The organism is Escherichia sp. KTE114 (assembly GCF_000407765.1).
Lineage (GTDB): Bacteria > Pseudomonadota > Gammaproteobacteria > Enterobacterales > Enterobacteriaceae > Escherichia > Escherichia ruysiae.
Map to the genome: position 1 here is coordinate 1,632,283 of NZ_KE136626.1, position 53,386 is coordinate 1,685,668.

Here is a 53,386-nt window from a genome sequence, read left to right on the forward strand (position 1 = left end):
ATCGAACTTGATGAAACTGACGATCGCCGTCCGACTCGTGCGCAAAAAGAGCGCAATGAGGAACCGGAAATCGAAGAAGAAATTGATGATTCCGAAGATGAAGCTGTGGATGACGAGCGCGTAGAGCGTCGTCCGCGTAAGCGCAAAAAAGCAGCCAGCAAACCGGCTTCTCGTCAGTATATGATGATGGGCGTCGGTATTCTGGTTCTGCTGCTGTTGATCATCGGTATCGGTTCTGCGCTAAAAGCCCCCTCGACCTCTTCCAGCGATCAAACCGCGTCTGGCGAGAAGAGTATTGATCTTGCTGGCAATGCGGCCGATCAGGCGAATGGTGTGCAACCAGCGCCGGGAACCACGTCTGCGGAAAATACCCAGCAGGATGTTTCTCTGCCGCCGATTTCTTCTACGCCGACTCAGGGGCAAACCCCGGCGGCAACGGATGGTCAACAACGTGTTGAAGTGCAGGGTGACCTGAATAACGCGCTGACCCAGCCGCAAAATCAGCAACAGCTGAACAATGTGGCGGTGAACTCTACGCTGCCGACTGAACCCGCGACTGTAGCGCCAGTTCGTAATGGCAACGCATCGCGTGATACGGCGAAAGCGCAAACCGCTGAACGTCCGACCACCACGCGTCCAGCACGTCAGCAGGCGGTGATTGAGCCGAAAAAACCACAAGCAACTGTGAAAACGGAACCGAAGCCGGTAGCACAGACGCCGAAACGTACTGAACCGGCTGCACCTGTGGCGAGCACGAAGGCACCGGCTGCGACTTCTACGCCAGCCGCAACGCCAGCACCAAAAGAGACGGCGACTACGGCTCCAGTACAGACGGCATCCCCGGCGCAAACCACGGCAACACCAGCCGCTGGAGCGAAGACCGCAGGTAATGTTGGTTCGTTGAAATCGGCACCGTCCAGCCATTACACTCTGCAGCTGAGCAGTTCTTCTAACTACGACAACCTGAACGGTTGGGCGAAGAAAGAGAATCTGAAAAACTACGTTGTCTATGAAACGACGCGTAATGGTCAGCCGTGGTATGTACTGGTTTCTGGCGTGTACGCTTCGAAAGAAGAAGCGAAAAAAGCGGTATCTACATTGCCAGCCGATGTTCAGGCCAAAAACCCGTGGGCGAAACCGCTGCGTCAGGTACAGGCCGATCTGAAGTAATCAAGGTTATCTCCCGCAATGGTTTATCGTTGCGGGAGTTGCCTGAAGCGCTGGATGCTGTCGGAGCTTTCTCCACAGCCGGAGAAGGTGTAATTAGTTAGTCAGCATGAAGAAAAATCGCGCTTTTTTGAAGTGGGCAGGGGGCAAATATCCCCTGCTTGATGATATTAAACGGCATTTGCCTAAGGGTGAATGTCTGGTTGAACCTTTTGTGGGTGCCGGGTCGGTGTTTCTCAACACCGACTTTTCTCGTTATATCCTTGCCGATATCAATAGCGACCTGATCAGTCTCTACAACATTGTGAAGATGCGTACTGATGAGTACGTGCAGGCTGCCCGCGAGCTGTTTGTTCCTGAGACAAATTGCGCCGAGGTTTACTATCAGTTCCGCGAAGAGTTCAATAAAAGCCAGGATCCGTTCCGCCGGGCGGTACTGTTTTTATATTTGAACCGCTACGGTTACAACGGTCTGTGTCGTTACAATCTGCGCGGCGAGTTTAACGTGCCGTTTGGTCGCTACAAAAAACCCTATTTCCCGGAAGCTGAGTTGTATCACTTCGCTGAAAAAGCGCAGAATGCCTTTTTCTATTGTGAGTCTTACGCCGATAGCATGGCGCGCGCAGATGATGTATCCGTCGTCTATTGCGATCCGCCTTATGCACCGCTATCCGCGACCGCCAACTTTACGGCGTATCACACAAACAGTTTTACTCTTGAACAACAAGCGCATCTGGCGGAGATCGCCGAAGGTCTGGTTAACCGTCAGATCCCGGTACTGATTTCTAACCATGATACGGCGCTAACGCGCGAGTGGTATCAGCGCGCAAAATTGCATGTCGTCAAAGTTCGACGCAGTATAAGCAGCAACGGCGGCACACGTAAAAAGGTGGACGAACTGCTGGCTTTGTACAAACCAGGAGTCGTTTCACCCGCAAAAAAATAATTCTCAAGGAGAAGCGGATGAAACAGTATTTGATTGCCCCCTCAATTCTGTCGGCTGATTTTGCCCGCCTGGGTGAAGATACCGCAAAGGCCCTGGCAGCTGGCGCTGATGTCGTGCATTTTGACGTCATGGATAACCACTATGTTCCCAACCTGACGATTGGACCAATGGTGCTGAAATCCTTGCGTAATTACGGCATTACCGCCCCTATCGACGTACATCTGATGGTGAAACCGGTCGATCGCATTGTGCCGGATTTCGCTGCCGCAGGTGCCAGCATCATTACCTTTCATCCTGAAGCCTCCGAGCATGTTGACCGCACGTTGCAACTGATTAAAGAAAATGGCTGTAAAGCGGGTCTGGTGTTCAACCCGGCGACACCGTTGAGCTATCTGGATTACGTGATGGATAAGCTAGATGTGATCCTGCTGATGTCCGTCAATCCTGGTTTCGGCGGTCAGTCTTTCATTCCTCAAACACTGGATAAACTGCGCGAAGTACGTCGTCGTATCGACGAGTCTGGCTTTGACATTCGTCTGGAAGTGGACGGTGGCGTGAAGGTGAACAACATTGGCGAAATCGCTGCGGCGGGCGCGGATATGTTCGTCGCCGGTTCGGCAATCTTCGACCAGCCAGACTACAAAAAAGTCATTGATGAAATGCGCAGTGAACTGGCAAAGGTAAGTCATGAATAAGTTTGAAGATATTCGCGGCGTCGCTTTTGATCTTGATGGTACGCTGGTCGACAGTGCTCCTGGTCTTGCTGCTGCGGTAGATATGGCGCTGTATGCGCTGGAGTTGCCCGTCGCAGGTGAAGAACGCGTTATTACCTGGATTGGTAACGGCGCAGATGTTCTGATGGAGCGCGCATTGACCTGGGCGCGTCAGGAACGTGCGACTCAGCGTAAAACAATGGGTAAACCGCCCGTTGATGACGACATTCCGGCAGAAGAACAGGTATGTATTCTGCGTAAACTGTTCGATCGCTACTATGGCGAGGTTGCCGAAGAGGGGACGTTTTTGTTCCCACACGTTGCCGATACGTTGGGCGCGTTGCAGGCTAAAGGCCTGCCGCTAGGCCTGGTTACCAACAAACCGACGCCGTTCGTCGCGCCGCTGCTCGAAGCCTTAGATATTGCCAAATACTTTAGCGTGGTTATCGGCGGCGATGATGTGCAAAACAAAAAACCGCATCCGGACCCGCTGTTACTGGTGGCTGAGCGGATGGGAATTGCCCCACAACAGATGCTGTTTGTTGGCGACTCACGCAATGATATTCAGGCGGCAAAAGCGGCAGGTTGCCCATCAGTTGGCTTAACCTACGGATATAACTACGGCGAGGCTATCGATCTCAGCCAGCCTGATGTAATTTATCAGTCTATAAATGACCTTCTGCCCGCATTAGGGCTTCCGCAAAGCGAAAATCAGGAATCGAAAAATGACTAAGCCCATCGTTTTTAGTGGCGCACAGCCTTCAGGTGAATTGACCATTGGTAACTACATGGGTGCGCTGCGTCAGTGGGTAAACATGCAGGATGATTACCATTGTATTTACTGCATCGTTGACCAACACGCTATCACCGTGCGCCAGGATGCGCAGAAGCTGCGTAAAGCAACGCTGGATACGCTGGCGTTGTACCTGGCTTGCGGTATCGATCCTGAGAAAAGCACTATTTTTGTTCAGTCCCACGTGCCGGAACATGCGCAGTTAGGCTGGGCACTGAACTGCTATACCTACTTCGGCGAACTGAGCCGCATGACGCAGTTTAAAGATAAATCTGCGCGTTATGCCGAGAACATTAACGCTGGTCTGTTTGACTATCCGGTGCTGATGGCTGCGGACATCCTGCTGTATCAAACCAATCTGGTGCCGGTCGGTGAAGACCAGAAACAGCACCTGGAACTGAGCCGCGATATCGCCCAGCGTTTCAACGCGCTGTATGGCGATATCTTTAAAGTACCGGAGCCGTTTATTCCGAAATCTGGCGCGCGCGTAATGTCGCTGCTGGAGCCGACCAAGAAGATGTCCAAGTCTGACGATAACCGCAATAACGTTATCGGTCTGCTGGAAGATCCGAAATCGGTAGTGAAGAAAATCAAACGTGCGGTCACTGATTCCGACGAGCCGCCGGTAGTTCGCTACGACGTGCAGAACAAGGCGGGCGTTTCTAACCTGCTGGATATCCTTTCTGCGGTAACGGGTCAAAGCATCCCTGAACTGGAAAAACAGTTCGAAGGCAAGATGTATGGTCACCTGAAAGGCGAAGTAGCTGAAGCGGTTTCCGGTATGCTGACTGAATTGCAGGAACGTTATCACCGTTTCCGCAACGATGAAGCCTTCCTGCAACAGGTGATGAAAGACGGCGCAGAAAAAGCCAGCGCACACGCTTCCCGTACACTGAAAGCGGTTTACGAAGCGATTGGTTTTGTGGCGAAGCCGTAATTCACTATTGATACCAAAAACCGGGGAAACCCGGTTTTTTTACGTCCTTATTTGCAATAGCCCCAAAAAATGTGAAGCATCTCGCCGTTTCCACATCTCTTTGTTGCGCCTTATCTTCATTTTCATGAAGATATAAATATTCATTTTATTGAAAATTTATTATGCGTCGAACGTTTATCAAAAAAGAAGGCGTCGTCATCACGACGCTGGCTCGTTATTTGTTAGGTGAAAAGTGTGGTAATCGCCTGAAAACCATAGATGAACTGGCAACTGAATGCCGTTCGTCCGTCGGCCTGACGCAGGCCGCGTTAAAAAATCTGGAGTCAAGCGGCGCGATTCGGATTGAACGTCGCGGGCGCAATGGCAGTTATCTGGTAGAGATGGATAACAAAGCACTGTTGACCCATGTTGATATCAATAATGTGGTATGTGCGATGCCCTTGCCCTATACCCGCTTGTACGAAGGTTTAGCGAGCGGGTTAAAAGCTCAGTTTGATGGCATTCCTTTTTACTATGCGCATATGCGTGGTGCGGATATTCGCGTGGAGTGTTTGCTTAACGGTGTCTATGACATGGCCGTAGTTTCGCGACTGGCGGCGGAAAGTTATCTCACGCAAAAAGGCTTATGTCTTGCGCTGGAGTTGGGGCCGCATACCTACGTTGGCGAGCACCAGTTGATTTGCCGTAAAGGGGAGTCAGGTAACGTGAAGCGCGTGGGGCTGGATAACCGTTCGGCAGATCAGAAGATCATGACCGATGTCTTTTTTGGCAGTAGCGATGTGGAGCGAGTCGATCTCTCTTATCACGAGAGTTTACAACGCATTGTTAAAGGCGATGTCGATGCGGTTATCTGGAATGTGGTAGCGGAAAGCGAACTGGCCATGCAGGGATTAGAAGCGACGCCGCTAACAGACGATCCGCGATTTTTACAGGCTACTGAAGCCGTGGTTTTGACGCGAGCCGATGATTACCCGATGCAACAATTGCTGCGTGCGGTTGTTGATAAAAACGCCCTGCTTGCCCATCAACAGCGAGTGGTCAGTGGGGAACAGGAACCCAGTTATTAAACGAAAGGCATCTAAAATGGAAACCAGACTCAACCTGCTTTGCGATGCAGGGGTCATCGATAAGGACATCTGCAAAGGCATGATGCAGGTCGTCAAAGTACTGGAAACAGAATGCCATCTACCAGTGCGCAGTGAGCAGGGGATGATGGCAATGATACATATGGCGAGTGCGCTGATGCGCAGTCGTCGCGGCGAACAGATCCAGCCACTGGATGACGAATTGCTGGCTGAACTGGCGCAATGTAGCCACTGGCCAGCGATCATGCAGTTGCACCAGGTGTTATTGCAGGGATTCGCGCTGGAAGTTAACCCGTGTGAAGAAGGCTATTTGCTGGCCAACCTTTATGGATTATGGATGGCCGCTAACGAAGAGGTCTGAAGCCCACAACAAATCCACGTCGCATAACTTAAATATTCAAAAAAATGAATATTTGATTCAAGGTACAGAAGTGAGGCAACAAGATGTTTGTAGAAGCATTGAAACGCCAGAACCCGGCACTGATTTCTGCCGCACTAAACCTGTGGCAGCAGGGCAAGATAGCCCCGGACAGTTGGGTTGTCGACGTGGATCAGGTACTGGAAAACGGTAAGCGGCTGATTGAGACGGCGCGGCTTTACGGTATTGAGCTGTATCTGATGACCAAACAGTTCGGTCGCAATCCGTGGCTGGCGGAAAAACTGCTGGCGCTGGGCTACAGCGGCATTGTGGCGGTGGATTACAAAGAGGCGCGAGTGATGCGCCGCGCAGGTTTGCCGGTGGCGCATCAGGGGCATCTGGTGCAAATCCCTTGTCACGAGGTCGCTGATGCCGTTGAACAGGGCACCGACGTCATCACCGTGTTTACCCTTACCAAAGCGCAGGAGGTTTCTGCGGCAGCGGTGAAAGCGGGGCGGATTCAGTCTGTGCTGCTCAAAGTTTATAGCGACGATGATTTTCTTTATCCGGGGCAGGAGAGCGGTTTTGTACAGCATTCGCTGCACGAGGTGGTTGCTGAAATTAAGAAACTGCCGGGGCTGCATTTAGCCGGACTAACCCATTTCCCTTGCCTGCTTTGGGATGAGGCTGCCGGGAAAGTTTTGCCGACACCGAATCTTCACACGCTGATACAGGCACGGGATCAACTGGCGAAATCTGGTATTGCGATTGAGCAACTGAACGCGCCTTCAGCGACCAGCTGCACTTCGCTGCCATTACTGGCGGAATACGGTGTGACTCATGCCGAACCCGGTCATGCACTGACGGGGACGATTCCGGTAAACCAGCAGGGAGACCAGCCTGAACGTATCGCGATGCTTTGGCTGAGCGAAATTTCCCATCACTTCCGTGGCGACAGCTACTGCTACGGCGGCGGTTATTACCGTCGTGGTCATGCGCAACATGCGCTGGTGTTTACGCCAGAGAATCAAAGCGTGACTGAAACATATCTCAAAGCCGTGGATGACAGCAGTATCGACTACACCCTGCCGCTGGCAGGTGAGCATCCGGTAAGCAGTGCAGTGGTGCTCTGTTTTCGCACGCAGATTTTTGTCACCCGTAGCGATGTGGTGCTGGTGTCTGGTATTCAGCGTGGCGCGGCAGAGATTGTGGGTCGTTATGACAGCCTCGGCAACCCTCCGGAGGCGTAATGGCGCGATTTGTGGTGTTAGTGATTGATAGCTTTGGCGTAGGGGCAATGAAAGATGTCACGTTGGTGCGTCCGCAGGATGCCGGGGCAAATACCTGTGGTCACATCCTGAGCCAGTTGCCGCATTTGCAGCTACCAATGCTGGAGAAAATGGGGCTAATCAACGCATTAGGTTATGCGCCTGGAGATATGCAGCCGTCAGACTCCGCAACCTGGGGCGTGGCAGAGCTGCAACATGAAGGTGGCGATACCTTTATGGGGCATCAGGAAATTTTAGGCACGCGCCCGTTACCGCCGCTACGGATGCCCTTTCGCGATGTGATTGACCGTGTTGAGCAGGCATTAGTTTCCGCCGCTTGGCAGGTGGAGCGCCGTGGCGATGATCTGCAATTTCTGTGGGTCAATCAGGCGGTTGCGATTGGCGATAATCTCGAGGCGGATTTAGGCCAGGTCTATAACATCACCGCCAATCTCTCTGTGATCTCTTTTGACGACGCAATCAAAATTGGTCGTATCGTGCGTGAGCAGGTACAGGTCGGTCGGGTCATTACATTTGGCGGCCTGTTAACCGACAGTCAACGCATTCTCGATGCCGCAGAAAGCAAAGAAGGGCGCTTTATTGGCATCAATGCGCCGCGTTCAGGCGCTTATGACAACGGCTTCCAGGTCGTGCATATGGGCTACGGTGTTGATGAAAAAGTGCAGGTGCCGCAAAAACTGTATGAAGCGGGCGTGCCAACCGTGCTGGTGGGTAAGGTGGCAGATATCGTCAGCAATCCTTATGGCGTGAGCTGGCAAAACCTGGTGGATAGCCAGCGGATTATGGATATCACCCTCGACGAATTTATCACCCATCAGACAGCGTTTATTTGCACAAATATCCAGGAAACCGACCTCGCTGGTCATGCAGAAGACGTCGCACGTTATGCCGAACGTTTGCAGGTCGTTGACCGTAACCTTGCCCGGCTTGTTGAGGCGATGCAGCCAGATGATTGCCTGGTCGTGATGGCGGATCACGGTAACGATCCGACCATTGGTCACAGCCACCATACCCGTGAAGTGGTGCCAGTGCTGGTTTATCAGCAAGGGCTGGTCCACACGCAACTCGGTGTGCGCACCACGCTTTCTGATGTGGGGGCTACCGTGTGTGAATTTTTCCGTGCGCCACCGCCACAAAATGGTCGCTCTTTTCTTTCCTCCCTCCAGTTTGCAGGAGACACCCTATGAGTTTTGATCCGACGGGTTACACCCTGGCCCATGAGCATCTGCATATTGATCTCTCCGGCTTTAAAAACAACCTGGATTGCCGCCTTGATCAGTATGGGTTCATTTGTCAGGAGATGAACGACCTGATGGCGCAAGGTGTGCGTAATGTGATTGAGATGACCAACCGTTACATGGGGCGCAATGCGCAATTTATGCTCGATGTAATGCGCGAGACGGGGATCAACGTGGTGGCCTGTACCGGTTATTACCAGGACGCGTTTTTCCCGCAACATGTGGCGACCCGCAGCGTGCAGGAACTGGCGCAGGAGATGGTCGATGAAATTGAGCAGGGTATCGATGGCACGGAGCTGAAAGCCGGGATCATCGCGGAGATTGGTTCCAGCGAAGGAAAGATTACGCTGCTGGAAGAGAAAGTGTTTATTGCTGCCGCGTTGGCACATAACCAGACCGGATGCCCGATCTCCACGCATACGTCATTTAGCACGATGGGGCTGGAACAACTGGCTCTGCTGCAAGCCCACGGAGTTGATCTTTCGCGCGTTACTGTCGGGCACTGCGATCTGAAAGACAACCTCGACAATATTTTGAAGATGATCGAACTCGGCGCGTATGTGCAGTTCGACACCATTGGCAAGAACAGTTACTACCCGGACGAAAAGCGCATTGCGATGCTTCATGCACTACGCGACCGTGGATTACTGAACCGCGTCATGCTGTCGATGGATATTACGCGTCGCTCCCATTTAAAAGCCAACGGTGGTTATGGCTATGACTATTTATTTACCACCTTTATTCCACAACTGCGCCAGTCAGGATTCAGTCAGGCCGATGTGGATGTGATGTTACGTGAAAATCCCTCTCAATTTTTCCAATAAGGACAGACTCATGAAAAAGATTGGCGTTGCAGGCTTACAGCGTGAGCAGATTAAAAAAACCATTGAAACGACGGCTCCAGGCTGTTTTGAAGTTTTCATTCACAACGACATGGAAGCAGCGATGAAAGTGAAATCCGGGCAACTGGATTACTACATCGGTGCGTGTAATACCGGTGCAGGTGCGGCATTGTCGATTGCCATTGCGGTGATTGGCTATAACAAAAGTTGCACCATTGCCAAGCCGGGCATTAAAGCGAAAGACGAGCATATCGCCAAAATGATCGCCGAAGGGAAAGTGGCGTTTGGGCTTTCCGTTGAGCACGTTGAACACGCGATTCCGATGCTGATTAACCATCTGAAATAAAAGGCACGACTATGGATCTGTATATTCAGATTATCGTGGTGGCGTGCCTGACCGGTATGACATCGCTTCTGGCGCATCGCTCGGCGGCCGTTTTTCATGACGGTATCCGCCCGATCCTGCCGCAACTGATTGAAGGTTATATGAACCGTCGCGAGGCGGGGAGTATCGCTTTCGGTCTGAGCATTGGTTTTGTGGCATCGGTGGGGATCTCTTTTACCCTGAAAACCGGGCTGCTAAACGCATGGTTACTCTTTCTTCCTACCGATATCCTCGGCGTACTGGCGATAAACAGCCTGATGGCGTTTGGTCTTGGCGCTATCTGGGGCGTACTGATCCTCACCTGCCTGTTGCCGGTAAACCAGCTGCTGACCGCACTGCCGGTGGATGTATTAGGCAGTCTGGGGGAATTAAGCTCGCCGGTGGTTTCAGCTTTTGCACTGTTCCCTCTGGTGGCGATTTTCTACCAGTTTGGCTGGAAGCAAAGCCTGATCGCCGCCGTGGTTGTGCTGATGACCCGTGTGGTGGTAGTGCGCTATTTCCCGCATCTCAATCCGGAATCCATCGAAATCTTTATTGGCATGGTGATGCTGCTGGGGATCGCGATAACTCACGACCTGCGTCATCGTGATGAAAATGACATCGATGCCAGCGGGCTTTCGGTGTTTGAAGAACGCACGTCGCGGATTATCAAAAACTTACCGTATATCGCCATCGTGGGAGCATTGATTGCCGCCGTTGCCAGCATGAAGATTTTTGCTGGCAGTGAAGTGTCGATCTTCACCCTGGAGAAAGCGTACTCCGCAGGCGTAACGCCGGAACAATCACAAACGCTGATCAACCAGGCGGCACTGGCAGAATTTATGCGCGGGCTGGGTTTTGTACCGTTGATTGCCACCACCGCGTTAGCAACGGGTGTGTATGCAGTTGCGGGCTTTACCTTTGTTTATGCGGTGGGCTATCTCTCGCCGAATCCGATGATTGCGGCGGTATTAGGCGCAGTGGTTATTTCGGCGGAAGTCCTGTTACTTCGTTCGATCGGCAAATGGCTGGGACGCTACCCGTCAGTGCGTAATGCGTCGGATAACATCCGTAACGCCATGAATATGCTGATGGAAGTGGCGCTGCTGGTCGGCTCGATTTTCGCGGCAATAAAAATGGCAGGCTATACCGGATTCTCCATTGCGGTTGCCATTTACTTCCTCAACGAATCTCTCGGTCGTCCGGTACAAAAAATGGCGGCGCCGGTCGTGGCAGTAATGATCACCGGCATCCTGCTGAATGTTCTTTACTGGCTTGGCCTGTTTGTTCCGGCTTAAGGAATGCACTTATGAAGACGTTTCCTCTGAAAAGTCTGACCCTTGCTGAAGCGCAGCAGAAGCAGTTTGCGCTGGTGGATAGCATTTGTCGCCATTTTCCTGGTAGCGAATTTCTTACCTGCGGTGATTTGGGATTAACGCCGGGGCTGAATCAGCCTCGCATTACCCAGCGTGTGGAGCAGGTGCTGGCAGATGCGTTTCATGCGCCAGCGGCGGTGCTGGTGCAAGGCGCTGGCACAGGAGCGATTCGTGCCGGGCTGGCGGCTTTGCTTAAACCAGGGCAGCGTCTTCTGGTGCATGATGCGCCCGTTTATCCGACGACACGCGTCATCATTGAACAGATGGGGCTGACGCTTATTACTGTTGATTTCAATGATCTGTCGGCACTTAAGCAGGTCGTAGACGAGCAACAACCTGATGTGGCGCTGGTGCAGCATACGCGCCAGCAGCCGCAGGATCGCTACATTCTGGCGGATGTGCTGGCAACGTTGCGCTCGGCTGGCGTTCCTGCGTTAACCGATGATAACTATGCGGTAATGAAGGTAGCGCGAATCGGGTGCGAATGCGGGGCGAATGTCTCGACATTTTCCTGCTTCAAGCTGTTTGGGCCAGAGGGTGTTGGCGCGGTGGTAGGCGATGCTGACGTTATCAATCGTATTCGCGCCACGCTTTACTCCGGCGGCAGCCAGATTCAGGGCGCTCAGGCGCTGGAAGTCTTGCGTGGGCTGGTTTTCGCGCCAGTGATGCACGCGGTGCAGGCGGTGGTCTCTGAACGATTGCTGGCTTTACTTAACGGCGGCGCGGTGCCGGAAGTTAAAAGTGCCGTCATTGCCAATGCGCAGTCGAAAGTGTTGATTGTGGAGTTTCATCAGCCAATTGCCGCCAGGGTGCTGGAAGAAGCGCAGAAACGCGGTGCGTTGCCGTATCCGGTGGGCGCGGAGTCGAAATATGAGATCCCGCCGCTCTTTTATCGCCTTTCCGGAACGTTTCGCCAGGCGAATCCGCAATTAGAACATTGTGCGATTCGCATTAATCCGAATCGTAGTGGTGAAGAGACAGTGCTGCGGATTTTGCGTGAGAGTATTGCCAGCGTTTAATGTTGTGAACGATATTTTCAAAGGCAAGGTAAAAACAAATACGCCCTCTGATGAAAACAGAGGGCGTCAGACAATTAAACCGGTATTAACCGATTTATGTTAAGAGATTACTGTGCAGTCGGACCGCAGCCACCAATGATTTTAGAAATAGAAATTGCCGGGTGCAGCAGGTAATCGTAAGAGCAGTTCTTGTCACGGTTTTCAATATGACCAGTACATGCAGTTAATGTAGCCAGTACTGCACCTACCAGTGTTACTTTAATAAATTTATTCATTTTCATTCCCTATGTAAAATATATCGAGTAATATTCATTAATTATGTGAATATAAGCAAGCTGCTCGTTAGAAACAATACAGGAATATCTATTACACGTCAGTGTGTGGACTATTAATATTTCGATTATATTTGTAAGCCACTGTAACTGTGGGTAGTTGTTAAAAAACAAATTGGTTAAAAAGTTGTTTTATGTCTGCTGAAGATAAAAATTAATATGATGATTATTGTGAATAAAAAAGGTCGGAAATATCCGACCTTGATTAAAATTTTATTTAATTAATGGTTTGAGAACCAGTTTAATTTGTCGCGCAGACCAACGACCCGGCCAATAATAATCAAAGACGGACTGTTCATTTGCTGCGCCAACTCGCCCAACTGTGCGAGCGTACCGTCAATCACGCGTTGCGTTACTGCCGTACCGTTTTCGACAATCGCCACTGGCATTTCGCCTGGCATTCCGTGTTCAATCAATTTTTGCTGAATAGTCGCAGCCTGATTCAGCCCCATATAGAACACCAGCGTCTGTTTTTCTGCTGCCAGGTTTTCCCAGTCCAGCTCACCACCGGTTTTTAAGTGTCCGGTAATTAAGCGTACGCTCTGAGCATAATCGCGATGCGTAAGTGGAATACCCGAATAGGCAGAGCAACCGGAAGCTGCGGTAATACCCGGAACCACCGAGAACGGAATGCCCGCGTTGCACAGTGTTTCCAGCTCTTCGCCACCACGTCCGAAAATAAACGGATCGCCGCCTTTCAGACGCACCACGCGTTTGCCTTTTTGCGCTTCCCGCAACAGGATCTGGTTAATCCCTTCTTGCGGTACGCAGTGGTATCCCGCGCGTTTGCCGACAAAAACGCGATCAGCATCGCGGCGTACCAGATTCATAATATCGTCAGAAACCAGACGGTCGTAGACCACCACATCAGCCTGCTGAATTTGTTGCAGACCTTTCAGCGTCAGTAGCCCGGCATCGCCAGGACCGGCGCCAACCAGCACCACTTCACCGCGATGGTCGAGCGGCTCGTTGATTAACTGTTCGGTCGTTTCAGTAATGGCTTTCTGATCGTTATTTGCCAGCGACTGGGCCAGGCGGTCGTTAACGAACAATTTTTCCCAGAAACGGCGACGCTCGCCCATCGTGGCGAACTTTTGTTTTACCCGACCGCGTAACTGCCCGGCATATTTCGCTACCTGGCCCAGATGCAACGGCAGCAGTGATTCGAGTTTTTCACGCAGCAGGCGCGCCAGAACCGGAGATGTGCCGCCAGAGGAGACCGCTACCATTAGCGGTGAGCGGTCAATAATCGACGGCATAATGAAGCTGGCGGCTTTCGGCGCATCGACCACGTTACAGAAGATGCGGCGAGATTCAGCGGCTTCGCTGACGCGCTGGTTAAGCGCGTCATCATCCGTCGCGGCAATCGCCAGCCAGCAGGTGTCGAGAAGGCTTTCATCAAATGGCCCTTCGACGAGGGTTAACATGCCTGCATCTGCCCATGCGGTGAACTGTGGAATAAACGCCAATGCATTCACCGTTAAGCGAGCGCCTGCGTCTAACAGCAACCTTGCTTTGCGTTCCGCAACATCACCACCGCCGACAATCAGACAGTCGCGATCGCGTAATTGGCAAAATATAGGCAAATGATCCACGTAAAAACCCCTTACTGATTAACCTGCAGCCGTTTCAGTTTGATTAAATTTGTCCGCAACCGGACGATTCGCTTTCGGCGTAGCATACCAATAACCCAATCCCATGAATACGGCGCCCGATAAAGTATTACCCAGCGTCACCCACAGCAGGTTATGACCAATACCCGCCAGCGTGTAGGCTTCGCTGTGGTTGCCGAACCAGGAGAGCGCGAACAGCGTCATGTTAGCGATGGAGTGCTCATAGCCGGACGCGATAAATGCCAGCAGACACCACCAGATAGCGATAAATTTCGCCGCCCCTTCAGTGCGCAGCGCCATCCAGATTGCCAGGCAAACCAGCCAGTTACACAATGCACCTTTGAAGAACAGTACCATTGCCGGTGCAGTGGTTTTTGCCAGCGCGACGGAGTGAACGATGCTGGTATCTACCGGCAGCAGGCTACCGCCGCCCCAGCTATAAAGCATGGCAACGAAGACGGAACCGACCAGGTTACCCAGCCAGGTTTGCGGCAGGATTGCCCACATTTGCCCGTGGCTGATAGTGCCCGCTTTCACCCCAAAGGTGAGGAACATGGTGTGTCCGGTGAACAGTTCAGAACCGGCGATAATCACCAGCGTTAAGGCGATACCAAAGGTCGCGCCCATCACCAGAGGACGTATGGACGGATCGAGCAAATTACCGAGCGTGAAAATCAGGATGATCCCAAGACCCACATACGCGCCCGCCATTGCGGAGCTGACCCAGAAGCCGAGCGGGTTATTTGCCGACAGGCGTGCAATGCGCGCAGCGTTAGCCGCACACTTATTAATAGTGTCTGTAAACATTTGATTATCCTTTAAAAAATAAAAACAAAAAATAAAACAAAAAGTTTAAAAAATGTCCTGCAATATACCGAAGGTTATTACAGGACCATGCAAAAAGGGGAGGCATTGCGCCTCCCGTTAAAACATTAACCGCGCAGTTGTACCACGCCGTCTTTCACTCGCGCTTCGTAATGCTTGACGGAAAACTGTTCGTCTTCCATGCACAAACCGTCGCTTAAGCGAAAACGCTGTTTTTTCAGTGGACTGGCAACCCACAGCTCGCCCTGGTGTTCCGCAATCAGCCCGCGTGACAGCACGCTGGATTCGAAGAACGGATCGATGTTGCTGATCGCAAACACCTGGTCGCTGTGATACGGGCGGAAAATGGCTACCTGCTCGTCACCTAACAGCGCGCAGACGCCGGTTTCAGGCAGGATGTCATCGATTTTGCAGATGTCTTTCCACTGGCTCATGCGTTGTCCTCCACCAGAGTTACCGGGATACGTTCATACGGCGTTGCCGGACGGTGCTGTTCGCGTTCTGGCACCATCTGCACGTTCGGGTCACGCTTATCGCTGTTGATGAAGTGTTTGAAGCGAGTCTGCGCAGACGGCGTATTGACCGTTTCAGTCCACTCACACACTACCGCTTCACGCAGGCGCGCCATCTCTTCTTCCAGATGTGCATTCAGCCCCAGTTTGTCGTCAATGATCACCGCTTTCAGGTAATCAATACCGCCTTCGAGGTTTTCTAACCACGGCGCGGTACGCGTCAGTTTGTCGGCGGTGCGGATGTAGAACATCATGAAACGGTCGAGATATTTGATCAGCGTTTCGCGATCGATATCCGCCGCCAGCAGATCCGCATGACGCGGTTTCATGCCGCCGTTACCGCAAACGTACAGGTTCCAGCCTTTTTCGGTGGCGATGATACCCACGTCTTTACCCTGAGCTTCTGAACATTCACGGGTACAGCCAGAGACACCGAACTTCATTTTGTGCGGAGTACGGATGCCTTTGTAGCGGTTTTCCAGTTCCACGCCGAGACCCACGCTGTCGCCAACGCCGTAGCGGCACCAGGTGCTACCCACGCAGGTTTTCGCCATACGCAGTGCTTTCGCATAGGCATGACCGGTTTCGAAGCCTGCTTCAATCAGCTGACGCCAGATCTCCGGCAGATCGTCTTTCTGTGCGCCAAACATTGCCAGACGCTGGGAGCCGGTGATTTTGGTGTAGAGATTAAATTCACGCGCGATACGACCCACTGCCATCAGTCCTTCCGGGGTGATTTCACCGCCCGGAGAACGCGGGATCACCGAGTAGGTGCCGTCTTTCTGGATGTTAGCGAGGAAGTTGTCGTTAGAATCCTGCAGCGGAGTATGTTCCGGCTTCAGAATGTATTCGTTCCAGCAGGAGGCCAGCAGCGAACCGACGGTCGGTTTACAAACTTCACAACCGTAGCCTTTGCCGTGTTTCGCCAGCAGTTCTTCGAAGGTTTTAATGCCTTCAACGCGGATCAAATGGAACAGTTCCTGACGCGAATAAGCAAAGTGTTCGCACAGGTTGTTGTTAACTTCGATACCCTGTTTCGCCAGTTCCGCATTCAGTACCTGAGTTACCAGCGGGATACAGCCGCCGCAGCCAGTACCGGCTTTGGTTTCGGCTTTCAGCGCCGCAACGGTATGGCAGCCTTTGTTGATAGCAGCAATCAGGTCGCCTTTGGTGACGTCGAAGCAGGAGCAGATTTGTGCGCTGTCCGGCAGTTTATCTACACCGATAGATGGCTTACCGCTACCGGAGTGCGCTGGCAGGATCAGGGAATCCGGGTTTTCTGGCAGTTCGATAGCGTTCAGCACCAGTTGCAGCAGGTTGCCGTAATCGCTGGTATCGCCCACCAGTACCGCACCGAGCAGGGTTTTGTTGTCTTCGCTGACAACCAGGCGTTTGTAGATCTCTTTGCTTTCGTCGAGGTAAACATAGCTACGCGCGCCTGGTGTACGACCATGCGCATCGCCAATACCGCCAACGTCCACGCCCAGCAGTTTCAGCTTGGCGCTAAGGTCAGCGCCTTCAAAGGCGTTTTCGCTACCGAGAATGTGGTCAACGGCGACCTGCGCCATTTTGTAGCCTGGTGCTACCAGACCAAATACACGGTTGTTCCAGCTTGCGCATTCACCGATAGCGTAGATATCCGGATCGGAAGTCTGGCAGGAATCATTAATGACGATACCCCCACGCGGAGCAACGTCCAGACCACACTGAGTTGCCAGTTTATCGCGCGGACGGATACCGGTAGAGAAGACGATAAAGTCAACTTCCAGCTCGCTACCGTCGGCAAAACGCATAGTTTTACGCGCTTCAACACCTTCCTGCACAATCTCAAGGGTATTTTTGCTGGTGTGAACGCGTACGCCCATGCTTTCGATTTTGCGACGTAGCTGCTCGCCGCCCATCTGATCAAGCTGTTCCGCCATCAGCATCGGGGCAAATTCGATAACGTGGGTTTCAATGCCTAAGTTTTTCAGTGCGCCAGCGGCTTCCAGACCTAACAGGCCTCCGCCAACAACGGCACCGCGCTTGCTGCGACGGGCGCAGGATTCAATCGCGTTGAGGTCTTCAATGGTGCGATAAACAAAGCAGTCCTGAGTATCAGAACCTTTGATCGGCGGGATCCACGGGTAGGAACCGGTCGCCATGATCAGCTTGTCATAATAAACGGTACGCCCGGCGCTGGAGTGGATCACCTTTTCCTGACGGTTGATGGTGATAGCGCGTTCGCCGACCAGAACTTTGATGCCGTGTTTCTCGTAAAAGCCTTCGCGCACCAGCGACAGCTCTTCGGCGGTGTGGTGAGAGAAGTAAGACGAGAGGTGTACGCGGTCATAAGCGATGCGCGGTTCTTCACAGAAAACGGTAATATCAAAGTTGGCCGCATCAGATTTATCAAGAAGATCTTCGATAAAGCGATGGCCGACCATACCGTTACCGATAATTGCGAGTCTGACTTTGCTCATTTTTGCCTCGATTTCTTTTCTATTACCGCCTACCTTAACGATTCAGCAACCCCACTTATTGATGCAAATCAAATTCACCTTTATATACTCCTTAAGAGGTATATTGCTGATTTGTATAAATATTCTTAAGTCACGGAATTGTCTGACATTTCATGTTTGTGCAAAAAACAGACAAAATGAAAGCATTTATAGAGATGAAGGCTCGTTGCGGGAGATGAGAGGAAAAGCCGGACGACGAAAGTGCCGCCCGGCATTGGTAATTAATGAGAGGTCAGGGTGTTGTGCTGACGGTGACGGCTGACAAAGCCTAACAGGAAGCACATCACGAATACCACAGCGTACAGACCGTTTGCAGTGAGCAGCGCCGCCTGTGGACCGCTATGCTCTACGATCGGACCAGTAACCACAAAGGTCAGCATGGTGCCGATGGTTCCACAGGTGAGTACGAAGTTAACCAGTTTTGGCGACGGTACTTTTGTCTGCTGGGAACCCAGAGTGATGATGGTGGTATAAATTGCGCTGGAGAAGAAGCCCAGAGCAAGAATAGACCACGCCATATGCGCTGGTGTTCCGGTGTTAAAGACATACATCAGAATCGCAGCCAGGCCTGCCAGCACGGTCAGAATACGTTGCAGGTCAAAGAAACGCAGAATAAAGCTGAACGCCCACATGCCGACCATGTACGACATCCAGAAGTTGCTCACCAGCGTACCCGCATCGTTCAGGCTCATGCCCAGACCTTTGGCGTACTCTGGCACCCAGGAGATAAAACCTAACTGACCGAGGATGTAGCACAGCGCAGCAATCGAGAGAAACAGCACGCCGATCCCCCACTTTTCTTTCGCTACCGGAGCGTCAGCTTTTGGCGCATGTTTGCCCAGCGCCGGGAACTCACAGCCGAAGGTCAGAATAAAAATAGCGACGTACACAAGCCCGATGCAGGCATAAACCCAGTACCACTCAATGCTGCGCGCCAGCAGAAATGCGGCGATCATCGGGAAAATCATCCCTGCCATACTGAAGAAGGAGTCGGTAAACAGCAGACGGGAACCGCGCTGGCGCCCTTCATACATTTGCGTTACCAGGAATGTACCAATCGACATGGTGATACCGCTGACCACCCCGAGGATGAACATCGCCGCCGAGAACAGCGCCAGGCTGTGGCTGAACATCAAACCGGCAACCGCCAGCACCATCAGGAGAAAGCCAAAACGTAACTGCGTTTTCAGCGGGACAATTTCCATCAGCCAGGCGTTGAGGAAGATAGAGATTAAAATGCCGGCATTGAGGAAGGTGAAGGTGTTACTCATACTGGAAACAGGCAGATTGAAATAATCGGCGATATTTCCCATCACCATCCCGGTGACAATAACCAACGCACCGGTCAGTGCGTAGGAAAGAAAGCTAATCCATGTGAGCTTGATGCGATTGCTGTTAGTCATGATTGGCCTGCGTTAAAAGATAAAATGGCATAGTGGATATGCTGCGAGCGGGGGATTTTAGGTGATTTTGTGATCTGATTAAATATTTAATTGCAAACGGTTGCTAATTTGCAATATTTAAAGTGATTCTGATCACAAAATAAAAGTGATCATCAGGTTACATATATTTCAAGTACGTAAAATTAGGTAAAGGAATGGCCTTGTCATTGAAGGCTATTTAGAATCTCTCCACTTGCTTTTTTTCTGCTCTGTTAAGGAAATCTCATGTTCAAATCGACCCTGGCAGCTTTCGTAGCTGTTTTCGCTCTTTCTGCTCTCTCACCCGTAGCAATGGCAGCGAAAGGGGACCCGCACGTATTGTTAACAACCTCTGCTGGTAATATCGAACTGGAGCTGGATAGCCAGAAAGCACCGGTATCAGTGCAAAACTTTGTCGATTATGTGAACAGTGGTTTTTATAACAACACCACCTTTCACCGCGTTATCCCTGGCTTTATGATTCAGGGCGGTGGATTTACCGAGCAGATGCAGCAGAAAAAACCAAATCCGCCAATCAAAAATGAAGCTGATAACGGTCTGCGCAATACGCGCGGCACTATTGCTATGGCGCGTACTGCGGACAAAGACAGCGCAACCAGTCAGTTCTTTATCAACGTGGCCGACAATGCCTTCCTCGACCACGGTCAGCGTGATTTCGGCTACGCCGTCTTTGGTAAAGTGGTGAAAGGTATGGACGTTGCCGATAAGATTTCCCAGGTGCCGACTCATGACGTTGGTCCATACCAGAATGTGCCGTCAAAGCCAGTAGTTATCCTTTCTGCTAAAGTCCTGCCGTAACGATTTCTCGCGCGGGCAATCTTGCCCGCGCATCTGCTCTTCCGGCGTAACCCTGATTTGCCGCTTATACTTGTGGCAAACGGACACGTTCAGGGAGGCATTAAGTGAAGAAACTCACCGATAAGCAAAAGTCCCGCCTCTGGGAGCTTCAGCGTAATCGTAATTTTCAGGCCAGCCGTCGTCTCGAAGGTGTTGAGATCCCTTTGGTGACACTGACTGCCGCTGAGGCTTTGGTGCGCCTTGAAGAGCTAAGGAGGCACTATGAGCGATAAATTCGGCGAAGGGCGCGACCCGTATCTCTATCCTGGCCTCGATATCATGCGTAATCGGCTGGATATCCGCCAACAGCAGCGGCTGGAGCAGGCGGCTTACGAAATGACGGCGCTGCGTGCCGCGACCATTGAACTTGGTCCATTGGTGCGTGGTTTACCGCATTTGCGTGCTATTCATCGCCAGCTGTATCAGGATATTTTCGACTGGGCGGGGCAACTGCGTGAAGTCGATATTTATCAGGGAGATACACCGTTCTGCCACTTTGCCTATATTGAAAAAGAGGGCAATGCCCTGATGCAGGATCTGGAGGAAGAAGGTTATCTGGTCGGTCTTGAGAAAGCGAAGTTCGTCGAGCGGCTGGCGCACTACTATTGTGAAATCAATGTCCTGCATCCCTTCCGTGCAGGAAGTGGTCTGGCACAGCGGATCTTCTTCGAGCAACTGGCGATTCATGCGGGTTATCAACTGAGCTGGCAGGGTATCGAAAAAGAGACCTGGAATCAGGCTAATCAGAGTGGGGCTATGGGCGATCTCTCTGCGCTGCAGACGATATTTAGCAAAGTGGTAAGCGAAGCCGGGGAATCTGAGTAAAATAGCGCGGTTCTTTCGTACCGGAGCCGCCATGATCCTGCTTATTGATAACTACGATTCTTTCACCTGGAACCTCTACCAGTACTTTTGTGAACTGGGGGCGGATGTGCTGGTTAAGCGCAACGATGCGTTGACGCTGGCGGATATCGACGCCCTAAAGCCGCAGAAAATTGTCATCTCGCCAGGCCCCTGTACGCCCGATGAAGCTGGGATCTCCCTTGAGGCTATTCGCCACTACGCCGGGCGCTTGCCGATTCTTGGCGTCTGCCTCGGTCATCAGGCAATGGCACAGGCATTTGGCGGCAAAGTTGTGCGCGCCGCAAAGGTTATGCACGGCAAAACCTCGCCGATTACACATAACGGTGAGGGCGTATTTCGGGGGTTGGCAAATCCACTTACCGTGACACGCTACCATTCGCTGGTGGTGGAACCTGGCTCATTACCAGCGTGTTTTGAAGTGACTGCCTGGAGTGAAACCCGCGAGATTATGGGGATTCGCCATCGCCAGTGGGATCTGGAAGGGGTGCAGTTCCATCCGGAAAGTATTCTCAGCGAACAAGGGCATCAACTGCTGGCTAATTTCCTGCATCGCTGATTTCTGATTGCCATTTAGTGATTTTTTATGCATATTTTGTGATTATAATTTCACATTGGTTTATGCGTAACAGGGTGATCATGAGATGGCAACTGAACAAACAGCAATTACACGCGCGACTTTCGATGAAGTGATCCTGCCGATTTATGCACCGGCAGAGTTTATTCCGGTAAAAGGTCAGGGCAGCCGAGTCTGGGATCAACAGGGCAAGGAGTACGTCGATTTCGCGGGTGGCATTGCGGTTACGGCATTAGGCCATTGCCATCCGGCGCTGGTGGAAGCGTTAAAAACCCAGGGGGAAACGCTATGGCATATCAGCAATGTTTTCACCAATGAACCGGCGCTGCGTCTCGGGCGTAAGCTGATCGAGGCAACCTTTGCCGAACGCGTGGTGTTTATGAACTCCGGGACGGAAGCCAACGAAACCGCCTTTAAACTGGCACGTCATTACGCTTGCGTGCGCCATAGCCCGTTCAAAACCAAAATTATTGCCTTCCATAACGCCTTTCATGGACGCTCGCTGTTTACCGTCTCGGTAGGCGGGCAGCCGAAATATTCCGACGGCTTTGGGCCAAAGCCGGCAGACATCATCCACGTTCCCTTTAACGATCTCCACGCAGTGAAAGCAGTGATGGATGATCACACCTGCGCGGTAGTTGTTGAGCCGATTCAGGGCGAGGGCGGCGTGACGGCGGCGACGCCAGAGTTTTTGCAGGGCTTGCGTGAGCTGTGCGATCAGCATCAGGCATTATTGGTGTTTGATGAAGTGCAGTGCGGGATGGGGCGTACCGGTGATCTGTTTGCCTATATGCACTACGGCGTGACGCCGGATATTTTGACCTCAGCGAAAGCGTTAGGCGGCGGCTTCCCGATTAGCGCCATGCTGACCACGGCGGAGATTGCTTCTGCGTTTCATCCTGGTTCTCACGGTTCCACCTACGGCGGTAACCCGCTGGCCTGTGCGGTTGCGGGCGCGGCCTTTGATATCATCAATACCTCTGAAGTGCTGGAAGGCATTCAGGCGAAACGCCAGCGTTTTGTTGATCATTTGCAGAAGATAGATCAGCAGTACGATGTGTTTGGCGATCTTCGCGGTATGGGGTTGTTGATTGGCGCCGAGCTTAAGTCACAGTACAAAGGTCGGGCGCGCGATTTCCTTTATGCGGGCGCAGAGGCTGGCGTAATGGTGCTGAACGCCGGGACAGATGTGATGCGTTTTGCACCATCGCTGGTGGTGGAAAATGCGGATATCGATGAAGGGATGCAGCGTTTTGCCCGCGCGGTGGCGAAGGTGGTTGGGGCGTAATAAGACGTGTCATCGTCGCATCAGGCAAAGCATGTCGGATGCGGCGTAAACGCCTTATCCGACCTACGGTTTGCTTCTGGCAATGATGATATTACGCCTTCGAATCCCGTAACTTCCGGCTCAACCAAATCCCGTGATGCGGTCGCTGCCGCCAGGCCATCGCTGAAATGGTGTGCATTGTATTCAGATGGCCAATAACGCGTTGTAAATGCTGCTCCAGCGTGCCAGACGCGCCTTCGTGTGGCAGCATCTCTGGCGAGTCTATGATATTGGCGTCACCAGAACTACCCGGTTCATCATATTCCAGGCGCTGCTGACAGCGTTGAATAGCGATTTCACAAGACTGCAAATATTCCTGCGCCAGTTCCGGCGGTAATGTCCGGTGCTCCCGCGCCAGCGTGGTCATGGCATTAATATGCTCAACAATAAACTGACTATGCGTTACCCACAGTTTCATATCTGCCAGATAATGGCTGTTAAACGCCGGTTCCTGCATCGCCTGGTTCAATGAGTTATACAAGGTGTTATGCGCCTGATTAACCCGCATTCGTTGCCAGGCTAGTGGCGTAGGTTGCGGATCTTTACTGAGGATCAGACGAATGGCCTCCTGGTAAGTTTCTAAGGCATCATGGGCGTTCTTGCGCAATAAGCCGCTCTGCCACTGCGGCCACAGCCACACTGTGCCGCCGAAGGCAATCAGACAGCCGATGATGGTATCAATAAGACGGGGGATGATGTACTGCTCACCATTCAGCCATAACAGTTGCAGGGTATATACAGCGGTAATGGTAAAACCGACCGTCGCCCAGCCGTAGTTTTTGCGCAATATCAGGTAACTGGCGAGCGTGGTGAAAAGCATCAGCGTGAGGGTGTAACCCTCAGGGATTTTAAAGTGCAGCGCAACGCCTGCAATAATTAATCCAACCACGGTTCCCACAGAACGATTCACAATCCGCAGGCGAGTCGCGCCGTAGCCATTTTGCGTCACCAGCAATACCGTCATTAGTATCCAATAGGATTTCGGCAGATGCAGCGCGGTGCCCATCAGACTGGCAATGCTTAACATCACACTCAGTCGTCCGGCATTACGCAGTGCTGGCGATTTCAGGGAAAGATAGCTTTTCAGCGCCGGGAGTAACGGCATTCGGCGCTGTTTATCTGCCAGTAAGTCACGGGCATAGAGTGGTTTTTGCGTTCGCAGCACGCGGGCGATGCGGCTGAAATGCCAGTAGCAGAATTGCCCCACAGGGTTATCCGGATGTTGGCGGGCGATTTTTTCCAGTGCGCCAATTTGCTTTTCCATCGTAAAACGCGTCGGCAGGCGATGATAAAGAATGTCATCAGCCAGCACGCGCAGGCGAGCGGCGACGGTTTGCGCATTCCAGCGGATAACTTCCTCCGCATGGCTACGCTCGACCAGCTTTTGCACCTCTTCCGGCTGATGCAAACTGACCGAAATGTGTTCCTGTAAATCCAGCGCCTCCTGGAAAATGCGCAGCATCCGCTTGTAATCGGTATTATTTTGCGCGGAAAGCATATGCATTTGCTGATAGCACTGGGTAATTAAATCGACCGCTTTTTGCTGGCGTTCCAGCAGCGGTGGCAACGCTTTCTCAGGATCGGTGTGCTGGGTAAGCAGGCTGTATTTGGCTTCGCAATAATCTGCCAGTTCACGGTACAGCAGGCTAAGGGACTCACGTAGCGGTTGTTCGCGCCAGAGCCAGAACCAAAACCAGTTAAACAGCCCATACCAGAGTGTACCTAACGCATAGATGAGCAACGGTTCCCAGACGGGCATGTATCCCGCCAGACTTAAGGTAAAAATAGCTGCCAGCAGCGATGCGGGAAGTAATTTTGCGTGTAATGGCCCTAACTCGGCAGTAACGCCAAGTATCAACGTTAACCCCGTCAGCAGAAATGGCAGGGGGATATCTTTTTCCAGCAGCAGTTGTGTTAGCAAGCTGCAGGTGGCAAACAGCGACGCACCAATAATTAAACGTTTGAAAAAACGTTTATGGGGAGTATCAAGCCCCGCAATATTGCAACAGGCGGGGACGAGGGAAAAGAGCAGCCCGAGTCTTAATTCGCCAAGCAATAGACCAACGGCCACGGGCAAACATAGCACCAGCGTTTGTCGTAGTGCATAGTTGATATCGGGATGATAAATCAGTCTGCGCCACATCGGGTTAAACAAAATGGCGCGCTACTCAGTAACGCGCCACTCCGACGGGATTAACGAGTGCCGTAAACGACGATGGTTTTACCGTGTGCGGAGATCAGGTTCTGATCTTCCAGCATCTTCAGAATGCGCCCCACGGTTTCACGAGAACAGCCGACAATCTGACCGATTTCCTGACGGGTAATTTTGATTTGCATACCGTCAGGGTGAGTCATGGCATCCGGTTGTTTTGCCAGGTTCAGCAGAGTCTGTGCAATGCGGCCCGTTACATCGAGGAACGCCAGGTTACCCACTTTCTCTGAAGTGACTTGCAGACGACGCGCCATCTGTGCGGAGAGACGCATCAGAATATCCGGGTTTACCTGAATTAATTGGCGGAATTTTTTGTAGGAAATTTCAGCCACTTCACAGGCGGTTTTCGCACGTACCCATGCGCTACGTTCCTGGCCTTCTTCAAACAGGCCCAGTTCGCCAATGAAATCACCCTGATTCAGATAAGAGAGGATCATTTCTTTACCCTCCTCGTCTTTGATCAGCACTGCCACAGAGCCTTTAACGATGTAGTACAGCGTTTCCGCTTTTTCACCCTGGTGAATAAGCGTGCTCTTGGATGGGTACTTATGAATGTGGCAATGAGACAAGAACCATTCGAGAGTCGGGTCTGTTTGCGGTTTGCCAAGCACCATGCGCGGTTATCCTCTGTTATAAGCTTTCTCCAGAGCCAGAAAACGCCGCTGTCTCTGGATTGCCGAAATGTGCTTCCCGCTACCTGGGAAGGGGCTATCAACTGAACTGCACGGTAATGTGACGTCCTTTACATACATGCAGTACATCAATGTATTACTGTAGCATCCTGACTGTTTTAGCATAGCTTTCGCGTTGTGTCTCCTGGTGTCTCGCTTCAGCATGACCCAGGTCGCCTTCCGTTGCGCGATTTGGTCAGTACGCGTACTCTGTCAGGAAAATTGACGCAATGGAGTTTCGATTATGCAAGCGCGTGTGAAGTGGGTCGAAGGGTTAACCTTTCTGGGCGAGTCCGCCTCTGGTCACCAGATTTTAATGGATGGCAACTCTGGCGATAAAGCGCCAAGTCCGATGGAAATGGTGTTGATGGCGGCAGGTGGCTGTAGCGCAATTGATGTGGTTTCTATCCTGCAAAAAGGGCGTCAGGATGTGGTCGATTGTGAAGTAAAATTGACCTCTGAACGCCGCGAAGAGGCACCACGCCTGTTTACGCACATTAATCTGCATTTTATCGTCACCGGTCGTGACCTGAAAGACGCAGCGGTTGCGCGTGCGGTCGATCTCTCAGCCGAGAAGTATTGCTCAGTCGCGTTGATGCTGGAAAAAGCGGTGAATATTACTCACTCGTATGAAGTGGTTGCCGCGTGATTTAACTATCCCGTTGTGAAGCCGGAGAGTATTTTATCCGGCTTAATAGCAGAGTTACTCGATTTTCTTCCCTTCCATCAGTCGTTGCACCAGCGGCAGCATAATTAACTCCATTGCCAGACCCATTTTGCCGCCCGGCACCACTAATGTATTGATGTGGGAAATGAACGAGCCTTGCAGCATCGCCAGCAGCCAGGGGAAATCGATTCCCTCCAGATTACGAAAATGGATTACCACAAAGCTTTCATCCAGCGATGGGATGCCTTTTGCGGCGAAGGGGTTTGAGGTGTCAACGGTGGGGACGCGCTGGAAGTTAATATGGGTGCGAGAAAACTGCGGTGTGATGTAGTTGATATAGTCTTCCATTGAGCGAACTACCGAGTCCATCACCGCTTCTCGCGAGTGCCCGCGCTCGCCGGTATCGCGAATGAGTTTTTGAATCCACTCCAGGTTAACGATAGGCACTACACCAACCAGTAAATCCACATGCTGCGCGACGTTATGTTGTGGTGTGACCACGCCGCCGTGCAAACCTTCATAAAACAGCACATCGGTGGGTTCTGGCAGCGCCTGCCACGGGGTAAACGTACCAGGCACCTGATTCCACGGTACGGCTTCGTCGTAGGTATGCAGATATTTGCGAGATTTCCCTTTGCCGCTCTGGCCGTATTCAATGAAGGTTTGTTCCAGCAGGCCGAAGTCGTTAGCTTCGGGGCCGAAGTAGCTGATATGCCGTCCTGCATCGCGCGCCTTGCGGATCGCCATGTCCATTTCCGGGCGGGTGTAGCGGTGAAAACTGTCGCCTTCTACCTCGGCTGAGCGCAGATTTAACTGCGCGAATATTTTACGAAACGCGAGGCTGGTGGTGGTGGTTCCCGCGCCGCTGGACCCTGTTACTGCAATGACCGGATGTTTGGCAGACATAGTAACTCCATGACCTGGTTATCATTATTATCTCGTCCGCCGACGGTTGCAGGTTATTCGCGAAACTGACTGCGCGGCATGATATTGACCGTTTCGTGCAGTTCAGACCATACCAGCACCGCTTCTCCGCACTGTAGCTGGCGTTTGACGTCGGCGACTTTCTGTTCAAGTGTACGCTCATGTTCACCATAATCGGTGCCTTCGCGTAACACAAAACTTTCAATTAAATTTTCCAGCGTTTCAGGGGAGAGGTCTTGCCAGGGAATCAACATGATTTCGCCTCCAGATACGTTGTTAACCAGTCAGGAATGCGTGACTCCAGCCACATTTGCGGATGAAGTAATGTACCGCCAATAAAGCCAACATGACCGCCATGTTCCGTCAGTTGATACTCCACCTGCGGTGGGAGATTTTCCGGTTTCGGGATCACCTGATGATCCATAAACGGATCGTCTTTGGCGTGAATAATCAGCGTGGGTTTGGCGATCCGATTGAGCAGCGGCATGGCGCTACACTGACGATAATAGTCGATAGCGTCAGCGTAGCCGTGAATTCTGGCGGTGATTAGATCGTCAAATTCACGGATGCGACGTACCGATTTTAACTGCGCGAGATTAATCGGCAGTGTTCCGGGGTAGGCTGCCAGCTTACGCGCAGCATTGGCTTTTAACAGGTTCAGCAAGTAACGCTGATAAACGCGGGAAAAGCCCTTTTCCATATGATAGCTACAGGCTTCCAGCATAAACGGCGCAGAGACAATCACCGCCGCATCAACCGGGAGATCATTGCCTTCTTTTGCCAGCAAACAGGCCAGCATATTACCGCCGAGCGAATAGCCGACGGCAGCCGTTGGCGCGTGACCAAACTCGCGTTGCAGCCAGCGTAAAAACCAACTGGCGTCTTCGGTTTCGCCCGAATGGTAAATGCGGTGCATCCGGTTTGGTTCACCGCTGCAACCGCGAAAATGCATCACCACGCCCAGCCAGCCGCGCTTTTGCGCTGCCTCGATCAGACCATGCGCATAAGGGCTATTGAGGCTGCCTTCGAGACCGTGGAAGACCACCAGACGTGGTTTATGCTGCGCCTGTGCGGGATCTTCACTCCACGCGAGATCGACAAAATCACCGTCGGGCAACTCCAGTCGCTGCCAGTGCGGGGTGAATTTCACCTGACGACGAAACAGACGCGGCAGCATGGTTTGGAGATGGCAATTGCTGAAACCGCGCATAGGGGTGAATTCAGCACTGCTGCTGAATTCATTGGCATCGGTCGTCGTTATCTGCGCCATCAGTTGCTTTGGCCTTCCAGCAGCATCTGTTCTAGTTGCTCCTGGGCTTCCAGCCACGCCATTTCGCACTCTTCCAGCCCTGATTTGGCGCTGGCTTGTTGTTGCAGGCAGGCGGTCAGTTCTGCTTTACGGCTCTGGTCGTACAGTTCGCTATCGCCGAGTTTCTCTTCCGCCTGCGCCAGCTGTGCGTTCAACTTCTCCATCTCTTTTTCCAGACGGGCGATCTCTTTACGCAGTGGCTGGGTTTGCGCACGCAGCTCCGCTTCCCGACGCTTCTGATCTTTACGTGCCTGGGCGCTGTTAGCGTTATCTTTGGGTGTTTCGTCGGCCTGGTTTTCCTGCTTTTGTACGTCGCTTAACCACTGTTGATAATCTTCCAGGTCGCCGTCGAACGGTTCGACTTTACGATCGTGAACCAGATAGAGATCGTCAGTGGTGGAACGCAGTAAATGGCGGTCGTGCGAAACGACAACCAGCGCGCCTTCAAACTCGATTAACGCTTCGGTTAGTGCCTGGCGCATGTCGAGGTCAAGGTGGTTAGTCGGTTCGTCGAGTAGCAGCAGATTCGGACGCTGCCAGACGATTAAAGCCAGCACCAGGCGCGCTTTTTCCCCACCAGAGAAGCGGCGCGTTTCTTCCGTCACTTTATCGCCCTGGAAACCAAAGCCGCCGAGGTAGTCACGCAGTTTTTGTTCCAGTTCCTGCGGTGCTAAACGTGCCAGATGTTGAATAGGCGATTCGTCGGCGCGCAGGTATTCCAGTTGATGCTGGGCGAAGTAGCCGAGCTTGATCCCTTTAGCCAGACCAATTTCACCGCTGACAGGCGCAAGTTCACCGGCTAACAGTTTGATTAATGTTGATTTACCTGCGCCGTTGCGGCCTAGCAGACCAATGCGCGAGCCGGGGACCAGATTCAGTTTAATCGAGTCGAGAATAATGCGATCGCCATAGCCTGCGCTGACCTTTTCCATCTTCAGTAACGGATTTGGCAGGCTTTCCGGCGCGCGGAAGCTAAAGCGGAACGGATTGTCGACGTGCGCGGGGGCAATCAGCTCCATACGCTCCAGCATCTTAATGCGGCTCTGGGCCTGCTTCGCTTTGGTGGCTTTGGCACGGAAACGATCGATATAACTTTGCAGATGTGCCACGCGTTCCTGCTGGCTTTCATACATCGCTTGTTGCTGCGCCAGACGGGTGGCGCGCTGTACTTCAAACGAACTGTAGTTGCCGGTGTACTCGAACATGCTTTGTTGTTCGATATGAATAATTTTATCGACGATTGGATCGAGGAAGTCACGGTCGTGGGAGATCAGGATCAGCGTGCCCTGATAGCTCTTCAGCCATTTTTCCAGCCAGATAACGGCATCGAGATCGAGGTGGTTCGTCGGTTCGTCGAGCAGCAGCAAGTCTGAACGGCAAATCAGCGCCTGAGCGAGGTTAAGACGCATACGCCAGCCACCGGAGAAATCACTCACCGGGCGCTCCAGTTGTTCGTTGCTGAAACCGAGGCCGTGCAGCAGGCTGGCGGCGCGGGAACGAATACTCCACGCGTCGATAGCATCCAGCTTGCCATGAATGGTGGCGATGGCGTGCCCGTCGTTACGTTCGTTGGCGTCATGCAACTGTGCTTCCAGTTGGCGATATTCGCGGTCGCCATCAATGACATATTCCAGCGCAGGTTGCGGTAGCGCCGGTGTTTCCTGATTCACCCACGCCAGTTGCCAGTTACCAGGAAAGGTGTAGCTGCCGCCGTCGGCGCTGATTTCATGTTTCAGCAGTGCCAGCAGGGTAGATTTACCGCAGCCGTTTTTACCCACAAGACCCACTTTCTGGCCGGGGTTGATGGTGGCGGTGGCATTATCCAGCAGGACGCGCACGCCGCGACGAATTTGTAACGAGGAGAAAACAATCATAAGGCGCCGTATGTTCAGACTATGTTAACTTATCATTATGATAATGTAATGTATGGGCGAGCTGCCGCACCGGGCGCAATGGTAGCCCAAAACAGCGACTATACACAAAAACCATACCGGGAGGGGGATGATGTCTCAGCCAGCGAAAGTTTTGCTGCTGTATGCCCATCCGGAATCTCAGGACTCGGTGGCAAACCGGGTACTGCTTAAACCGGCCACGCAGCTCAGCAATGTTACCGTGCACGATCTTTACGCGCACTATCCCGACTTTTTTATTGATATCCCCCGTGAGCAGGCATTACTGCGCGGGCACGAGGTGATTGTTTTTCAGCATCCTCTTTATACCTATAGCTGCCCGGCGCTACTGAAAGAGTGGCTGGACCGGGTATTAAGCCGTGGTTTTGCCAGTGGGCCGGGAGGAAATCAATTGGCGGGAAAGTACTGGCGCAGCGTGATCACCACCGGTGAGCCGGAAAGTGCTTACCGTTATGACGCACTGAATCGCTACCCGATGAGCGATGTTCTACGCCCCTTTGAACTGGCGGCGGGCATGTGCCGAATGCATTGGTTAAGCCCCATCATTATTTACTGGGCGAGACGGCAAAGCGAGCAGGAGCTGGCGAGTCACGCCAGAGCCTACGGTGACTGGCTGGCAAATCCGCTGCCCCCAGGAGGCCGCTGATGGAAGGTTCCGATTTTTTACTCGCAGGAGTGCTGTTTCTCTTCGCGGCGGTGGCTGCGGTGCCGCTGGCATCGCGGCTGGGTATTGGCGCTGTGTTGGGATATTTGCTGGCAGGGATTGCGATTGGCCCGTGGGGGCTTGGGTTTATTAGCGACGTCGATGAGATCCTCCACTTTTCGGAACTCGGCGTGGTATTCCTGATGTTTATCATCGGGCTTGAGTTGAACCCCTCCAAGCTCTGGCAATTGCGGCGCTCGATTTTTGGCGTAGGCGCGGCGCAGGTGCTGTTAAGTGCGGCGTTGCTGGCGGGATTATTGATGCTGACGGATTTCGCCTGGCAGGCGGCGGTGGTCGGTGGCATTGGGCTTGCGATGTCATCAACTGCAATGGCGTTGCAATTGATGCGTGAAAAAGGGATGAATCGTAGTGAATCCGGGCAGCTCGGGTTTTCGGTTCTGCTGTTTCAGGATCTGGCGGTGATCCCTGCGCTGGCGTTAGTGCCGCTGCTGGCGGGATCGGCAGACGAACATTTCGACTGGATGAAGGTCGGCATGAAGGTGCTGGCATTTGTCGGCATGTTGATTGGTGGGCGCTATTTGCTGCGTCCGGTATTCCGCTTTATTGCGGCTTCTGGCGTTCGGGAAGTGTTCACCGCCGCGACGCTGCTGCTGGTGCTGGGTTCTGCGTTGTTTATGGATGCGCTGGGGCTGTCTATGGCGCTCGGTACGTTTATTGCGGGCGTGCTGCTGGCGGAAAGCGAATATCGCCATGAACTGGAAACGGCTATCGATCCGTTTAAGGGCTTGTTGCTCGGGCTATTTTTTATCTCCGTCGGGATGTCGCTTAACCTCGGGGTGCTTTATACCCATCTGCTGTGGGTAGTGATAAGCGTGGTCGTGCTGGTGGCGGTGAAAATTCTCGTGCTGTATCTGTTAGCGCGCCTGTATGGCGTGCGCAGTTCTGAGCGGATGCAGTTTGCTGGCGTTCTGAGTCAGGGCGGTGAGTTTGCCTTTGTGCTCTTTTCTACCGCTTCTTCACAACGCTTATTCCAGGGCGACCAGATGGCGCTGTTGCTGGTGACGGTAACGCTTTCCATGATGACCACGCCGCTGCTGATGAAGCTGGTGGATAAATGGCTATCCCGCCAGTTTAACGGAACGGAAGAAGAAGATGAAAAACCGTGGGTCAACGATGATAAACCGCAGGTCATTGTCGTGGGCTTTGGGCGTTTTGGTCAGGTGATTGGTCGTTTACTGATGGCGAATAAAATGCGCATTACCGTACTGGAGCGGGATATCAGCGCCGTTAACCTGATGCGCAAATATGGCTACAAAGTTTATTACGGCGACGCCACGCAGGTAGATCTTTTACGTTCTGCGGGTGCAGAGGCCGCAGAGTCTATCGTCATCACCTGTAACGAGCCGGAAGACACCATGAAGCTGGTGGAAATATGCCAGCAGCACTTCCCGCATTTGCATATTCTTGCGCGAGCGCGCGGACGTGTCGAAGCACATGAGTTATTACAGGCCGGGGTGACACAGTTTTCCCGTGAAACATTCTCCAGTGCGTTAGAGCTGGGGCGCAAGACGTTAGTGTCGCTAGGTATGCATCCACACCAGGCGCAGCGGGCACAACTGCATTTTCGTCGCCTGGATATGCGAATGCTGCGGGAACTCATCCCGATGCACGCTGATACCGTACAAATTTCTCGCGCCAGGGAAGCCCGACGCGAACTGGAAGAGATTTTCCAGCGTGAAATGCAACAAGAACGACGCCAAATGGATGGCTGGGATGAATTTGAGTAGAGGGTGAAGATGGCAATCCGAAAACGTTTTATTGCTGGCGCGAAATGTCCAGCCTGTCAGGCGCAAGACTCAATGGCGATGTGGCGCGAAAATAATATTGATATTGTTGAATGTGTTAAGTGTGGGCATCAGATGCGTGAAGCCGATAAAGAAGCCCGCGATCACGTTCGCAAAGATGAGCAAGTGATTGGGATTTTTCATCCGGACTAGCGATATGCGCCGAGTTTTTTTAAGCTAGTGAGTACACGGCAGCAGAATTCCGATACAATCTGCGCCACTATTCTTCCCATGCTCAGGAGATATCATGAAAGTAGCAAAAGACCTGGTGGTCAGCCTGGCCTATCAGGTACGTACAGAAGACGGTGTGTTGGTTGATGAGTCTCCGGTGAGTGCGCCGCTGGACTACCTGCATGGTCACGGTTCCCTGATCTCTGGCCTGGAAACGGCGCTGGAAGGTCATGAAGTTGGCGACAAATTTGATGTAGCTGTTGGCGCGAACGACGCTTACGGTCAATACGACGAAAACCTGGTGCAGCGCGTTCCTAAAGACGTATTTATGGGCGTTGATGAACTGCAGGTAGGTATGCGTTTCCTGGCTGAAACCGACCAGGGCCCGGTGCCGGTTGAGATCACTGCGGTTGAAGACGATCACGTCGTGGTTGATGGTAACCACATGCTGGCGGGTCAGAACCTGAAATTCAACGTTGAAGTTGTGGCGATTCGCGAAGCGACTGAAGAAGAACTGGCTCATGGTCACGTTCATGGCGCGCACGATCATCACCACGATCACGACCATGACGGTTGCTGCGGTGGTCATGGCCACGATCACAGTCATGAACACGGTGGCGAAGGCTGCTGTGGTGGTAAAGGTAACGGCGGTTGCGGTTGCCACTAATACCGAAAAGGTATCAAAAAAGCGGGAATTACCCGCTTTTTTTTCGCCTTAATAATGTGGCGGTGGCGTTTCTTCAGCCTGCGATGCGATGTTCGACGGCTGGCTGGCTTTTAACTTCTCGGTCAGCAGACGCAGATGATCGCGCAGTTTTGCCATCTCCATTTCATGAGCGGTCACCGTGACGTTCAGTTCTTCAATGGTGATTTCCTGAAAAGCCAGTCGGCTCTCCAGCTCTGCCAGGCGTGCTTCCATTGATAAATCCTGCATGGTTCACCTCTTTGGTCGAATGATCGCTGCGGATTCTACTTAACTTTGCTGCCAGAGACAGCACTCATTTCGCGACATCGAAACTAATTTAAACAAAAAGAGTCTGAAAATAGATGATAATAGGGCGTGTCTGTATGTAGATTTATCCGACAACGCTTTATAGTACCTTTCTGATAATAGTTAACCCTGGGGTGAGATGCCCCGATCCTGGAGATATGGATGAAATCACTGTTTAAAGTAACGCTGCTGGCGACCACAATGGCCGTTGCCCTGCATACACCAATTACTTTTGCTGCCGAAGCGGCGAAACCTGCTACAACTGCTGACAGCAAAGCAGCGTTCAAAAATGACGATCAGAAATCAGCTTACGCACTGGGTGCTTCGCTGGGTCGTTACATGGAAAATTCTCTGCAAGAACAAGAAAAGTTGGGCATTAAGCTGGATAAAGATCAGCTGATCGCTGGTGTCCAGGATGCGTTTGCTGATAAGAGCAAACTTTCCGATCAAGAGATCGAACAGACTCTGCAAGCATTTGAAGCTCGTGTGAAGTCTTCTGCCCAGGCGAAGATGGAAAAAGACGCGGCTGATAACGAAGCTAAAGGTAAAGAGTACCGCGAGAAATTTGCCAAAGAGAAAGGTGTGAAAACCTCTTCGACTGGCCTGGTTTATCAGGTAGTAGAAGCCGGTAAAGGCGAAGCACCGAAAGACAGCGATACTGTTGTAGTGAACTACAAGGGTACGCTGATCGACGGTAAAGAGTTCGATAACTCTTACACCCGTGGTGAACCGCTCTCTTTCCGTCTGGACGGCGTGATCCCTGGCTGGACCGAAGGCCTGAAGAACATCAAGAAAGGTGGCAAGATCAAATTGGTTATTCCACCAGAGCTGGCTTACGGTAAAGCGGGCGTTCCGGGGATCCCACCAAACTCTACTCTGGTATTTGACGTAGAGTTGCTGGATGTGAAACCAGCGCCGAAGGCTGATGCGAAGCCAGAAGCCGATGCGAAAGCCGCAGATTCTGCTAAAAAATAAGCATTAAAAACCGCCGCCTGACCAGGCGGCGGTTTTTTTTATTACAGGCCGGATATAATTAGTGCTGGAAAGCGGAACCTCCGCTGTATTAATTTAGTTACCCGCATCATTAATGAGCCTGCCCTGAAAAGTTAACGACAGGCTCCTGAAAAGGAGTGTTTTTTTTCATGTCCAGGTCGCTTTTAACCAACGAAACCAGTGAGTTGGATTTACTGGATCAACATCCTTTCGACCAGACCGATTTTGATATTCTGAAATCCTACGAAGCTGTGGTGGACGGGTTAGCGATGCTCATTGGCTCCCACTGTGAAATCGTTTTGCACTCTTTGCAGGATTTAAAATGTTCAGCCATTCGTATTGCCAACGGTGAACATACAGGCCGGAAGATTGGTTCGCCGATTACCGATCTGGCGCTGCGTATGCTGCACGATATGACGGGGGCGGATAGCAGCGTTTCTAAATGCTATTTTACTCGCGCCAAAAGCGGTGTCTTAATGAAGTCCCTGACTATCGCCATTCGTAACCGCGAACAGCGTGTAATTGGTCTGCTGTGCATCAATATGAATCTTGATGTTCCCTTCTCGCAGATCATGAGTACCTTTGTGCCGCCAGAAACCCCGGACGTCGGTTCAAGCGTCAACTTTGCGTCTTCTGTTGAAGATCTGGTCACCCAAACGCTGGAGTTCACCATTGAAGAAGTGAATGCCGATCGCAATGTTGCCAATAACGCTAAAAATCGCCAGATCGTGCTGAATCTTTACGAGAAAGGGATCTTCGATATTAAAGACGCGATCAACCAGGTGGCTGACCGTCTGAACATCTCCAAACATACTGTCTATCTCTACATCCGCCAGTTCAAGAGCGGTGATTTCCAGGGGCAAGATAAGTAATGCGTTTTGCCATCGTGGTGACCGGGCCAGCATACGGTACGCAACAGGCGAGTAGTGCCTTTCAGTTTGCGCAGGCGCTGATAGCAGAAGGCCATGAGTTAAACAGCGTCTTTTTCTATCGGGAAGGGGTCTATAACGCTAACCAATTGACCTCTCCGGCAAGTGATGAATTTGACCTTGTGCGCGGCTGGCAACAACTGAATACACAACATGGCGTGGCGCTGAATATTTGCGTGGCGGCAGCATTGCGTCGCGGTATCGTCGATGAAACTGAAGCTGGAAGACTCGGTCTGGCATCTGCAAATCTCCAGCGGGGCTTTACCTTAAGTGGCCTTGGCGCTCTGGCTGAAGCCTCGCTGACCTGTGACAGGGTGGTACAGTTCTGATGAAACGAATTGCGTTTGTTTTTTCTACTGCACCTCATGGTACAGCTGCTGGTCGTGAAGGATTGGATGCTTTATTGGCGACTTCCGCATTAACTGACGAACTCGCCGTCTTCTTTATTGCCGATGGCGTTTTTCAGCTTCTGCCAGGGCAAAAGCCCGATGTGGTGTTGGCGCGTGATTATATCGCAACCTTTAAACTGCTGGGGCTGTATGACATTGAACAGTGCTGGGTTTGTGCGGCTTCACTGCGTGAACGTGGGTTAGATCCCCAGACACCCTTTGTTGTAGAAGTCACTCCGCTCGAAGCAGAAGCATTGCGTCGGGAACTCGGCAACTACGATGTTATTTTGAGATTTTGAGGCGTACATGCTGCATACATTACATCGCTCACCCTGGCTGACGGATTTTCCTGCGCTGCTGCGTCTGCTCAGCGATGGGGATGAACTGCTGTTATTGCAGGATGGCGTCACTGCCGCAGCTGATGGTAACCGCTACCTTGAAAGTTTGCGTAATGCCCCCATTAAGGTCTATGCCCTGAACGAAGACCTCATCGCTCGTGGTTTGGTTGGTCGAATTTCGAACGATATCACTCCCATTGACTATACTGATTTCGTCAGACTTACGGTTAAGCACACCAGCCAGGTCGCCTGGTAACGGTGGGATCGTTGTATATTTCTTGACACCTTTTCGGCATCGCCCTAAAATTCGGCGTCCTCATATTGTGTGAGGACGTTTTATTACGTGTTTACGAAGCAAAAGCTAAAACCAGGAGCTATTTAATGGCAACAGTTAACCAGCTGGTACGCAAACCACGTGCTCGCAAAGTTGCGAAAAGCAACGTGCCTGCGCTGGAAGCATGCCCGCAAAAACGTGGCGTATGTACTCGTGTATATACTACCACTCCAAAAAAACCGAACTCCGCACTGCGTAAAGTATGCCGTGTTCGTCTGACTAACGGTTTCGAAGTGACTTCCTACATCGGTGGTGAAGGTCACAACCTACAGGAACACTCCGTGATCCTGATCCGTGGCGGTCGTGTTAAAGACCTCCCGGGTGTTCGTTACCACACCGTACGTGGTGCGCTTGACTGCTCCGGCGTTAAAGACCGTAAGCAGGCTCGTTCCAAGTATGGCGTGAAGCGTCCTAAGGCTTAATGGTTCTCCGTTAAGTAAGGCCAAACGTTTTAACTTAAATGTCAAACTAAACTCGTAGAGTTTTGGACAATCCTGAATTAACAACGGAGTATTTCCATGCCACGTCGTCGCGTCATTGGTCAGCGTAAAATTCTGCCGGATCCGAAGTTCGGATCAGAACTGCTGGCTAAATTTGTAAATATCCTGATGGTAGATGGTAAAAAATCTACTGCCGAATCTATCGTATACAGCGCGCTGGAGACCCTGGCTCAGCGTTCTGGTAAATCTGAACTGGAAGCATTCGAAGTAGCTCTCGAAAACGTGCGCCCGACTGTCGAAGTTAAGTCTCGCCGCGTTGGTGGTTCTACTTATCAGGTACCAGTTGAAGTCCGTCCGGTTCGTCGTAATGCTCTGGCAATGCGTTGGATCGTTGAAGCTGCTCGTAAACGCGGTGATAAATCCATGGCTCTGCGCCTGGCGAACGAACTTTCCGATGCTGCAGAAAACAAAGGTACTGCAGTTAAGAAACGTGAAGACGTTCACCGTATGGCCGAAGCCAACAAGGCGTTCGCACACTACCGTTGGTAATCCCTTCGGAGTTTTAGTCACCAGGCGGGCGCTTCCAGTAAGCAGCCCGCTTTGGGCTACTTAAATTGAACGCCTAAAAGATAAACGAGGAAACAAATGGCTCGTACAACACCCATCGCACGCTACCGTAACATCGGTATCAGTGCGCACATCGACGCCGGTAAAACCACTACTACCGAACGTATTCTGTTCTACACCGGTGTAAACCATAAAATCGGTGAAGTTCATGACGGCGCTGCAACCATGGACTGGATGGAGCAGGAGCAGGAACGTGGTATTACTATCACTTCCGCTGCGACTACTGCATTCTGGTCTGGTATGGCTAAGCAGTATGAGCCGCATCGCATCAACATCATCGACACCCCGGGGCACGTTGACTTCACAATCGAAGTAGAACGTTCCATGCGTGTTCTCGATGGTGCGGTAATGGTTTACTGCGCAGTTGGTGGTGTTCAGCCGCAGTCTGAAACCGTATGGCGTCAGGCAAACAAATATAAAGTTCCGCGCATTGCGTTCGTTAACAAAATGGACCGCATGGGTGCGAACTTCCTGAAAGTTGTTAACCAGATCAAAACCCGTCTGGGCGCGAACCCGGTTCCGCTGCAGCTGGCGATTGGTGCTGAAGAACATTTCACCGGTGTTGTTGACCTGGTGAAAATGAAAGCTATCAACTGGAACGACGCTGACCAGGGCGTAACCTTCGAATACGAAGATATCCCGGCAGACATGGTTGAACTGGCTAACGAATGGCACCAGAACCTGATCGAATCCGCAGCTGAAGCTTCTGAAGAGCTGATGGAAAAATACCTGGGTGGTGAAGAACTGACTGAAGCAGAAATCAAAGGTGCTCTGCGTCAGCGCGTTCTGAACAACGAAATCATCCTGGTAACCTGTGGTTCTGCGTTTAAGAACAAAGGTGTTCAGGCGATGCTGGATGCGGTAATTGATTACCTGCCATCCCCGGTTGACGTACCTGCGATCAACGGTATCCTGGACGACGGTAAAGACACTCCGGCTGAGCGTCACGCAAGTGATGACGAGCCGTTCTCTGCACTGGCGTTCAAAATCGCTACCGACCCGTTTGTTGGTAACCTGACCTTCTTCCGTGTGTACTCCGGTGTGGTTAACTCTGGTGATACCGTACTGAACTCCGTGAAAGCTGCACGTGAGCGTTTCGGTCGTATCGTTCAGATGCACGCTAACAAACGTGAAGAGATCAAAGAAGTTCGCGCGGGCGACATCGCTGCTGCAATCGGTCTGAAAGACGTAACCACTGGTGACACCCTGTGTGACCCGGATGCGCCGATCATTCTGGAACGTATGGAATTCCCTGAGCCGGTAATCTCCATCGCAGTTGAACCGAAAACCAAAGCTGACCAGGAAAAAATGGGTCTGGCTCTGGGTCGTCTGGCTAAAGAAGACCCGTCTTTCCGTGTATGGACTGACGAAGAATCTAACCAGACCATTATCGCGGGTATGGGCGAGCTGCACCTCGACATCATCGTTGACCGTATGAAGCGTGAATTCAACGTTGAAGCGAACGTAGGTAAACCGCAGGTTGCTTACCGTGAAACTATCCGCCAGAAAGTTACCGATGTTGAAGGTAAACACGCGAAACAGTCTGGTGGTCGTGGTCAGTATGGTCATGTTGTTATCGACATGTACCCGCTGGAGCCGGGTTCTAACCCGAAAGGCTACGAGTTCATCAACGACATTAAAGGTGGTGTAATCCCTGGCGAATACATCCCGGCCGTTGATAAAGGTATCCAGGAACAGCTGAAAGCAGGCCCGCTGGCAGGCTACCCGGTAGTAGACATGGGTATTCGTCTGCACTTCGGTTCTTACCATGACGTTGACTCCTCTGAACTGGCGTTTAAACTGGCTGCTTCTATCGCCTTTAAAGAAGGCTTTAAGAAAGCGAAACCAGTTCTGCTTGAGCCGATCATGAAGGTTGAAGTAGAAACTCCGGAAGAGAACACCGGTGACGTTATCGGTGACTTGAGCCGTCGTCGTGGTATGCTCAAAGGTCAGGAATCTGAAGTTACTGGCGTTAAGATCCACGCTGAAGTTCCGCTGTCTGAAATGTTCGGATATGCAACTCAGCTGCGTTCTCTGACCAAAGGTCGCGCATCATACACTATGGAATTCCTGAAGTATGATGAAGCGCCGAGTAACGTTGCTCAGGCCGTAATTGAAGCCCGTGGTAAATAAGCCTAAGGGTTAATACCAAAGTCCCGTGCTCTCTCCTGAAGGGGAGAGCACTATAGTAAGGAATATAGCCGTGTCTAAAGAAAAATTTGAACGTACAAAACCGCACGTTAACGTTGGTACTATCGGCCACGTTGACCACGGTAAAACTACTCTGACCGCTGCAATCACCACCGTACTGGCTAAAACCTACGGCGGTGCTGCTCGTGCATTCGACCAGATCGATAACGCGCCGGAAGAAAAAGCTCGTGGTATCACCATCAACACTTCTCACGTTGAATATGACACCCCGACCCGTCACTACGCACACGTAGACTGCCCGGGGCACGCCGACTATGTTAAAAACATGATCACCGGTGCTGCGCAGATGGACGGCGCGATCCTGGTTGTTGCTGCGACTGACGGCCCGATGCCGCAGACTCGTGAGCACATCCTGCTGGGTCGTCAGGTAGGCGTTCCGTACATCATCGTGTTCCTGAACAAATGCGACATGGTTGATGACGAAGAGCTGCTGGAACTGGTTGAAATGGAAGTTCGTGAACTTCTGTCTCAGTACGATTTCCCGGGCGACGACACTCCGATCGTTCGTGGTTCTGCTCTGAAAGCGCTGGAAGGCGACGCAGAGTGGGAAGCGAAAATCCTGGAACTGGCTGGCTTCCTGGATTCTTACATTCCGGAACCAGAGCGTGCGATTGACAAGCCGTTCCTGCTGCCGATCGAAGACGTATTCTCCATCTCCGGTCGTGGTACCGTTGTTACCGGTCGTGTAGAACGCGGTATCATCAAAGTTGGTGAAGAAGTTGAAATCGTTGGTATCAAAGAGACTCAGAAGTCTACCTGTACTGGCGTTGAAATGTTCCGCAAACTGCTGGACGAAGGCCGTGCTGGTGAGAACGTAGGTGTTCTGCTGCGTGGTATCAAACGTGAAGAAATCGAACGTGGTCAGGTACTGGCTAAGCCGGGCACCATCAAGCCGCACACCAAGTTCGAATCTGAAGTGTACATTCTGTCCAAAGATGAAGGCGGCCGTCATACTCCGTTCTTCAAAGGCTACCGTCCGCAGTTCTACTTCCGTACTACTGACGTGACTGGTACCATTGAACTGCCGGAAGGCGTAGAGATGGTAATGCCGGGCGACAACATCAAAATGGTTGTTACCCTGATCCACCCGATCGCGATGGACGACGGTCTGCGTTTCGCAATCCGTGAAGGCGGCCGTACCGTTGGCGCGGGCGTTGTAGCTAAAGTTCTGAGCTAATTACTCGTTAATTAGTTTTGAATTGAAAAGGGCGCTTCGGCGCCCTTTTTGCTGCCCGTAATTTGAGCTCGAAATATTTAGTCGTAATTTCGCTCGCCGAACTGTGGCGCAAATAAAACTGTGCTATTGTAATCATAACTATTCTCATTTACACTTTGCGCAGAATTTGAACGGGAGTAATCATGTACGTTTGTTTGTGTAATGGTGTAAGTGACAAAAAAATTCGCCAGGCAGTCCGTCAGTTTCATCCTCAGTCTTTCCAACAATTACGCAAGTTTATTCCTGTGGGAAATCAATGTGGTAAGTGCATTCGCGCCGCACGCGAAGTGATGCAGGACGAGTTGATGCAGATGCCAGAATTTAAAGAGATTGCCTGAAGCTCACGCTTATTTTTTGACATCCCGCTAGCCCCATCTACGCTCTAATAGTGGAAGTGGAGGGACTATAAAATGAAAGGTGATGTTAAAATCATAAATTATCTCAATAAACTATTGGGAAATGAGCTTGTCGCAATCAATCAGTATTTTCTCCATGCCCGAATGTTTAAAAACTGGGGCCTGATGCGTCTCAATGACGTCGAATACCATGAATCTATCGATGAGATGAAACACGCAGATAAATATATCGAGCGTATTTTGTTCTTAGAAGGAATCCCAAACTTACAGGATTTAGGCAAGCTGGGGATTGGTGAAGATGTTGAAGAGATGCTGCAATCCGACCTGCGATTAGAGCTGGAAGGTGCGAAGGATCTCCGTGAGGCTATCGCTTATGCCGACAGCGTTCATGACTATGTTAGCCGCGATATGATGATCGAGATCCTTGCAGATGAAGAAGGTCATATCGACTGGCTCGAAACTGAACTGGATCTCATCGGTAAAATCGGCCTGCAGAATTACCTGCAATCACAAATTAAAGTTAAAGATTAACTGCCAGTCAGCAAACTATCCCAGCCAACAACGAAACCCGCAGCCGCCAGAAATGGTCCAAAAGGCAGCGGGTTTTTTAATGATTCTTTTCCTCTCATGAGCAGACCAATAACTACGGCTCCGCAAGCGAATGAGGCAGCAAGGAAAACCAGCCGTGGTAAGAAGGCCCATGTATGCCAGGCACCAAGGGCGGCGAGAAATTTCACATCGCCATAGCCTAATCCTTCTTTATGTCGCAGTATGCGATAGCCCCAATAAATAACAGCGAATGCGCCGTAACCGATAGTCGCCCCCCATAATGCATCGGCTAACCCGGCAGGCTGACAAACTTGATAGAACAAAAGACCAGACCAGAGTAACGGGCAGGTAAATCTGTCAGGTAACAAGCCATGCTTTGCATCCCAGAAAAAAAGTAGGGCTGATAAACAAGCGTACAAAATCAGAAAGGGAAGGGTAGCGTCCATAAAATATCCTCTGTAGTTGGAGTATCACCATCGAATAACTTTGGATACTCAGCAACAGAGAAATCGCTGCTTTGTTAATCTGGTTCCGGTGAAAAACACTATCTTCACAACCCTACAAATTTTGTGGAATGCAGCTCGCAATCTGCACGTTGCGATTAATTTCTACGCGATGCTTGCGTCAGGCTCAGATTTACGTATAATGCGCGGGCTTGTCGTAGTTGACAGCAGGTTCGATCTGAACCTCAGTTAGCCGAATTTGGCTACCTAACAATGCTCCCAATCGGGGGGCTACGTAAGAACGGTTACACTCTCCCATCAATCGTAATGGGTCTGAGGAGTAATCATTTTCGTTTATAAAATAATTGGAGCTCTGGTCTCATGCAGAACCAAAGAATCCGTATCCGCCTGAAAGCGTTTGATCATCGTCTGATCGATCAAGCAACCGCGGAAATCGTCGAGACTGCCAAGCGCACTGGTGCGCAGGTCCGTGGTCCGATCCCGCTGCCGACACGCAAAGAGCGTTTTACCGTTCTGATCTCCCCGCACGTCAACAAAGACGCGCGCGATCAGTACGAAATCCGTACTCACTTGCGTCTGGTTGACATCGTTGAGCCAACCGAGAAAACCGTTGATGCTCTGATGCGTCTGGATCTGGCTGCCGGTGTAGACGTGCAGATCAGCCTGGGTTAATCAGGTCATTGAGCGATTGAGAGGTTGAAACAATGATTGGTTTAGTCGGTAAAAAAGTGGGTATGACCCGTATCTTCACAGAAGACGGCGTTTCTATCCCAGTAACCGTAATCGAAGTTGAAGCAAACCGCGTTACTCAGGTTAAAGACCTGGCTAACGATGGCTACCGTGCTATTCAGGTAACCACCGGTGCTAAAAAAGCTAACCGTGTGACCAAGCCTGAAGCTGGCCACTTCGCTAAAGCTGGCGTAGAAGCTGGCCGTGGTCTGTGGGAATTCCGCCTGGCTGAAGGCGAAGAGTTCACTGTAGGTCAGAGCATTAGCGTCGAACTGTTTGCTGACGTTAAAAAAGTTGACGTAACTGGCACCTCTAAAGGTAAAGGTTTCGCAGGTACCGTTAAGCGCTGGAACTTCCGTACCCAGGACGCTACTCACGGTAACTCCTTGTCTCACCGCGTTCCGGGTTCTATCGGTCAGAACCAGACTCCGGGCAAAGTGTTCAAAGGCAAGAAAATGGCAGGTCAGATGGGTAACGAACGTGTAACCGTTCAGAGCCTTGACGTAGTACGCGTTGACGCTGAGCGCAACCTGCTGCTGGTTAAAGGTGCTGTTCCGGGTGCAACCGGTAGCGACCTGATCGTTAAACCAGCTGTGAAGGCGTAAGGAGATAGCAATGGAATTAGTATTGAAAGACGCGCAGAGCGCGCTGACTGTTTCCGAAACTACCTTCGGTCGTGATTTCAACGAAGCGCTGGTTCACCAGGTTGTTGTTGCTTATGCAGCTGGTGCTCGTCAGGGTACTCGTGCTCAGAAGACTCGTGCTGAAGTAACTGGTTCCGGTAAAAAACCGTGGCGCCAGAAAGGCACCGGCCGTGCGCGTTCTGGTTCTATCAAGAGCCCGATTTGGCGTTCTGGTGGCGTGACCTTCGCTGCTCGTCCGCAGGACCACAGTCAAAAAGTTAACAAGAAGATGTACCGCGGCGCGCTGAAAAGCATCCTGTCCGAACTGGTACGTCAGGATCGTCTGATCGTTGTCGAGAAGTTCTCTGTAGAAGCGCCGAAAACCAAGCTGCTGGCACAGAAACTGAAAGACATGGCTCTGGAAGATGTGCTGATCATCACCGGTGAGCTGGACGAAAACCTGTTCCTGGCTGCGCGCAACCTGCACAAGGTTGACGTACGCGATGCAACTGGTATCGACCCGGTTAGCCTGATCGCCTTCGACAAAGTCGTAATGACTGCTGATGCTGTTAAGCAAGTTGAGGAGATGCTGGCATGATTCGTGAAGAACGTCTGCTGAAGGTGCTGCGTGCACCGCACGTTTCTGAAAAAGCGTCTACTGCGATGGAAAAATCCAACACCATCGTACTCAAAGTTGCTAAAGACGCGACCAAAGCAGAAATCAAAGCTGCTGTGCAGAAACTGTTTGAAGTCGAAGTCGAAGTCGTTAACACCCTGGTAGTTAAAGGGAAAGTTAAACGTCACGGACAGCGTATCGGTCGTCGTAGCGACTGGAAAAAAGCTTACGTCACCCTGAAAGAAGGCCAGAATCTGGACTTCGTTGGCGGCGCTGAGTAAGTCGGAGGAGTAATACAATGGCAGTTGTTAAATGTAAACCGACATCTCCGGGTCGTCGCCACGTTGTTAAAGTGGTTAACCCTGAGCTGCACAAGGGCAAACCTTTTGCTCCGTTGCTGGAAAAAAACAGCAAATCCGGTGGTCGTAACAACAATGGCCGTATCACCACTCGTCATATCGGTGGTGGCCACAAGCAGGCTTACCGTATTGTTGACTTCAAACGCAACAAAGACGGTATCCCGGCAGTTGTTGAACGTCTTGAGTACGATCCGAACCGCTCCGCGAACATCGCGCTGGTTCTGTACAAAGACGGTGAACGCCGTTACATCCTGGCCCCTAAAGGCCTGAAAGCTGGCGACCAGATTCAGTCTGGCGTTGATGCTGCAATCAAACCAGGTAACACCCTGCCGATGCGCAACATCCCGGTTGGTTCTACTGTTCACAACGTAGAAATGAAGCCAGGTAAAGGCGGTCAGCTGGCACGTTCCGCTGGTACTTACGTTCAGATCGTTGCTCGCGATGGTGCTTATGTCACCCTGCGTCTGCGTTCTGGTGAAATGCGTAAAGTAGAAGCAGACTGCCGTGCAACTCTGGGCGAAGTTGGCAATGCTGAGCATATGCTGCGCGTTCTGGGTAAAGCAGGTGCTGCACGTTGGCGTGGTGTTCGTCCTACCGTTCGCGGTACTGCGATGAACCCGGTAGACCACCCACATGGTGGTGGTGAAGGTCGTAACTTTGGTAAGCACCCGGTAACCCCGTGGGGCGTTCAGACCAAAGGTAAGAAGACCCGCAGCAACAAGCGTACTGATAAATTTATCGTACGTCGCCGTAGCAAATAATTTTAGAGGATAAGCCATGCCACGTTCTCTCAAGAAAGGTCCTTTTATTGACCTGCACTTGCTGAAGAAGGTAGAGAAAGCGGTGGAAAGCGGAGACAAGAAGCCCCTGCGCACTTGGTCCCGTCGTTCAACGATCTTTCCTAACATGATCGGTTTGACCATCGCTGTCCATAATGGTCGTCAGCACGTTCCGGTATTTGTAACCGACGAAATGGTTGGTCACAAACTGGGTGAATTCGCACCGACTCGTACTTATCGCGGCCATGCTGCTGATAAAAAAGCGAAAAAGAAATAAGGTAGGAGGAAGAGATGGAAACTATCGCTAAACATCGCCATGCTCGTTCTTCTGCTCAGAAGGTTCGCCTTGTTGCTGACCTGATTCGCGGTAAGAAAGTGTCGCAGGCTCTGGATATTCTGACCTACACCAATAAGAAAGCGGCTGTACTGGTTAAGAAAGTTCTGGAATCTGCCATTGCTAACGCTGAACACAACGATGGCGCTGACATTGACGATCTGAAAGTTACGAAAATTTTCGTAGACGAAGGCCCGAGCATGAAGCGCATTATGCCGCGTGCAAAAGGTCGTGCAGATCGCATCCTGAAGCGCACCAGCCACATCACTGTGGTTGTGTCCGATCGCTGAGACTCTGGAGACTAGCAATGGGTCAGAAAGTACATCCTAATGGTATTCGCCTGGGTATTGTAAAACCATGGAACTCTACCTGGTTTGCGAACACCAAAGAATTCGCTGACAACCTGGACAGCGATTTTAAAGTACGTCAGTACCTGACTAAGGAACTGGCTAAAGCGTCCGTATCTCGTATCGTTATCGAGCGTCCGGCTAAGAGCATCCGTGTAACCATTCACACTGCTCGCCCGGGTATCGTTATCGGTAAAAAAGGTGAAGACGTAGAAAAACTGCGTAAGGTCGTAGCGGACATCGCTGGCGTTCCTGCACAGATCAACATCGCCGAAGTTCGTAAGCCTGAACTGGACGCAAAACTGGTTGCTGACAGCATCACTTCTCAGCTGGAACGTCGCGTAATGTTCCGTCGTGCTATGAAGCGTGCTGTACAGAACGCAATGCGTCTGGGCGCTAAAGGTATTAAAGTTGAAGTTAGCGGCCGTCTGGGCGGCGCGGAAATCGCACGTACCGAATGGTACCGCGAAGGTCGCGTACCGCTGCACACTCTGCGTGCTGACATCGACTACAACACCTCTGAAGCGCACACCACTTACGGTGTAATCGGCGTTAAAGTGTGGATCTTCAAAGGCGAGATCCTGGGTGGTATGGCTGCTGTTGAACAACCGGAAAAACCGGCTGCACAACCTAAAAAGCAGCAGCGTAAAGGCCGTAAATAAGGAGCGTCGCTGATGTTACAACCAAAGCGTACAAAATTCCGTAAAATGCACAAAGGCCGTAACCGCGGTCTGGCGCAGGGTACGGATGTTAGCTTCGGCAGCTTCGGTCTGAAAGCTGTTGGCCGTGGTCGTCTGACTGCCCGTCAGATCGAAGCAGCACGTCGTGCTATGACCCGTGCAGTTAAGCGTCAAGGTAAGATCTGGATCCGTGTGTTCCCGGACAAACCGATCACTGAAAAGCCGCTGGCAGTGCGTATGGGTAAAGGTAAAGGTAACGTGGAGTATTGGGTTGCCTTGATTCAGCCGGGTAAAGTCCTGTATGAAATGGACGGTGTTCCGGAAGAGCTGGCCCGTGAAGCATTCAAGCTGGCAGCAGCGAAACTGCCGATTAAAACCACCTTTGTAACTAAGACGGTGATGTAATGAAAGCAAAAGAGCTGCGTGAGAAGAGCGTTGAAGAGCTGAACACCGAGCTGCTGAACCTGCTGCGTGAGCAGTTCAACCTGCGTATGCAGGCTGCAAGTGGCCAGCTGCAACAGTCTCACCTGTTGAAGCAAGTGCGTCGCGATGTCGCACGCGTTAAGACTTTACTGAACGAGAAGGCGGGTGCGTAATGACCGATAAAATCCGTACTCTGCAAGGTCGCGTTGTTAGCGACAAAATGGAGAAATCCATTGTTGTTGCTATCGAACGTTTTGTGAAACACCCGATCTACGGTAAATTCATCAAGCGTACGACCAAACTGCACGTACATGACGAGAACAACGAATGCGGTATCGGTGACGTGGTTGAAATCCGCGAATGCCGTCCGCTGTCCAAGACTAAATCCTGGACGCTGGTTCGCGTTGTAGAGAAAGCGGTTCTGTAATACAGTACACTCTCTCGATACGAATAAACGGCTCAGAAATGAGCCGTTTATTTTTTCTACCCATATCTTTGAAGCGGTGTTATAATGCCGCGCCCTCGATATGGGGATTTTTAACGACCTGATTTTCGGGTCTCAGTAGTAGTTGACATTAGCGGAGCACTAAAATGATCCAAGAACAGACTATGCTGAACGTCGCCGACAACTCCGGTGCACGTCGCGTAATGTGTATCAAGGTTCTGGGTGGCTCGCACCGTCGCTACGCAGGCGTAGGCGACATCATCAAGATCACCATCAAAGAAGCAATTCCGCGTGGTAAGGTCAAAAAAGGTGATGTGCTGAAGGCGGTAGTGGTGCGCACCAAGAAGGGTGTTCGTCGCCCGGACGGTTCTGTCATTCGCTTCGATGGTAATGCTTGTGTTCTTCTGAACAACAACAGCGAGCAGCCTATCGGTACGCGTATTTTTGGGCCGGTAACTCGTGAGCTTCGTAGTGAGAAGTTCATGAAAATTATCTCTCTGGCACCAGAAGTACTCTAAGGAGCGAATCATGGCAGCGAAAATCCGTCGTGATGACGAAGTTATCGTGTTAACCGGTAAAGATAAAGGTAAACGCGGTAAAGTTAAGAATGTCCTGTCTTCCGGCAAGGTCATTGTTGAAGGTATCAACCTGGTTAAGAAACACCAGAAGCCGGTTCCGGCTCTGAACCAACCGGGTGGCATCGTTGAAAAAGAAGCCGCTATTCAGGTTTCCAACGTAGCAATCTTCAATGCGGCAACCGGCAAGGCTGACCGTGTAGGCTTTAGATTCGAAGACGGTAAAAAAGTCCGTTTCTTCAAGTCTAACAGCGAAACTATCAAGTAATTTGGAGTAGTACGATGGCGAAACTGCATGATTACTACAAAGACGAAGTAGTTAAAAAACTCATGACTGAGTTTAACTACAATTCTGTCATGCAAGTCCCTCGGGTCGAGAAGATCACCCTGAACATGGGTGTTGGTGAAGCGATCGCTGACAAAAAACTGCTGGATAACGCAGCAGCAGACCTGGCAGCAATCTCCGGTCAAAAACCGCTGATCACCAAAGCACGCAAATCTGTTGCAGGCTTCAAAATCCGTCAGGGCTATCCGATCGGCTGTAAAGTAACTCTGCGTGGCGAACGCATGTGGGAGTTCTTTGAGCGCCTGATCACTATTGCTGTACCTCGTATCCGTGACTTCCGTGGCCTGTCCGCTAAGTCTTTCGACGGTCGTGGTAACTACAGCATGGGTGTCCGTGAGCAGATCATCTTCCCAGAAATCGACTACGATAAAGTCGACCGCGTTCGTGGTTTGGATATTACCATTACCACTACTGCGAAATCTGACGAAGAAGGCCGTGCTCTGCTGGCTGCCTTTGACTTCCCGTTCCGCAAGTAAGGTAGGGTTACTAAATGGCTAAGCAATCAATGAAAGCACGCGAAGTAAAACGCGTAGCTTTAGCTGATAAATACTTCGCGAAACGCGCTGAACTGAAAGCGATCATCTCTGATGTGAACGCTTCCGACGAAGATCGTTGGAATGCTGTTCTCAAGCTGCAGACTCTGCCGCGTGATTCCAGCCCGTCTCGTCAGCGTAACCGCTGCCGTCAAACAGGTCGTCCGCATGGTTTCCTGCGGAAGTTCGGGTTGAGCCGTATTAAGGTCCGTGAAGCCGCTATGCGCGGTGAAATCCCGGGTCTGAAAAAGGCTAGCTGGTAATTGTCACCAATTGAATCACGGGAGTAAAGACAGATGAGCATGCAAGATCCGATCGCGGATATGCTGACCCGTATCCGTAACGGTCAGGCCGCGAACAAAGCTGCGGTCACCATGCCTTCCTCCAAGCTGAAAGTGGCAATCGCCAACGTGCTGAAGGAAGAAGGTTTTATTGAAGATTTTAAAGTTGAAGGCGACACCAAGCCTGAACTGGAACTGACTCTTAAGTATTTCCAGGGCAAAGCTGTTGTAGAAAGCATTCAGCGTGTCAGCCGCCCAGGTCTGCGCATCTATAAACGTAAAGATGAGCTGCCGAAAGTTATGGCGGGTCTGGGTATCGCAGTTGTTTCTACCTCTAAAGGTGTTATGACTGATCGTGCAGCGCGCCAGGCTGGTCTTGGTGGCGAAATTATCTGCTACGTAGCCTAATCGGAGGAAAAAATGTCTCGTGTTGCTAAAGCACCGGTCGTTGTTCCTGCCGGCGTTGATGTAAAAATCAACGGTCAGGTTATTACGATCAAAGGTAAAAACGGCGAGCTGACTCGTACTCTCAACGATGCTGTTGAAGTTAAACATGCAGATAATACCCTGACCTTCGGTCCGCGTGATGGTTACGCAGACGGTTGGGCTCAGGCTGGTACCGCGCGTGCCCTGCTGAACTCAATGGTTATCGGTGTTACCGAAGGCTTCACTAAGAAGCTGCAGCTGGTTGGTGTAGGTTACCGTGCAGCGGTTAAAGGCAATGTGATTAACCTGTCTCTGGGTTTCTCTCATCCTGTTGACCATCAGCTGCCTGCGGGTATCACTGCTGAATGTCCGACTCAGACTGAAATCGTGCTGAAAGGCGCTGATAAGCAGGTGATCGGTCAGGTTGCAGCGGATCTGCGCGCCTACCGTCGTCCTGAGCCTTACAAAGGCAAGGGTGTTCGTTACGCCGACGAAGTCGTGCGTACCAAAGAGGCTAAGAAGAAGTAAGGTAACACTATGGATAAGAAATCTGCTCGTATCCGTCGTGCGACCCGCGCACGCCGCAAGCTCCAGGAGCTGGGCGCAACTCGCCTGGTGGTACATCGTACCCCGCGTCACATTTACGCACAGGTAATTGCACCGAACGGTTCTGAAGTTCTGGTAGCTGCTTCTACTGTAGAAAAAGCTATCGCTGAACAACTGAAGTACACCGGTAACAAAGACGCGGCTGCAGCTGTGGGTAAAGCTGTCGCTGAACGCGCTCTGGAAAAAGGCATCAAAGATGTATCCTTTGACCGTTCCGGGTTCCAATATCATGGTCGTGTCCAGGCACTGGCAGATGCTGCCCGTGAAGCTGGCCTTCAGTTCTAAGGTAGAGGTGTAAGATGGCTCACATCGAAAAACAAGCTGGCGAACTGCAGGAAAAGCTGATCGCGGTAAACCGCGTATCTAAAACCGTTAAAGGTGGTCGTATTTTCTCCTTCACAGCTCTGACTGTAGTTGGTGATGGTAACGGTCGCGTTGGTTTTGGTTACGGTAAAGCGCGTGAAGTTCCAGCAGCGATCCAGAAAGCGATGGAAAAAGCCCGTCGCAATATGATTAACGTCGCGCTGAATAACGGCACTCTGCAACACCCTGTTAAAGGTGTTCACACGGGTTCTCGCGTATTCATGCAGCCGGCTTCCGAAGGTACCGGTATCATCGCCGGTGGTGCAATGCGCGCCGTTCTGGAAGTCGCTGGGGTTCATAACGTTCTGGCTAAAGCATATGGTTCCACCAACCCGATCAACGTGGTTCGTGCAACTATTGATGGCCTGGAAAATATGAGTTCTCCAGAAATGGTCGCTGCCAAGCGTGGTAAATCCGTTGAAGAAATTCTGGGGAAATAAACCATGGCAAAGACTATTAAAATTACTCAAACCCGCAGTGCAATCGGTCGTCTGCCGAAACACAAGGCAACGCTGCTTGGCCTGGGTCTGCGTCGTATTGGTCACACCGTAGAGCGCGAGGATACTCCTGCTATTCGCGGTATGATCAACGCGGTTTCCTTCATGGTTAAAGTTGAGGAGTAAGAGATGCGTTTAAATACTCTGTCTCCGGCCGAAGGCTCCAAAAAGGCGGGTAAACGCCTGGGTCGTGGTATCGGTTCTGGCCTCGGTAAAACCGGTGGTCGTGGTCACAAAGGTCAGAAATCTCGTTCTGGCGGTGGCGTACGTCGCGGTTTCGAAGGTGGTCAGATGCCTCTGTACCGTCGTCTGCCGAAATTCGGCTTCACTTCTCGTAAAGCAGCGATTACAGCCGAAGTTCGTCTGTCTGACTTGGCTAAAGTAGAAGGCGGTGTTGTAGACCTGAATACGCTGAAAGCGGCTAACATTATCGGTATCCAGATCGAGTTCGCGAAAGTGATCCTGGCTGGCGAAGTAACTACTCCGGTAACTGTTCGTGGCCTGCGTGTTACTAAAGGCGCTCGTGCTGCTATCGAAGCTGCTGGCGGTAAAATCGAGGAATAAGTAGCAGATGGCTAAACAACCGGGATTAGATTTTCAAAGTGCCAAAGGTGGCTTAGGCGAGCTGAAACGCAGACTGCTGTTTGTTATCGGTGCGCTGATTGTGTTCCGTATTGGCTCTTTTATTCCGATCCCTGGTATTGATGCCGCTGTACTTGCCAAACTGCTTGAGCAACAGCGAGGCACCATCATTGAGATGTTTAACATGTTCTCTGGTGGTGCTCTCAGCCGTGCTTCTATCTTTGCTCTGGGGATCATGCCGTATATTTCGGCGTCGATCATTATCCAGCTGCTGACGGTGGTTCACCCAACGCTGGCAGAAATTAAGAAAGAAGGGGAGTCTGGTCGTCGTAAGATCAGCCAGTACACCCGTTACGGTACTCTGGTGCTGGCAATATTCCAGTCGATCGGTATTGCTACCGGTCTGCCGAATATGCCTGGTATGCAAGGCCTGGTTATTAACCCGGGCTTTGCATTCTACTTCACCGCTGTTGTAAGTCTGGTCACGGGAACCATGTTCCTGATGTGGTTGGGCGAACAGATCACTGAACGAGGTATCGGCAACGGTATTTCAATCATTATCTTCGCCGGTATTGTCGCGGGACTCCCGCCAGCCATTGCCCATACTATCGAGCAAGCGCGTCAAGGCGACCTGCACTTCCTCGTGTTGCTGTTGGTTGCAGTATTAGTATTTGCAGTG

Annotated in this window: 70 protein-coding genes (2 of these 70 running past the window's edge); 56 read left to right on the forward strand and 14 right to left on the reverse strand. The window is 51.5% G+C overall.

The genetic code is table 11. From position 1 onward, the window contains the following. From damX to WC5_RS13115, 13 genes are all read left to right on the forward strand, one after another. Window positions 1-1,170, forward strand: the 3' portion of a protein-coding gene (damX, locus tag WC5_RS13175; RefSeq protein WP_000343127.1) for a cell division protein DamX. The gene continues 129 nt to the left of window position 1, outside the view; only the last 1,170 of its 1,299 coding nucleotides appear in the window; the start codon falls outside the window, past its left edge; it ends in the stop codon at window positions 1,168-1,170. 106 nt (window positions 1,171-1,276) lie between these two features. Further along, a complete protein-coding gene (gene dam, locus WC5_RS13170; RefSeq protein WP_000742149.1) occupies window positions 1,277-2,113 on the forward strand; it encodes an adenine-specific DNA-methyltransferase in 837 nt (278 codons plus the stop codon). A gap of 17 nt (window positions 2,114-2,130) precedes the next feature. Continuing rightward, window positions 2,131-2,808: a ribulose-phosphate 3-epimerase gene (gene rpe / locus WC5_RS13165; RefSeq protein WP_000816280.1), complete on the forward strand. Its 678-nt coding sequence runs from the start codon at window positions 2,131-2,133 to the stop codon at window positions 2,806-2,808. After that, on the forward strand, window positions 2,801-3,559 hold the full coding sequence (gene gph / locus WC5_RS13160; protein ID WP_001031726.1) for a phosphoglycolate phosphatase: 759 nt from the start codon (window positions 2,801-2,803) through the stop codon (window positions 3,557-3,559). The genes rpe and gph overlap by 8 nt, the downstream gene beginning before the upstream one ends. Then, a complete protein-coding gene (gene trpS, locus WC5_RS13155) occupies window positions 3,552-4,556 on the forward strand; it encodes a tryptophan--tRNA ligase (RefSeq protein ID WP_000165546.1) in 1,005 nt (334 codons plus the stop codon). Before gph ends, trpS begins: the two co-directional genes overlap by 8 nt. Before the next feature lie 161 nt (window positions 4,557-4,717). Further along, window positions 4,718-5,623 carry a GntR family transcriptional regulator YhfZ gene (yhfZ, locus tag WC5_RS13150; protein ID WP_001254801.1) on the forward strand — a complete coding sequence of 302 codons (906 nt, stop codon included), beginning with the start codon at window positions 4,718-4,720 and terminating at the stop codon, window positions 5,621-5,623. 16 nt (window positions 5,624-5,639) lie between these two features. Then, window positions 5,640-6,002: a hypothetical protein gene (locus WC5_RS13145; RefSeq protein WP_010349551.1), complete on the forward strand. Its 363-nt coding sequence runs from the start codon at window positions 5,640-5,642 to the stop codon at window positions 6,000-6,002. 83 nt (window positions 6,003-6,085) lie between these two features. Next, complete coding sequence (locus tag WC5_RS13140; protein WP_000497313.1) at window positions 6,086-7,249, forward strand: YhfX family PLP-dependent enzyme; 1,164 nt, start codon at window positions 6,086-6,088, stop codon at window positions 7,247-7,249. Next, window positions 7,249-8,475 (forward strand): phosphopentomutase, encoded by a 1,227-nt coding sequence (locus WC5_RS13135; RefSeq protein ID WP_000090584.1) that lies wholly within the window; start codon window positions 7,249-7,251, stop codon window positions 8,473-8,475. The genes WC5_RS13140 and WC5_RS13135 overlap by 1 nt, the downstream gene beginning before the upstream one ends. Further along, window positions 8,472-9,350: a phosphotriesterase-related protein gene (locus WC5_RS13130; protein WP_000006975.1), complete on the forward strand. Its 879-nt coding sequence runs from the start codon at window positions 8,472-8,474 to the stop codon at window positions 9,348-9,350. Before WC5_RS13135 ends, WC5_RS13130 begins: the two co-directional genes overlap by 4 nt. A gap of 10 nt (window positions 9,351-9,360) precedes the next feature. Next, on the forward strand, window positions 9,361-9,714 hold the full coding sequence (locus WC5_RS13125; RefSeq protein ID WP_010349555.1) for a DUF2620 domain-containing protein: 354 nt from the start codon (window positions 9,361-9,363) through the stop codon (window positions 9,712-9,714). A gap of 11 nt (window positions 9,715-9,725) precedes the next feature. Beyond that, window positions 9,726-11,030 (forward strand): YhfT family protein, encoded by a 1,305-nt coding sequence (locus tag WC5_RS13120; protein ID WP_000366859.1) that lies wholly within the window; start codon window positions 9,726-9,728, stop codon window positions 11,028-11,030. An 11-nt stretch (window positions 11,031-11,041) separates the two neighbouring features. After that, window positions 11,042-12,127 carry an aminotransferase class I/II-fold pyridoxal phosphate-dependent enzyme gene (locus tag WC5_RS13115; RefSeq protein ID WP_000847120.1) on the forward strand — a complete coding sequence of 362 codons (1,086 nt, stop codon included), beginning with the start codon at window positions 11,042-11,044 and terminating at the stop codon, window positions 12,125-12,127. 107 nt (window positions 12,128-12,234) lie between these two features. Here the strand turns inward: WC5_RS13115 and WC5_RS13110 are convergent, their stop codons facing one another. The 6 genes from WC5_RS13110 to tsgA all read right to left on the reverse strand — a co-directional run bounded on the left by WC5_RS13110 (window position 12,235) and on the right by tsgA (window position 19,313). Next, window positions 12,235-12,402, reverse strand: a complete 168-nt coding sequence (locus WC5_RS13110) for a YhfL family protein (RefSeq protein WP_001031838.1) — start codon at window positions 12,400-12,402, stop codon at window positions 12,235-12,237. A gap of 278 nt (window positions 12,403-12,680) precedes the next feature. Beyond that, the gene (gene cysG, locus WC5_RS13105) at window positions 12,681-14,054 is read right to left on the reverse strand and encodes a siroheme synthase CysG (RefSeq protein ID WP_000349867.1); all 1,374 of its coding nucleotides are present in this window, start codon (window positions 14,052-14,054) and stop codon (window positions 12,681-12,683) included. Between the two features lie 18 nt (window positions 14,055-14,072). Further along, window positions 14,073-14,879 carry a nitrite transporter NirC gene (gene nirC, locus WC5_RS13100; protein WP_000493550.1) on the reverse strand — a complete coding sequence of 269 codons (807 nt, stop codon included), beginning with the start codon at window positions 14,877-14,879 and terminating at the stop codon, window positions 14,073-14,075. Between the two features lie 125 nt (window positions 14,880-15,004). After that, window positions 15,005-15,331, reverse strand: coding sequence for a nitrite reductase small subunit NirD (gene nirD, locus WC5_RS13095; protein WP_000084764.1), 327 nt, complete (start codon window positions 15,329-15,331; stop codon window positions 15,005-15,007). Continuing rightward, entirely contained in the window at window positions 15,328-17,871 is a 2,544-nt protein-coding gene (gene nirB / locus WC5_RS13090; RefSeq protein ID WP_000049233.1) for an NADPH-nitrite reductase large subunit, read from the reverse strand. Before nirB ends, nirD begins: the two co-directional genes overlap by 4 nt. Window positions 17,872-18,131: 260 nt before the next feature. Further along, on the reverse strand, window positions 18,132-19,313 hold the full coding sequence (gene tsgA, locus WC5_RS13085; RefSeq protein WP_000185241.1) for an MFS transporter TsgA: 1,182 nt from the start codon (window positions 19,311-19,313) through the stop codon (window positions 18,132-18,134). Window positions 19,314-19,577: 264 nt separating this feature from the next. Here tsgA and ppiA point away from each other — a divergent pair, with 264 nt between their 5' ends. The 5 genes from ppiA (at window position 19,578) to argD (ending at window position 22,915) form a co-directional block, all read left to right on the forward strand. After that, complete coding sequence (ppiA, locus tag WC5_RS13080) at window positions 19,578-20,150, forward strand: peptidylprolyl isomerase A (RefSeq protein WP_000477213.1); 573 nt, start codon at window positions 19,578-19,580, stop codon at window positions 20,148-20,150. A 104-nt stretch (window positions 20,151-20,254) separates the two neighbouring features. After that, window positions 20,255-20,422 (forward strand): FicA/YhfG family antitoxin, encoded by a 168-nt coding sequence (gene ficA / locus WC5_RS13075; protein WP_000736855.1) that lies wholly within the window; start codon window positions 20,255-20,257, stop codon window positions 20,420-20,422. Next, the gene (locus tag WC5_RS13070) at window positions 20,412-21,014 is read left to right on the forward strand and encodes a putative adenosine monophosphate-protein transferase Fic (protein WP_001280620.1); all 603 of its coding nucleotides are present in this window, start codon (window positions 20,412-20,414) and stop codon (window positions 21,012-21,014) included. The genes ficA and WC5_RS13070 overlap by 11 nt, the downstream gene beginning before the upstream one ends. Before the next feature lie 31 nt (window positions 21,015-21,045). Continuing rightward, window positions 21,046-21,609 carry an aminodeoxychorismate synthase component 2 gene (pabA, locus tag WC5_RS13065; RefSeq protein ID WP_000601863.1) on the forward strand — a complete coding sequence of 188 codons (564 nt, stop codon included), beginning with the start codon at window positions 21,046-21,048 and terminating at the stop codon, window positions 21,607-21,609. Between the two features lie 85 nt (window positions 21,610-21,694). Next, the gene (argD, locus tag WC5_RS13060; protein ID WP_000190014.1) at window positions 21,695-22,915 is read left to right on the forward strand and encodes a bifunctional acetylornithine/succinyldiaminopimelate transaminase; all 1,221 of its coding nucleotides are present in this window, start codon (window positions 21,695-21,697) and stop codon (window positions 22,913-22,915) included. 91 nt (window positions 22,916-23,006) lie between these two features. On the opposite strand, the gene WC5_RS13055 is transcribed toward argD, so the two are convergent. Next, entirely contained in the window at window positions 23,007-25,097 is a 2,091-nt protein-coding gene (locus WC5_RS13055; RefSeq protein ID WP_000269295.1) for a YccS/YhfK family putative transporter, read from the reverse strand. 50 nt (window positions 25,098-25,147) lie between these two features. Continuing rightward, window positions 25,148-25,780 (reverse strand): cAMP-activated global transcriptional regulator CRP, encoded by a 633-nt coding sequence (gene crp / locus WC5_RS13050; RefSeq protein WP_000242755.1) that lies wholly within the window; start codon window positions 25,778-25,780, stop codon window positions 25,148-25,150. A gap of 301 nt (window positions 25,781-26,081) precedes the next feature. Between crp and WC5_RS13045 the strand changes: the two genes are divergently transcribed. Continuing rightward, window positions 26,082-26,486 (forward strand): OsmC family protein, encoded by a 405-nt coding sequence (locus WC5_RS13045; RefSeq protein ID WP_001148908.1) that lies wholly within the window; start codon window positions 26,082-26,084, stop codon window positions 26,484-26,486. 54 nt (window positions 26,487-26,540) lie between these two features. Here the strand turns inward: WC5_RS13045 and WC5_RS13040 are convergent, their stop codons facing one another. Genes WC5_RS13040 through WC5_RS13025 form a run of 4 tightly spaced genes read right to left on the reverse strand, consistent with a single transcriptional unit; the run spans window position 26,541 to window position 30,611 of the window. Continuing rightward, window positions 26,541-27,410 (reverse strand): phosphoribulokinase, encoded by an 870-nt coding sequence (locus WC5_RS13040; protein ID WP_001274700.1) that lies wholly within the window; start codon window positions 27,408-27,410, stop codon window positions 26,541-26,543. Window positions 27,411-27,463: 53 nt separating this feature from the next. Beyond that, window positions 27,464-27,682, reverse strand: a complete 219-nt coding sequence (locus tag WC5_RS13035; RefSeq protein WP_000907085.1) for a YheU family protein — start codon at window positions 27,680-27,682, stop codon at window positions 27,464-27,466. Beyond that, window positions 27,676-28,698, reverse strand: a complete 1,023-nt coding sequence (locus tag WC5_RS13030) for a hydrolase (protein ID WP_016231558.1) — start codon at window positions 28,696-28,698, stop codon at window positions 27,676-27,678. Before WC5_RS13030 ends, WC5_RS13035 begins: the two co-directional genes overlap by 7 nt. Next, a complete protein-coding gene (locus WC5_RS13025; RefSeq protein WP_000634771.1) occupies window positions 28,698-30,611 on the reverse strand; it encodes an ABC transporter ATP-binding protein in 1,914 nt (637 codons plus the stop codon). Before WC5_RS13025 ends, WC5_RS13030 begins: the two co-directional genes overlap by 1 nt. A gap of 130 nt (window positions 30,612-30,741) precedes the next feature. On the opposite strand from WC5_RS13025, the gene kefG reads away from it, so the two are divergent. The 4 genes from kefG (at window position 30,742) to slyD (ending at window position 33,993) form a co-directional block, all read left to right on the forward strand. Then, window positions 30,742-31,293, forward strand: a complete 552-nt coding sequence (kefG, locus tag WC5_RS13020; RefSeq protein WP_010349567.1) for a glutathione-regulated potassium-efflux system ancillary protein KefG — start codon at window positions 30,742-30,744, stop codon at window positions 31,291-31,293. Then, window positions 31,293-33,098, forward strand: a complete 1,806-nt coding sequence (gene kefB / locus WC5_RS13015) for a glutathione-regulated potassium-efflux system protein KefB (RefSeq protein ID WP_000399149.1) — start codon at window positions 31,293-31,295, stop codon at window positions 33,096-33,098. The genes kefG and kefB overlap by 1 nt, the downstream gene beginning before the upstream one ends. A 9-nt stretch (window positions 33,099-33,107) precedes the next feature. After that, a complete protein-coding gene (locus WC5_RS13010; RefSeq protein WP_001007730.1) occupies window positions 33,108-33,308 on the forward strand; it encodes a YheV family putative zinc ribbon protein in 201 nt (66 codons plus the stop codon). 94 nt (window positions 33,309-33,402) lie between these two features. Further along, window positions 33,403-33,993, forward strand: coding sequence for a peptidylprolyl isomerase (slyD, locus tag WC5_RS13005; RefSeq protein WP_000861336.1), 591 nt, complete (start codon window positions 33,403-33,405; stop codon window positions 33,991-33,993). Window positions 33,994-34,041: 48 nt separating this feature from the next. On the opposite strand, the gene WC5_RS13000 is transcribed toward slyD, so the two are convergent. Then, window positions 34,042-34,260, reverse strand: coding sequence for a protein SlyX (locus WC5_RS13000; protein ID WP_001153620.1), 219 nt, complete (start codon window positions 34,258-34,260; stop codon window positions 34,042-34,044). A gap of 219 nt (window positions 34,261-34,479) precedes the next feature. On the opposite strand from WC5_RS13000, the gene fkpA reads away from it, so the two are divergent. From fkpA to bfr, 11 genes are all read left to right on the forward strand, one after another. Continuing rightward, window positions 34,480-35,292 carry an FKBP-type peptidyl-prolyl cis-trans isomerase gene (fkpA, locus tag WC5_RS12995; protein ID WP_000838278.1) on the forward strand — a complete coding sequence of 271 codons (813 nt, stop codon included), beginning with the start codon at window positions 34,480-34,482 and terminating at the stop codon, window positions 35,290-35,292. A gap of 167 nt (window positions 35,293-35,459) precedes the next feature. Further along, on the forward strand, window positions 35,460-36,182 hold the full coding sequence (locus tag WC5_RS12990; RefSeq protein ID WP_010349573.1) for a helix-turn-helix transcriptional regulator: 723 nt from the start codon (window positions 35,460-35,462) through the stop codon (window positions 36,180-36,182). Next, window positions 36,182-36,568 carry a sulfurtransferase complex subunit TusD gene (tusD, locus tag WC5_RS12985; protein ID WP_001209683.1) on the forward strand — a complete coding sequence of 129 codons (387 nt, stop codon included), beginning with the start codon at window positions 36,182-36,184 and terminating at the stop codon, window positions 36,566-36,568. Before WC5_RS12990 ends, tusD begins: the two co-directional genes overlap by 1 nt. Beyond that, window positions 36,568-36,927: a sulfurtransferase complex subunit TusC gene (gene tusC, locus WC5_RS12980; protein ID WP_000820726.1), complete on the forward strand. Its 360-nt coding sequence runs from the start codon at window positions 36,568-36,570 to the stop codon at window positions 36,925-36,927. Before tusD ends, tusC begins: the two co-directional genes overlap by 1 nt. 7 nt (window positions 36,928-36,934) lie before the next feature. Next, window positions 36,935-37,222, forward strand: coding sequence for a sulfurtransferase complex subunit TusB (gene tusB, locus WC5_RS12975; RefSeq protein ID WP_000903389.1), 288 nt, complete (start codon window positions 36,935-36,937; stop codon window positions 37,220-37,222). 125 nt (window positions 37,223-37,347) lie between these two features. Continuing rightward, on the forward strand, window positions 37,348-37,722 hold the full coding sequence (rpsL, locus tag WC5_RS12970; RefSeq protein ID WP_000246815.1) for a 30S ribosomal protein S12: 375 nt from the start codon (window positions 37,348-37,350) through the stop codon (window positions 37,720-37,722). A gap of 96 nt (window positions 37,723-37,818) precedes the next feature. Further along, window positions 37,819-38,289 carry a 30S ribosomal protein S7 gene (gene rpsG, locus WC5_RS12965; protein ID WP_001138043.1) on the forward strand — a complete coding sequence of 157 codons (471 nt, stop codon included), beginning with the start codon at window positions 37,819-37,821 and terminating at the stop codon, window positions 38,287-38,289. A 96-nt stretch (window positions 38,290-38,385) separates the two neighbouring features. Continuing rightward, window positions 38,386-40,500: an elongation factor G gene (gene fusA / locus WC5_RS12960; protein WP_000124700.1), complete on the forward strand. Its 2,115-nt coding sequence runs from the start codon at window positions 38,386-38,388 to the stop codon at window positions 40,498-40,500. Window positions 40,501-40,570: 70 nt separating this feature from the next. Continuing rightward, entirely contained in the window at window positions 40,571-41,755 is a 1,185-nt protein-coding gene (tuf, locus tag WC5_RS12955) for an elongation factor Tu (RefSeq protein ID WP_000031784.1), read from the forward strand. A gap of 182 nt (window positions 41,756-41,937) precedes the next feature. Then, the gene (gene bfd, locus WC5_RS12950; RefSeq protein ID WP_000289090.1) at window positions 41,938-42,132 is read left to right on the forward strand and encodes a bacterioferritin-associated ferredoxin; all 195 of its coding nucleotides are present in this window, start codon (window positions 41,938-41,940) and stop codon (window positions 42,130-42,132) included. A 72-nt stretch (window positions 42,133-42,204) separates the two neighbouring features. After that, a complete protein-coding gene (gene bfr / locus WC5_RS12945; protein WP_000675515.1) occupies window positions 42,205-42,681 on the forward strand; it encodes a bacterioferritin in 477 nt (158 codons plus the stop codon). Here bfr and WC5_RS12940 read toward each other — a convergent pair. Further along, window positions 42,678-43,145: a prepilin peptidase gene (locus WC5_RS12940; RefSeq protein ID WP_000340162.1), complete on the reverse strand. Its 468-nt coding sequence runs from the start codon at window positions 43,143-43,145 to the stop codon at window positions 42,678-42,680. The genes bfr and WC5_RS12940 overlap by 4 nt on opposite strands. 378 nt (window positions 43,146-43,523) lie before the next feature. On the opposite strand from WC5_RS12940, the gene rpsJ reads away from it, so the two are divergent. The 22 genes from rpsJ to secY form a co-directional block, all read left to right on the forward strand. Beyond that, entirely contained in the window at window positions 43,524-43,835 is a 312-nt protein-coding gene (gene rpsJ / locus WC5_RS12935; RefSeq protein WP_001181004.1) for a 30S ribosomal protein S10, read from the forward strand. Between the two features lie 32 nt (window positions 43,836-43,867). Next, the gene (rplC, locus tag WC5_RS12930; RefSeq protein WP_000579833.1) at window positions 43,868-44,497 is read left to right on the forward strand and encodes a 50S ribosomal protein L3; all 630 of its coding nucleotides are present in this window, start codon (window positions 43,868-43,870) and stop codon (window positions 44,495-44,497) included. Window positions 44,498-44,507: 10 nt separating this feature from the next. Next, on the forward strand, window positions 44,508-45,113 hold the full coding sequence (gene rplD / locus WC5_RS12925) for a 50S ribosomal protein L4 (protein ID WP_000424395.1): 606 nt from the start codon (window positions 44,508-44,510) through the stop codon (window positions 45,111-45,113). Then, on the forward strand, window positions 45,110-45,412 hold the full coding sequence (gene rplW, locus WC5_RS12920) for a 50S ribosomal protein L23 (protein ID WP_000617544.1): 303 nt from the start codon (window positions 45,110-45,112) through the stop codon (window positions 45,410-45,412). The genes rplD and rplW overlap by 4 nt, the downstream gene beginning before the upstream one ends. A gap of 17 nt (window positions 45,413-45,429) precedes the next feature. Then, on the forward strand, window positions 45,430-46,251 hold the full coding sequence (gene rplB / locus WC5_RS12915; RefSeq protein ID WP_000301864.1) for a 50S ribosomal protein L2: 822 nt from the start codon (window positions 45,430-45,432) through the stop codon (window positions 46,249-46,251). A gap of 16 nt (window positions 46,252-46,267) precedes the next feature. After that, window positions 46,268-46,546, forward strand: a complete 279-nt coding sequence (rpsS, locus tag WC5_RS12910; RefSeq protein ID WP_001138117.1) for a 30S ribosomal protein S19 — start codon at window positions 46,268-46,270, stop codon at window positions 46,544-46,546. A 14-nt stretch (window positions 46,547-46,560) separates the two neighbouring features. After that, the gene (gene rplV / locus WC5_RS12905; RefSeq protein ID WP_000447529.1) at window positions 46,561-46,893 is read left to right on the forward strand and encodes a 50S ribosomal protein L22; all 333 of its coding nucleotides are present in this window, start codon (window positions 46,561-46,563) and stop codon (window positions 46,891-46,893) included. A gap of 17 nt (window positions 46,894-46,910) precedes the next feature. Beyond that, window positions 46,911-47,612, forward strand: a complete 702-nt coding sequence (rpsC, locus tag WC5_RS12900; RefSeq protein WP_000529945.1) for a 30S ribosomal protein S3 — start codon at window positions 46,911-46,913, stop codon at window positions 47,610-47,612. 12 nt (window positions 47,613-47,624) lie between these two features. Beyond that, window positions 47,625-48,035 carry a 50S ribosomal protein L16 gene (rplP, locus tag WC5_RS12895; RefSeq protein ID WP_000941212.1) on the forward strand — a complete coding sequence of 137 codons (411 nt, stop codon included), beginning with the start codon at window positions 47,625-47,627 and terminating at the stop codon, window positions 48,033-48,035. After that, window positions 48,035-48,226, forward strand: a complete 192-nt coding sequence (gene rpmC, locus WC5_RS12890) for a 50S ribosomal protein L29 (protein ID WP_000644741.1) — start codon at window positions 48,035-48,037, stop codon at window positions 48,224-48,226. Before rplP ends, rpmC begins: the two co-directional genes overlap by 1 nt. Then, window positions 48,226-48,480 (forward strand): 30S ribosomal protein S17, encoded by a 255-nt coding sequence (gene rpsQ / locus WC5_RS12885; protein ID WP_000130100.1) that lies wholly within the window; start codon window positions 48,226-48,228, stop codon window positions 48,478-48,480. Before rpmC ends, rpsQ begins: the two co-directional genes overlap by 1 nt. A gap of 164 nt (window positions 48,481-48,644) precedes the next feature. After that, window positions 48,645-49,016, forward strand: coding sequence for a 50S ribosomal protein L14 (gene rplN, locus WC5_RS12880; RefSeq protein WP_000613955.1), 372 nt, complete (start codon window positions 48,645-48,647; stop codon window positions 49,014-49,016). Between the two features lie 10 nt (window positions 49,017-49,026). Then, a complete protein-coding gene (gene rplX / locus WC5_RS12875) occupies window positions 49,027-49,341 on the forward strand; it encodes a 50S ribosomal protein L24 (RefSeq protein ID WP_000729185.1) in 315 nt (104 codons plus the stop codon). A gap of 14 nt (window positions 49,342-49,355) precedes the next feature. Further along, a complete protein-coding gene (gene rplE / locus WC5_RS12870) occupies window positions 49,356-49,895 on the forward strand; it encodes a 50S ribosomal protein L5 (RefSeq protein ID WP_001096200.1) in 540 nt (179 codons plus the stop codon). A 14-nt stretch (window positions 49,896-49,909) separates the two neighbouring features. Further along, a complete protein-coding gene (rpsN, locus tag WC5_RS12865) occupies window positions 49,910-50,215 on the forward strand; it encodes a 30S ribosomal protein S14 (protein WP_001118930.1) in 306 nt (101 codons plus the stop codon). A 33-nt stretch (window positions 50,216-50,248) separates the two neighbouring features. After that, window positions 50,249-50,641: a 30S ribosomal protein S8 gene (rpsH, locus tag WC5_RS12860; protein ID WP_000062611.1), complete on the forward strand. Its 393-nt coding sequence runs from the start codon at window positions 50,249-50,251 to the stop codon at window positions 50,639-50,641. 12 nt (window positions 50,642-50,653) lie between these two features. Then, window positions 50,654-51,187 carry a 50S ribosomal protein L6 gene (gene rplF / locus WC5_RS12855; protein WP_000091945.1) on the forward strand — a complete coding sequence of 178 codons (534 nt, stop codon included), beginning with the start codon at window positions 50,654-50,656 and terminating at the stop codon, window positions 51,185-51,187. A gap of 9 nt (window positions 51,188-51,196) precedes the next feature. Further along, window positions 51,197-51,550 carry a 50S ribosomal protein L18 gene (gene rplR / locus WC5_RS12850; RefSeq protein WP_000358960.1) on the forward strand — a complete coding sequence of 118 codons (354 nt, stop codon included), beginning with the start codon at window positions 51,197-51,199 and terminating at the stop codon, window positions 51,548-51,550. Between the two features lie 14 nt (window positions 51,551-51,564). After that, window positions 51,565-52,068, forward strand: a complete 504-nt coding sequence (rpsE, locus tag WC5_RS12845) for a 30S ribosomal protein S5 (RefSeq protein WP_000940122.1) — start codon at window positions 51,565-51,567, stop codon at window positions 52,066-52,068. A 3-nt stretch (window positions 52,069-52,071) separates the two neighbouring features. Next, window positions 52,072-52,251 carry a 50S ribosomal protein L30 gene (rpmD, locus tag WC5_RS12840; RefSeq protein WP_001140433.1) on the forward strand — a complete coding sequence of 60 codons (180 nt, stop codon included), beginning with the start codon at window positions 52,072-52,074 and terminating at the stop codon, window positions 52,249-52,251. 3 nt (window positions 52,252-52,254) lie between these two features. Further along, a complete protein-coding gene (rplO, locus tag WC5_RS12835; protein ID WP_001238917.1) occupies window positions 52,255-52,689 on the forward strand; it encodes a 50S ribosomal protein L15 in 435 nt (144 codons plus the stop codon). A gap of 7 nt (window positions 52,690-52,696) precedes the next feature. Next, window positions 52,697-53,386: the 5' portion of a preprotein translocase subunit SecY gene (secY, locus tag WC5_RS12830; RefSeq protein WP_001118861.1), read on the forward strand. Its footprint extends 642 nt past the window's final position; the window shows 690 of its 1,332 coding nt (coding positions 1-690); it begins with the start codon at window positions 52,697-52,699; its stop codon lies off the right edge, out of view.

Bases quoted from the DNA above. Each gene is read 5' to 3' on its own strand.
- dam (WP_000742149.1), top strand. From the start codon at position 1,277: ATGAAGAAAAATCGCGCTTTTTTGAAGTGGGCAGGGGGCAAATATCCC.
- rpe (WP_000816280.1), top strand. From the start codon at position 2,131: ATGAAACAGTATTTGATTGCCCCCTCAATTCTGTCGGCTGATTTTGCC.
- gph (WP_001031726.1), top strand. From the start codon at position 2,801: ATGAATAAGTTTGAAGATATTCGCGGCGTCGCTTTTGATCTTGATGGT.
- trpS (WP_000165546.1), top strand. From the start codon at position 3,552: ATGACTAAGCCCATCGTTTTTAGTGGCGCACAGCCTTCAGGTGAATTG.
- yhfZ (WP_001254801.1), top strand. From the start codon at position 4,718: ATGCGTCGAACGTTTATCAAAAAAGAAGGCGTCGTCATCACGACGCTG.
- WC5_RS13145 (WP_010349551.1), top strand. From the start codon at position 5,640: ATGGAAACCAGACTCAACCTGCTTTGCGATGCAGGGGTCATCGATAAG.
- WC5_RS13140 (WP_000497313.1), top strand. From the start codon at position 6,086: ATGTTTGTAGAAGCATTGAAACGCCAGAACCCGGCACTGATTTCTGCC.
- WC5_RS13135 (WP_000090584.1), top strand. From the start codon at position 7,249: ATGGCGCGATTTGTGGTGTTAGTGATTGATAGCTTTGGCGTAGGGGCA.
- WC5_RS13130 (WP_000006975.1), top strand. From the start codon at position 8,472: ATGAGTTTTGATCCGACGGGTTACACCCTGGCCCATGAGCATCTGCAT.
- WC5_RS13125 (WP_010349555.1), top strand. From the start codon at position 9,361: ATGAAAAAGATTGGCGTTGCAGGCTTACAGCGTGAGCAGATTAAAAAA.
- WC5_RS13120 (WP_000366859.1), top strand. From the start codon at position 9,726: ATGGATCTGTATATTCAGATTATCGTGGTGGCGTGCCTGACCGGTATG.
- WC5_RS13115 (WP_000847120.1), top strand. From the start codon at position 11,042: ATGAAGACGTTTCCTCTGAAAAGTCTGACCCTTGCTGAAGCGCAGCAG.
- WC5_RS13110 (WP_001031838.1), bottom strand. From the start codon at position 12,402: ATGAATAAATTTATTAAAGTAACACTGGTAGGTGCAGTACTGGCTACA.
- nirC (WP_000493550.1), bottom strand. From the start codon at position 14,879: ATGTTTACAGACACTATTAATAAGTGTGCGGCTAACGCTGCGCGCATT.
- nirD (WP_000084764.1), bottom strand. From the start codon at position 15,331: ATGAGCCAGTGGAAAGACATCTGCAAAATCGATGACATCCTGCCTGAA.
- nirB (WP_000049233.1), bottom strand. From the start codon at position 17,871: ATGAGCAAAGTCAGACTCGCAATTATCGGTAACGGTATGGTCGGCCAT.
- tsgA (WP_000185241.1), bottom strand. From the start codon at position 19,313: ATGACTAACAGCAATCGCATCAAGCTCACATGGATTAGCTTTCTTTCC.
- ppiA (WP_000477213.1), top strand. From the start codon at position 19,578: ATGTTCAAATCGACCCTGGCAGCTTTCGTAGCTGTTTTCGCTCTTTCT.
- WC5_RS13070 (WP_001280620.1), top strand. From the start codon at position 20,412: ATGAGCGATAAATTCGGCGAAGGGCGCGACCCGTATCTCTATCCTGGC.
- pabA (WP_000601863.1), top strand. From the start codon at position 21,046: ATGATCCTGCTTATTGATAACTACGATTCTTTCACCTGGAACCTCTAC.
- argD (WP_000190014.1), top strand. From the start codon at position 21,695: ATGGCAACTGAACAAACAGCAATTACACGCGCGACTTTCGATGAAGTG.
- WC5_RS13055 (WP_000269295.1), bottom strand. From the start codon at position 25,097: ATGTGGCGCAGACTGATTTATCATCCCGATATCAACTATGCACTACGA.
- crp (WP_000242755.1), bottom strand. From the start codon at position 25,780: ATGGTGCTTGGCAAACCGCAAACAGACCCGACTCTCGAATGGTTCTTG.
- WC5_RS13045 (WP_001148908.1), top strand. From the start codon at position 26,082: ATGCAAGCGCGTGTGAAGTGGGTCGAAGGGTTAACCTTTCTGGGCGAG.
- WC5_RS13040 (WP_001274700.1), bottom strand. From the start codon at position 27,410: ATGTCTGCCAAACATCCGGTCATTGCAGTAACAGGGTCCAGCGGCGCG.
- WC5_RS13035 (WP_000907085.1), bottom strand. From the start codon at position 27,682: ATGTTGATTCCCTGGCAAGACCTCTCCCCTGAAACGCTGGAAAATTTA.
- WC5_RS13030 (WP_016231558.1), bottom strand. From the start codon at position 28,698: ATGGCGCAGATAACGACGACCGATGCCAATGAATTCAGCAGCAGTGCT.
- WC5_RS13025 (WP_000634771.1), bottom strand. From the start codon at position 30,611: ATGATTGTTTTCTCCTCGTTACAAATTCGTCGCGGCGTGCGCGTCCTG.
- kefG (WP_010349567.1), top strand. From the start codon at position 30,742: ATGTCTCAGCCAGCGAAAGTTTTGCTGCTGTATGCCCATCCGGAATCT.
- kefB (WP_000399149.1), top strand. From the start codon at position 31,293: ATGGAAGGTTCCGATTTTTTACTCGCAGGAGTGCTGTTTCTCTTCGCG.
- WC5_RS13010 (WP_001007730.1), top strand. From the start codon at position 33,108: ATGGCAATCCGAAAACGTTTTATTGCTGGCGCGAAATGTCCAGCCTGT.
- slyD (WP_000861336.1), top strand. From the start codon at position 33,403: ATGAAAGTAGCAAAAGACCTGGTGGTCAGCCTGGCCTATCAGGTACGT.
- WC5_RS13000 (WP_001153620.1), bottom strand. From the start codon at position 34,260: ATGCAGGATTTATCAATGGAAGCACGCCTGGCAGAGCTGGAGAGCCGA.
- fkpA (WP_000838278.1), top strand. From the start codon at position 34,480: ATGAAATCACTGTTTAAAGTAACGCTGCTGGCGACCACAATGGCCGTT.
- WC5_RS12990 (WP_010349573.1), top strand. From the start codon at position 35,460: ATGTCCAGGTCGCTTTTAACCAACGAAACCAGTGAGTTGGATTTACTG.
- tusD (WP_001209683.1), top strand. From the start codon at position 36,182: ATGCGTTTTGCCATCGTGGTGACCGGGCCAGCATACGGTACGCAACAG.
- tusC (WP_000820726.1), top strand. From the start codon at position 36,568: ATGAAACGAATTGCGTTTGTTTTTTCTACTGCACCTCATGGTACAGCT.
- tusB (WP_000903389.1), top strand. From the start codon at position 36,935: ATGCTGCATACATTACATCGCTCACCCTGGCTGACGGATTTTCCTGCG.
- rpsL (WP_000246815.1), top strand. From the start codon at position 37,348: ATGGCAACAGTTAACCAGCTGGTACGCAAACCACGTGCTCGCAAAGTT.
- rpsG (WP_001138043.1), top strand. From the start codon at position 37,819: ATGCCACGTCGTCGCGTCATTGGTCAGCGTAAAATTCTGCCGGATCCG.
- fusA (WP_000124700.1), top strand. From the start codon at position 38,386: ATGGCTCGTACAACACCCATCGCACGCTACCGTAACATCGGTATCAGT.
- bfd (WP_000289090.1), top strand. From the start codon at position 41,938: ATGTACGTTTGTTTGTGTAATGGTGTAAGTGACAAAAAAATTCGCCAG.
- bfr (WP_000675515.1), top strand. From the start codon at position 42,205: ATGAAAGGTGATGTTAAAATCATAAATTATCTCAATAAACTATTGGGA.
- WC5_RS12940 (WP_000340162.1), bottom strand. From the start codon at position 43,145: ATGGACGCTACCCTTCCCTTTCTGATTTTGTACGCTTGTTTATCAGCC.
- rpsJ (WP_001181004.1), top strand. From the start codon at position 43,524: ATGCAGAACCAAAGAATCCGTATCCGCCTGAAAGCGTTTGATCATCGT.
- rplC (WP_000579833.1), top strand. From the start codon at position 43,868: ATGATTGGTTTAGTCGGTAAAAAAGTGGGTATGACCCGTATCTTCACA.
- rplD (WP_000424395.1), top strand. From the start codon at position 44,508: ATGGAATTAGTATTGAAAGACGCGCAGAGCGCGCTGACTGTTTCCGAA.
- rplW (WP_000617544.1), top strand. From the start codon at position 45,110: ATGATTCGTGAAGAACGTCTGCTGAAGGTGCTGCGTGCACCGCACGTT.
- rplB (WP_000301864.1), top strand. From the start codon at position 45,430: ATGGCAGTTGTTAAATGTAAACCGACATCTCCGGGTCGTCGCCACGTT.
- rpsS (WP_001138117.1), top strand. From the start codon at position 46,268: ATGCCACGTTCTCTCAAGAAAGGTCCTTTTATTGACCTGCACTTGCTG.
- rplV (WP_000447529.1), top strand. From the start codon at position 46,561: ATGGAAACTATCGCTAAACATCGCCATGCTCGTTCTTCTGCTCAGAAG.
- rpsC (WP_000529945.1), top strand. From the start codon at position 46,911: ATGGGTCAGAAAGTACATCCTAATGGTATTCGCCTGGGTATTGTAAAA.
- rplP (WP_000941212.1), top strand. From the start codon at position 47,625: ATGTTACAACCAAAGCGTACAAAATTCCGTAAAATGCACAAAGGCCGT.
- rpmC (WP_000644741.1), top strand. From the start codon at position 48,035: ATGAAAGCAAAAGAGCTGCGTGAGAAGAGCGTTGAAGAGCTGAACACC.
- rpsQ (WP_000130100.1), top strand. From the start codon at position 48,226: ATGACCGATAAAATCCGTACTCTGCAAGGTCGCGTTGTTAGCGACAAA.
- rplN (WP_000613955.1), top strand. From the start codon at position 48,645: ATGATCCAAGAACAGACTATGCTGAACGTCGCCGACAACTCCGGTGCA.
- rplX (WP_000729185.1), top strand. From the start codon at position 49,027: ATGGCAGCGAAAATCCGTCGTGATGACGAAGTTATCGTGTTAACCGGT.
- rplE (WP_001096200.1), top strand. From the start codon at position 49,356: ATGGCGAAACTGCATGATTACTACAAAGACGAAGTAGTTAAAAAACTC.
- rpsN (WP_001118930.1), top strand. From the start codon at position 49,910: ATGGCTAAGCAATCAATGAAAGCACGCGAAGTAAAACGCGTAGCTTTA.
- rpsH (WP_000062611.1), top strand. From the start codon at position 50,249: ATGAGCATGCAAGATCCGATCGCGGATATGCTGACCCGTATCCGTAAC.
- rplF (WP_000091945.1), top strand. From the start codon at position 50,654: ATGTCTCGTGTTGCTAAAGCACCGGTCGTTGTTCCTGCCGGCGTTGAT.
- rplR (WP_000358960.1), top strand. From the start codon at position 51,197: ATGGATAAGAAATCTGCTCGTATCCGTCGTGCGACCCGCGCACGCCGC.
- rpsE (WP_000940122.1), top strand. From the start codon at position 51,565: ATGGCTCACATCGAAAAACAAGCTGGCGAACTGCAGGAAAAGCTGATC.
- rpmD (WP_001140433.1), top strand. From the start codon at position 52,072: ATGGCAAAGACTATTAAAATTACTCAAACCCGCAGTGCAATCGGTCGT.
- rplO (WP_001238917.1), top strand. From the start codon at position 52,255: ATGCGTTTAAATACTCTGTCTCCGGCCGAAGGCTCCAAAAAGGCGGGT.